The sequence below is a fragment of the Aeromonas sp. 1HA1 genome (assembly GCF_029237385.1).
Classification (GTDB): Bacteria; Pseudomonadota; Gammaproteobacteria; order Enterobacterales; family Aeromonadaceae; genus Aeromonas; species Aeromonas popoffii.
Window position 1 is genome coordinate 1 of record NZ_JAACGC010000010.1, and the last position, 57157, is coordinate 57157.

General features: G+C 58.9%; 50 protein-coding genes and 4 tRNA genes. 28 read left to right on the forward strand and 26 right to left on the reverse strand.

The annotated features are described in order from the left end of the window. Positions 1–246: 246 nt before the first annotated feature. From GWQ22_RS05235 to GWQ22_RS05265, 7 genes are all read right to left on the reverse strand, one after another. Entirely contained in the window at positions 247–624 is a 378-nt protein-coding gene (locus GWQ22_RS05235; RefSeq protein WP_275929661.1) for a PLDc N-terminal domain-containing protein, read from the reverse strand. A 69-nt stretch (positions 625–693) separates the two neighbouring features. After that, positions 694–918 carry a hypothetical protein gene (locus tag GWQ22_RS05240; RefSeq protein ID WP_275929662.1) on the reverse strand — a complete coding sequence of 75 codons (225 nt, stop codon included), beginning with the start codon at positions 916–918 and terminating at the stop codon, positions 694–696. Between the two features lie 67 nt (positions 919–985). Further along, entirely contained in the window at positions 986–1492 is a 507-nt protein-coding gene (locus GWQ22_RS05245) for a hypothetical protein (protein ID WP_275929663.1), read from the reverse strand. A 73-nt stretch (positions 1493–1565) separates the two neighbouring features. After that, positions 1566–2015: an AfaD family invasin gene (afaD, locus tag GWQ22_RS05250; protein ID WP_212514587.1), complete on the reverse strand. Its 450-nt coding sequence runs from the start codon at positions 2013–2015 to the stop codon at positions 1566–1568. Positions 2016–2067: 52 nt separating this feature from the next. After that, complete coding sequence (locus GWQ22_RS05255) at positions 2068–4581, reverse strand: fimbrial biogenesis outer membrane usher protein (protein WP_275929664.1); 2514 nt, start codon at positions 4579–4581, stop codon at positions 2068–2070. 60 nt (positions 4582–4641) lie between these two features. Continuing rightward, positions 4642–5418: a fimbria/pilus periplasmic chaperone gene (locus GWQ22_RS05260; RefSeq protein ID WP_275929665.1), complete on the reverse strand. Its 777-nt coding sequence runs from the start codon at positions 5416–5418 to the stop codon at positions 4642–4644. A 197-nt stretch (positions 5419–5615) separates the two neighbouring features. Next, positions 5616–6137: a hypothetical protein gene (locus tag GWQ22_RS05265; protein WP_275929666.1), complete on the reverse strand. Its 522-nt coding sequence runs from the start codon at positions 6135–6137 to the stop codon at positions 5616–5618. Positions 6138–6419: 282 nt separating this feature from the next. Here GWQ22_RS05265 and GWQ22_RS05270 point away from each other — a divergent pair, with 282 nt between their 5' ends. Next, a complete protein-coding gene (locus GWQ22_RS05270) occupies positions 6420–6752 on the forward strand; it encodes a hypothetical protein (RefSeq protein ID WP_275929667.1) in 333 nt (110 codons plus the stop codon). A gap of 579 nt (positions 6753–7331) precedes the next feature. Here the strand turns inward: GWQ22_RS05270 and GWQ22_RS05275 are convergent. From GWQ22_RS05275 to ftnA, 3 genes are all read right to left on the reverse strand, one after another. After that, on the reverse strand, positions 7332–7826 hold the full coding sequence (locus GWQ22_RS05275) for a hypothetical protein (protein WP_212514592.1): 495 nt from the start codon (positions 7824–7826) through the stop codon (positions 7332–7334). Between the two features lie 374 nt (positions 7827–8200). Then, positions 8201–9385, reverse strand: coding sequence for an NAD(P)/FAD-dependent oxidoreductase (locus tag GWQ22_RS05280; protein WP_181364691.1), 1185 nt, complete (start codon positions 9383–9385; stop codon positions 8201–8203). Between the two features lie 238 nt (positions 9386–9623). After that, positions 9624–10148, reverse strand: a complete 525-nt coding sequence (gene ftnA / locus GWQ22_RS05285; RefSeq protein ID WP_042035624.1) for a non-heme ferritin — start codon at positions 10146–10148, stop codon at positions 9624–9626. Between the two features lie 208 nt (positions 10149–10356). Between ftnA and GWQ22_RS05290 the strand changes: the two genes are divergently transcribed. Next, complete coding sequence (locus GWQ22_RS05290; protein ID WP_345893624.1) at positions 10357–11454, forward strand: GGDEF domain-containing protein; 1098 nt, start codon at positions 10357–10359, stop codon at positions 11452–11454. Positions 11455–11475: 21 nt separating this feature from the next. On the opposite strand, the gene fabV is transcribed toward GWQ22_RS05290, so the two are convergent. Continuing rightward, entirely contained in the window at positions 11476–12663 is a 1188-nt protein-coding gene (fabV, locus tag GWQ22_RS05295) for an enoyl-ACP reductase FabV (protein ID WP_275929669.1), read from the reverse strand. Positions 12664–13040: 377 nt separating this feature from the next. On the opposite strand from fabV, the gene GWQ22_RS05300 reads away from it, so the two are divergent. Next, positions 13041–13475 carry a universal stress protein gene (locus GWQ22_RS05300; protein WP_042035619.1) on the forward strand — a complete coding sequence of 145 codons (435 nt, stop codon included), beginning with the start codon at positions 13041–13043 and terminating at the stop codon, positions 13473–13475. Positions 13476–13667: 192 nt separating this feature from the next. Further along, on the forward strand, positions 13668–14681 hold the full coding sequence (gene trpS / locus GWQ22_RS05305; protein WP_275929670.1) for a tryptophan--tRNA ligase: 1014 nt from the start codon (positions 13668–13670) through the stop codon (positions 14679–14681). On the opposite strand, the gene GWQ22_RS05310 is transcribed toward trpS, so the two are convergent. Further along, the gene (locus GWQ22_RS05310; protein WP_275929671.1) at positions 14660–15619 is read right to left on the reverse strand and encodes a LysR family transcriptional regulator; all 960 of its coding nucleotides are present in this window, start codon (positions 15617–15619) and stop codon (positions 14660–14662) included. The genes trpS and GWQ22_RS05310 overlap by 22 nt on opposite strands. A 91-nt stretch (positions 15620–15710) precedes the next feature. On the opposite strand from GWQ22_RS05310, the gene GWQ22_RS05315 reads away from it, so the two are divergent. After that, positions 15711–16610 (forward strand): EamA family transporter, encoded by a 900-nt coding sequence (locus tag GWQ22_RS05315; protein WP_042035616.1) that lies wholly within the window; start codon positions 15711–15713, stop codon positions 16608–16610. After that, on the forward strand, positions 16595–16756 hold the full coding sequence (locus GWQ22_RS05320) for a hypothetical protein (RefSeq protein WP_157013301.1): 162 nt from the start codon (positions 16595–16597) through the stop codon (positions 16754–16756). Before GWQ22_RS05315 ends, GWQ22_RS05320 begins: the two co-directional genes overlap by 16 nt. A 124-nt stretch (positions 16757–16880) precedes the next feature. Here GWQ22_RS05320 and GWQ22_RS05325 read toward each other — a convergent pair whose 3' ends face one another. After that, entirely contained in the window at positions 16881–17342 is a 462-nt protein-coding gene (locus tag GWQ22_RS05325; protein WP_275929672.1) for a DUF6314 family protein, read from the reverse strand. A gap of 39 nt (positions 17343–17381) precedes the next feature. On the opposite strand from GWQ22_RS05325, the gene GWQ22_RS05330 reads away from it, so the two are divergent. Further along, on the forward strand, positions 17382–18236 hold the full coding sequence (locus tag GWQ22_RS05330; RefSeq protein WP_275929673.1) for a carboxylate/amino acid/amine transporter: 855 nt from the start codon (positions 17382–17384) through the stop codon (positions 18234–18236). Here GWQ22_RS05330 and GWQ22_RS05335 read toward each other — a convergent pair. Both GWQ22_RS05335 and GWQ22_RS05340 read right to left on the reverse strand, forming a co-directional pair. Then, the gene (locus GWQ22_RS05335) at positions 18233–19096 is read right to left on the reverse strand and encodes a diguanylate cyclase (RefSeq protein WP_275929674.1); all 864 of its coding nucleotides are present in this window, start codon (positions 19094–19096) and stop codon (positions 18233–18235) included. The genes GWQ22_RS05330 and GWQ22_RS05335 overlap by 4 nt on opposite strands. A gap of 70 nt (positions 19097–19166) precedes the next feature. Further along, positions 19167–19880, reverse strand: a complete 714-nt coding sequence (locus GWQ22_RS05340; protein WP_275929675.1) for a 3-deoxy-D-manno-octulosonic acid kinase — start codon at positions 19878–19880, stop codon at positions 19167–19169. 173 nt (positions 19881–20053) lie between these two features. Between GWQ22_RS05340 and GWQ22_RS05345 the strand changes: the two genes are divergently transcribed. From GWQ22_RS05345 to GWQ22_RS05380, 8 genes are all read left to right on the forward strand, one after another. Next, positions 20054–21121 (forward strand): glycosyltransferase family 9 protein, encoded by a 1068-nt coding sequence (locus tag GWQ22_RS05345; RefSeq protein ID WP_275929676.1) that lies wholly within the window; start codon positions 20054–20056, stop codon positions 21119–21121. Positions 21122–21420: 299 nt separating this feature from the next. Continuing rightward, positions 21421–22047 carry a guanylate kinase gene (gmk, locus tag GWQ22_RS05350; protein ID WP_275929677.1) on the forward strand — a complete coding sequence of 209 codons (627 nt, stop codon included), beginning with the start codon at positions 21421–21423 and terminating at the stop codon, positions 22045–22047. A 79-nt stretch (positions 22048–22126) separates the two neighbouring features. Beyond that, on the forward strand, positions 22127–22402 hold the full coding sequence (gene rpoZ, locus GWQ22_RS05355; protein ID WP_005307060.1) for a DNA-directed RNA polymerase subunit omega: 276 nt from the start codon (positions 22127–22129) through the stop codon (positions 22400–22402). A 126-nt stretch (positions 22403–22528) separates the two neighbouring features. Continuing rightward, a complete protein-coding gene (spoT, locus tag GWQ22_RS05360; RefSeq protein WP_042035607.1) occupies positions 22529–24646 on the forward strand; it encodes a bifunctional GTP diphosphokinase/guanosine-3',5'-bis pyrophosphate 3'-pyrophosphohydrolase in 2118 nt (705 codons plus the stop codon). A gap of 150 nt (positions 24647–24796) precedes the next feature. Continuing rightward, complete coding sequence (gene trmH / locus GWQ22_RS05365; RefSeq protein WP_275929678.1) at positions 24797–25528, forward strand: tRNA (guanosine(18)-2'-O)-methyltransferase TrmH; 732 nt, start codon at positions 24797–24799, stop codon at positions 25526–25528. After that, positions 25528–26193, forward strand: a complete 666-nt coding sequence (locus GWQ22_RS05370; RefSeq protein ID WP_275929679.1) for a CatB-related O-acetyltransferase — start codon at positions 25528–25530, stop codon at positions 26191–26193. The genes trmH and GWQ22_RS05370 overlap by 1 nt, the downstream gene beginning before the upstream one ends. Beyond that, positions 26190–27230: an alpha/beta fold hydrolase gene (locus GWQ22_RS05375; protein ID WP_275929680.1), complete on the forward strand. Its 1041-nt coding sequence runs from the start codon at positions 26190–26192 to the stop codon at positions 27228–27230. Before GWQ22_RS05370 ends, GWQ22_RS05375 begins: the two co-directional genes overlap by 4 nt. 90 nt (positions 27231–27320) lie before the next feature. Beyond that, complete coding sequence (locus tag GWQ22_RS05380; RefSeq protein ID WP_275929711.1) at positions 27321–28133, forward strand: Cof-type HAD-IIB family hydrolase; 813 nt, start codon at positions 27321–27323, stop codon at positions 28131–28133. A 59-nt stretch (positions 28134–28192) separates the two neighbouring features. On the opposite strand, the gene GWQ22_RS05385 is transcribed toward GWQ22_RS05380, so the two are convergent. From GWQ22_RS05385 to GWQ22_RS05400, 4 genes are all read right to left on the reverse strand, one after another. Continuing rightward, positions 28193–28507, reverse strand: a complete 315-nt coding sequence (locus GWQ22_RS05385) for a hypothetical protein (protein ID WP_212514604.1) — start codon at positions 28505–28507, stop codon at positions 28193–28195. 335 nt (positions 28508–28842) lie between these two features. Beyond that, positions 28843–30120 carry a sigma-54 dependent transcriptional regulator gene (locus GWQ22_RS05390; protein ID WP_212514605.1) on the reverse strand — a complete coding sequence of 426 codons (1278 nt, stop codon included), beginning with the start codon at positions 30118–30120 and terminating at the stop codon, positions 28843–28845. Continuing rightward, the gene (locus tag GWQ22_RS05395; protein WP_275929681.1) at positions 30104–32557 is read right to left on the reverse strand and encodes an ATP-binding protein; all 2454 of its coding nucleotides are present in this window, start codon (positions 32555–32557) and stop codon (positions 30104–30106) included. Before GWQ22_RS05395 ends, GWQ22_RS05390 begins: the two co-directional genes overlap by 17 nt. Then, positions 32554–33813 carry an ABC transporter substrate-binding protein gene (locus GWQ22_RS05400; protein ID WP_345893623.1) on the reverse strand — a complete coding sequence of 420 codons (1260 nt, stop codon included), beginning with the start codon at positions 33811–33813 and terminating at the stop codon, positions 32554–32556. Before GWQ22_RS05400 ends, GWQ22_RS05395 begins: the two co-directional genes overlap by 4 nt. Before the next feature lie 314 nt (positions 33814–34127). Between GWQ22_RS05400 and GWQ22_RS05405 the strand changes: the two genes are divergently transcribed. Together GWQ22_RS05405 and pyk are read left to right on the forward strand one after the other, a co-directional pair. Next, complete coding sequence (locus GWQ22_RS05405) at positions 34128–35465, forward strand: MFS transporter (RefSeq protein WP_042037103.1); 1338 nt, start codon at positions 34128–34130, stop codon at positions 35463–35465. A gap of 67 nt (positions 35466–35532) precedes the next feature. After that, the gene (gene pyk / locus GWQ22_RS05410) at positions 35533–37011 is read left to right on the forward strand and encodes a pyruvate kinase (protein WP_275929683.1); all 1479 of its coding nucleotides are present in this window, start codon (positions 35533–35535) and stop codon (positions 37009–37011) included. A 28-nt stretch (positions 37012–37039) separates the two neighbouring features. On the opposite strand, the gene GWQ22_RS05415 is transcribed toward pyk, so the two are convergent. From GWQ22_RS05415 to GWQ22_RS05435, 5 genes are all read right to left on the reverse strand, one after another. Further along, positions 37040–37552 carry an RICIN domain-containing protein gene (locus GWQ22_RS05415; RefSeq protein WP_275929684.1) on the reverse strand — a complete coding sequence of 171 codons (513 nt, stop codon included), beginning with the start codon at positions 37550–37552 and terminating at the stop codon, positions 37040–37042. 186 nt (positions 37553–37738) lie between these two features. After that, a tRNA-Pro gene (locus tag GWQ22_RS05420) sits at positions 37739–37815 on the reverse strand. A gap of 75 nt (positions 37816–37890) precedes the next feature. Further along, positions 37891–37976, reverse strand: a tRNA-Leu gene (locus GWQ22_RS05425). A 20-nt stretch (positions 37977–37996) separates the two neighbouring features. After that, positions 37997–38072 (reverse strand) — tRNA-His (locus GWQ22_RS05430). A gap of 51 nt (positions 38073–38123) precedes the next feature. Beyond that, positions 38124–38200 (reverse strand) — tRNA-Arg (locus GWQ22_RS05435). A gap of 257 nt (positions 38201–38457) precedes the next feature. Between GWQ22_RS05435 and GWQ22_RS05440 the strand changes: the two genes are divergently transcribed. The 10 genes from GWQ22_RS05440 (at position 38458) to GWQ22_RS05485 (ending at position 54825) form a co-directional block, all read left to right on the forward strand. Next, on the forward strand, positions 38458–39048 hold the full coding sequence (locus tag GWQ22_RS05440; RefSeq protein ID WP_275929685.1) for a TetR/AcrR family transcriptional regulator: 591 nt from the start codon (positions 38458–38460) through the stop codon (positions 39046–39048). After that, complete coding sequence (locus GWQ22_RS05445; protein WP_275929686.1) at positions 39045–40151, forward strand: efflux RND transporter periplasmic adaptor subunit; 1107 nt, start codon at positions 39045–39047, stop codon at positions 40149–40151. The genes GWQ22_RS05440 and GWQ22_RS05445 overlap by 4 nt, the downstream gene beginning before the upstream one ends. A 15-nt stretch (positions 40152–40166) precedes the next feature. Then, a complete protein-coding gene (locus tag GWQ22_RS05450; protein ID WP_275929687.1) occupies positions 40167–43247 on the forward strand; it encodes a multidrug efflux RND transporter permease subunit in 3081 nt (1026 codons plus the stop codon). A gap of 121 nt (positions 43248–43368) precedes the next feature. Next, positions 43369–45336: an ATP-binding protein gene (locus GWQ22_RS05455; protein WP_181364737.1), complete on the forward strand. Its 1968-nt coding sequence runs from the start codon at positions 43369–43371 to the stop codon at positions 45334–45336. A 76-nt stretch (positions 45337–45412) separates the two neighbouring features. Beyond that, positions 45413–46762, forward strand: a complete 1350-nt coding sequence (gorA, locus tag GWQ22_RS05460; RefSeq protein WP_275929688.1) for a glutathione-disulfide reductase — start codon at positions 45413–45415, stop codon at positions 46760–46762. A gap of 275 nt (positions 46763–47037) precedes the next feature. Then, positions 47038–48720, forward strand: coding sequence for a potassium-transporting ATPase subunit KdpA (gene kdpA, locus GWQ22_RS05465; RefSeq protein ID WP_275929689.1), 1683 nt, complete (start codon positions 47038–47040; stop codon positions 48718–48720). Then, entirely contained in the window at positions 48720–50777 is a 2058-nt protein-coding gene (gene kdpB, locus GWQ22_RS05470; protein ID WP_042037123.1) for a potassium-transporting ATPase subunit KdpB, read from the forward strand. Before kdpA ends, kdpB begins: the two co-directional genes overlap by 1 nt. 60 nt (positions 50778–50837) lie before the next feature. Then, entirely contained in the window at positions 50838–51347 is a 510-nt protein-coding gene (locus GWQ22_RS05475) for a potassium-transporting ATPase subunit C (RefSeq protein ID WP_042037124.1), read from the forward strand. 119 nt (positions 51348–51466) lie between these two features. Then, complete coding sequence (locus GWQ22_RS05480; RefSeq protein ID WP_275929690.1) at positions 51467–54055, forward strand: sensor histidine kinase KdpD; 2589 nt, start codon at positions 51467–51469, stop codon at positions 54053–54055. An 86-nt stretch (positions 54056–54141) separates the two neighbouring features. Then, a complete protein-coding gene (locus tag GWQ22_RS05485) occupies positions 54142–54825 on the forward strand; it encodes a response regulator (RefSeq protein ID WP_275929691.1) in 684 nt (227 codons plus the stop codon). 4 nt (positions 54826–54829) lie between these two features. Here GWQ22_RS05485 and GWQ22_RS05490 read toward each other — a convergent pair whose 3' ends face one another. Then, the gene (locus GWQ22_RS05490) at positions 54830–55957 is read right to left on the reverse strand and encodes a multidrug effflux MFS transporter (RefSeq protein ID WP_275929692.1); all 1128 of its coding nucleotides are present in this window, start codon (positions 55955–55957) and stop codon (positions 54830–54832) included. 92 nt (positions 55958–56049) lie between these two features. Here GWQ22_RS05490 and GWQ22_RS05495 point away from each other — a divergent pair, with 92 nt between their 5' ends. Beyond that, positions 56050–56874, forward strand: coding sequence for a helix-turn-helix transcriptional regulator (locus tag GWQ22_RS05495; RefSeq protein WP_275929693.1), 825 nt, complete (start codon positions 56050–56052; stop codon positions 56872–56874). Here GWQ22_RS05495 and GWQ22_RS05500 read toward each other — a convergent pair. Beyond that, positions 56804–57037 carry a hypothetical protein gene (locus GWQ22_RS05500; RefSeq protein WP_212514622.1) on the reverse strand — a complete coding sequence of 78 codons (234 nt, stop codon included), beginning with the start codon at positions 57035–57037 and terminating at the stop codon, positions 56804–56806. The genes GWQ22_RS05495 and GWQ22_RS05500 overlap by 71 nt on opposite strands. Positions 57038–57157 lie beyond the last annotated feature (120 nt).

A 57157-nucleotide genomic window follows, 5' to 3' on the forward strand; every position in this document is an offset into this window, starting at 1 on the left:
GCCAGTCAGCGAATTCCATCAGGGACAGAGGCAGTAGCCTCGATCACAGTCCGGATCTATGGCTGCAATCTCAACCTAACTCACCGTCATCGATTGAAGGCTTGGCAAACCGGGGCGACCATCTATGAACACCCTTGGCCTGCCTGTCAGAAAGCCCCAAGTGTGGCGGTCACTTGGGGCTGGGGACGTTATAACCTGATGGCTGATGTAACCCGGTTGAGCGACAACATGTGGCGCTGCATGTGCTTAGGCCAGTGCTTTGGCTTTGAGTTGGGCATATTCATCGACATTGATCGCGCCATTATCGAGCAAGACTTTGGCTTCCCAGATCTGCTGGGCCGATGATTTACCCGCCACTTGCCGAATATAGTCTTCGGTATCTGATTTGGCCCGCTGCATCGCATCACGTTGACGCCGGGCCATGCCTGCGCCGTTGCTAACAATGTAAATCAGCGCGGTAAACATCGGCAAAAATATCAGTCCGAGGATCCACAGAGCTTTAAATCCGCCACCCATTTCAGTGTTGCGAAACAGATCGCCGACGATCTGGAACAGCACCAAAAGGTAAGCGATAAAGATAAAACTTGAGAGTATTAACCAGAAGAAATCCCAGAAATTGCTCATGTTAGTGCGGCTCCTTTATGTTGCCTAATTAGTAGAGGTGTAGCCGGCGCAAACTCGCCGGCGATAGTGTTACTCGGGTTTGCGCATCGCGGCTTTTAGCCAGCCGCGCAGCAGCGACCAGAGTACGCTGCCGGTGAGCATGCCAAGCACGTAAACGCCGACGATCAGCAGCGATGCTGGCAGCGTCAGGCTCATATTAAGCAGCGAAACGGTGACAAGGCTTATATTTTGAATTTTAAACAGCAAAACAGTCGTCGTGATGACGATGATTAACACGGCGTAAACGTAACGCATAGACCCCCTGTACTGATGATTAAATGTCTCAAAAATAAATATATGGCTTGATGAATGAGGAGGATATCTAGCCTGTTATTTTAGCGCAGTATGTCATTGGCATTGTTTTTGTTGACAAGTAATATCCTTTTTCATTTTTTGTCAAAAAAAGCACCATGGTATTATCCGGGGCAATATAAAAATCCGAGAATAATGTTCCTGATAAAGAAGTGATATCAATATCGTCAACTTCCGTCTTCCAGTTTCTTTTTGAAATAAGAAGGATATCACCATTCACAATGTTGACATCAAAAAGGACCCGACGGCTAATTGCACCATGATAAACACCCTTGCGATAGATATTCCCATCAATATAGAAAACACCATTTTCATGGCTCATTGAAAGTTCAATTTTCACATTAACCGAAAGGTCAAGGCCGGCTCTGTTTATGAGCACATTTGCAGTGCACCTTGTTATTTCATCACGTTCATCATCACCCCAAAAGTTAGCGATAAAAATAAGTGGGACTATGATAAAAACGAAAATATAAACCCCACCCCATTTTGATATCAACAATGGAATCATCTTTAACAATAATATTTCCTGGATAAAAGCCTTTAGCAAAGGCTAATCAAGCGATAAGTCTCTTGGATTATTTTTTGTTACTTCAGGGTAATAATACCGCACCTTTTAATGCCAGTGAGTAATGATCGGCTATCACCGTCTGATCCCCATCAACCACCACATCAAAGGTGGCACTGTTTCCGCCATCACGCAGGATAATCCCTTTGCCTCCTTCATTGTCTGGCTGCCAGCCTGGATACTCTATCCGTATGCGCAACTTATTGTTGCTGTTATTTTGCCCAATCAGCACATAACGGTTAGGCTGCGGCCCTGACTTGGTAGCATCACTCCACACCTGAAAGCCAAGGTGCTCGCCGTCATACTCTATCAGCCCCTTGCCAATACGGAATTCACCGTTGATACGGCCAGAGAGCAGGCCACTGTTTATTTGCAGATTAAGCTGCGGGGTATCCGCAGCCTGCGCTAACGACAATCCAGCGCTGCAAGCAGCCAGCCAGACGCCAAAACCCCAATAAAAAAACCGCTTTAGCATAATTGCCTCTCGTTACAGTAGCCTGCTTGGCAACTGCTCTGGTTAATTGCCGCTAACTGCACACTGAGTTCATGACATACATATCCGCAGAGCCACGCTCTTTCGGCAACTGGAAATTCACACGGCACTGTTGTTGCTGGCTTTGCCCCCACCTTACTGACAACTCCCCTTTTGCCGGTAAGCCGGTCAGATAAACCACGCCGTTATTATCTACAACCCCGGCAATCGTCGCCTGCTCTCCCAGCATGGCTATTGCCCCGAACGGCACGCTAGTACCATCCTCGCGGGTCAGCGTCATCAGCGCTCGCGCACCAATACGGGTGGCAAACGTTGCCGGGATCACCGCGCCCTGAGTGGGCACCACCGTCATATCCGTCTGCGTGACTTCCGCATTCGAGGGAAAATTGCTCGGATCCAGACTCACGTTGTTTTCCTGATACGGGTTGAGATAAGCCTGTGTGGTATAACCACGAAAATCTGTTCTCACACCGGGCCACCCGCCGACCTGAACGCCTGAAGCACCCGGTGCCTCCACCAATGCCACGGTATCACTCAGCGGCTGACCAAAGGTAACACCGTTACGGTGCATGACCATGCCGCCCGACACATCGGCCCCCATTTGCCGGATGTTGGAGTTATAGCTGTAGTTGCCACCCACCTGACCGTAACCACCGTACCATCTCAGCTGCAGTCTGCTGTTGTCACGATCACCACTATCCACACCCGAGCGATAACGCTGGCTAGCATGCCAGGACAACCGGCGATCAAGTGCCTGGCCATTAAGCCCGACTTCCTGTGAATCATTGCCATTCGACGGGGAGTCGAATCGGTAGGTCGCATTGGTGGTGCCCCCCAGCAAGCGATGCAGCGGCATGCTGAACATCACGCTGGTGATGTGATCGTTTTGTTGCTCACCGACAACGCCGGCACGTCGGTTCTGCGTCCAGTTCAGTGACAGGTGTCCCCCGGCTACCCCAACGCCATAGCTGGCACCAAACGAATCATTATTACCAGAACGATCCCGGAAGCTGTCGCGGGTGCCATTCAGGTTGATATATCCCCACTCCCCCAGGGACTGGCTCAAGGTCAGCCTGGTGCTCGCTTTACGCTGATCCTGATTGCTGTCAGAGCCATCGGCATTATTGCGATAGCTGCCCAACACATCAGACAGCGTCTGGTAGCCAGAGGAGCTGTACTGGGAATTAGACAACGCCAGCGTGGTGTTGGTCGCGTCGACCGTTTTACTGTAACGCGTGCGCCAGGCTCCCCCCGTCTCGCTCTCCTCCCCCTGACGTTGCCCGCGTGCTGTCGTGTTATCTACCGACACACCGCCCCAGCTCCCCAAAGAAACGCCAAGACCCAGTGCTGCCGATTGGTAATGATCGGCGCCTTGTGCGCCGCCATACACCGTCAGGTTCCAGGGCAAACCATACATCATGGTTGCCTGGCCAACCGTGGCTTCATCAACGGAAGAATCTGCCGCACGGTATTGCCCGGCCATCAGATTGTATTTGAGATAGCCCTCACGCAGCGCAATGGCTGGCGTGTTAAAGGGCACAGTAAATATTTGCGGGTTGCCATCGGTTTCCCATACGGTAACCTGCAAATTCCCGCCAGACATACCCGGCGATAAATCATTTAACGCAAACGGGCCCGGTGCCACAGTGGCATTATATATGGTGAAGCCATTCTGTTTGACTTCCACCCGCGCCTGGGTACGCGCAATACCACGCACCACGGGCGCAAATTCGCGCTGGTTAAACGGCACCATCGCCTCATCCGAACCCAGCATAGCCCCACGAAAAGGCACGCTGTCAAAAATGTCTGATGGGGTAAAACGCTCCCCCAGCGTTACGCGGCTTTTGAGGTCATACAACCCATACTCCGCGTAGGTATACGCCGTTTGCCATTTGCCTTCCTGCTCGCCCTGCTTCTGCCAAGTCGTGGCATTACGCAAACGCCATGCCCCCAGGTTAGCGCCGGGTTGCAATTGAACAAAACTCGAATCGCTGCTGGCACTCGCCCCGGTGCGATATTCTGTCCGGTTCGTGTTGGCCTGATAGTTCATCAACAACACAGGAATGCCATCATCCCATAACTCTCTGGGCGCAATACCGGTCAACATTGGCCGTAATGAGACCTGCGGAATGCTTAACAGCAGCTGTTGCTCATAGAACTGAAAATCCACCGTCGCGTGTGGAATAGCGGATAAATTCGCGCAGTCATCCGTTTGCTCCTTCGCCTGCGGCGGCTTGCCAGCGGACAAAAGAGGGTAGTTTTCAACTCTGACACCATAACGTGACAGCACCTCCACACTCAGGCAGGGTTGCAGAAGCGGCTGGCCTTGCGCATTGGTCTCTTGCCGGAACAACACATCGCGGGAACCGACCCGATTACCATTGACCAGGATGTCAACAGGGTAGACCCCTGGCAGTTGCCCCCCCTGGTTAAACAGGGCCGCATCTGCGTTGTCTATACCCAAACTGGACAGATCAAAGGTATAAGTGCGCGCATCGACCGAGCAGCACACCAAACTCACAGCCAAACCTGGCAATAAACACTTCATATGACGTCTATCTCTCCACAAGCGAGGTTAATAACCCGGCAGTGTCTTGCAACCCTGCGACTAGAGCGACGCCTGATACATACGGCTCTGGCCGCCGACATCGGTAATCACTTGCCACTGCACTTGTCCGGCCGCCCCTTTGGGCAAGGTAAAGCTGTGTGAAGAGAAGGGGGCAATATGTTGCAGTTGTTCAACATTCACTCCCCCCACGGTCACCCGGCTCAGGTTAATATAGAAGGGGGTCGGATTATTGGCATTCAGGGTATTGCCCTGCCGTGTCCAGACCAGTGATGAGGCACGGTCCGCCAACTGCCCGATGCCGGACGGGCGCACCAGCAGCTTGATGCAGTTGTGCACACTGACCTGCACATTCAACGCCACCGCTTTAGGTGCTGCAGATTTGCCCTCTTTATCCGCGGCCCAGGCATCATCGCTCTGGGGGGGAATGCCGGTGACACACAACCAATGCAGCTTTTCACGATCGCCCGGCAGTGGGCTGCCGGTGTGCACCACCCGCAGGCGGCTTCGCTGCTGCCCATCCAACCGGAACAAGGGCGGTGTCACCAAAAACGGGGCCGGTGTGGTTCTATCTTCGGCAAACACCTGTGAACGCACCAGCATAGGGTAGTTCTGCTGATTATGCACCGCTATGGTGGTGCCATTGGCAGCCGGGTTATAGATCAGCCGGCTGGCCCCCAACTTCAGCTCAAAGGGTTGGGTCGTGGTTTCCACCGGTAGCTCGGCGGCGTGTGTCAGTGTACTCAGCAGCACCAGCGCAATACCGAGGGCAGGCAGTGGGTGCTTTCTGGTGGGGGTGATATATTGCCTTATTAACATGATGACTCCTGTATGCTAAACAAATGTTTAAAAACATTGTAGCTCAAAAACATATATGTTGGCGCTGAAGCAGGAATGTTTCCTTAGCTGGCTAGTAAAAATAACAGGGCGATCGGATATTAACGCGGTAGCAACCGCTACCGCGTTAGGTGTCTTATACTTCCCTCAAATACTCAGAGGGATTGGGGCTAGAATACTTACTCTACCCAACGTTGAGCTGAAACATTGATTGTATAGGTATCCGCCATTACTGTTTGATTTACAGATGCCTTGATCGAATATTCCATAGATTCTGACCCATCGTTGGATATATCTACATAACCAGCTCCAACGTTGCGGATGACTCCATAATCAGGGGGGGCAATCTTCACCTTTAAAATATTTGTGCCTGTCGTATTACCAGGGATATTCCGGTGTAGAAAGCCACCAGCGTCGCCCCCATCAGTTCCATTAGTAATGGATAAGCGAACCCCTTGTAAAGCACTACCTGCAGTATCTACAATACCGTTGGCTAATATAGTGTCGGCAACCAAGTCACCCGCATTCATTTCATCTCTAACAGCGTTAAGAGTGTGGCTCATGGCGACCGCTCCTATAAAACCGATAGTTACATCAGTAGCTGCAACAGGACCTGATACTGTTCCTGAACCCGTAGCAAATGCAGCGCCGGAAGAAAACACCATGGCCAAAGCTATGGAAGAAATTGCATATTTTTTCATTTTGGCATCCTACAAGTAATAATCAATTACAACGGCAAAGAGAAGATTCAATGTTTTCTTTCGCCAATCGCTTTACCCACCACAGTAGTGCTCACATTTCTATATTACCTCCCTGCCGTTCTGCACTATTCCGTTCTGTACTGTGGTTTCGCTGTTGATACTGCCTCAAGCAGCCCAGAATGATGAGTGAACTCGTTTTATTAAAATTTAATAATATTGATAAAAACCAATGAGTTGAGCTGTGCGCACGCCCGCAGCGGCCTGACCACCGTGGTTTATGGTATGCAGAACAAGCAGTTACCCAAGGCCCCTCGATCTCTCTTTTTGAAGCCGCCGAACGTGGCAGGCGGCTGTGGCATCCGTCACAAAACAGGCGAGAAAAGGGATAAATGGCTTGCGCATCGACAACAAAGCCACTTTGTCGCCCCCATGCCCGCATTTGAAGCTCCCGCGCTGACGCCAGCGGCTGGCGATCGCACGCCATGGCCCCTGTTTATGCCCCCTGCAACAATCTTATCTCTTTCTTATTCAGCAATCGTGAGCTTCTCAGAGAGACGTTCACCCTCTGTATGGCAATCTGTTTCTTTCACAAAAAACACATTAAAATCATCATGATAAATTTAAATTCAGGGATGGCGGCACGGTGTGCTTGCTTGTGCCAAGGCACAGGCCAGGTTGGCAAGCACTTGCGGGGGGTAAACGTGCCCACGCTGGCGCAGCAGCGACGCCGGCGACGGTAGCGAGAGGCGGTGATATGCACGCGATTTTTATGGGGGGTTTGGGCGTCTGACTGGCTGCTGGCGGGGCTGGATTGTCGTTAGCGCAGGCTGGCTATCCCGCCGCTTACTCTTCATATACACAGTGGCCTGTGCTCTGGTCATATCGCTCTGGTCATATCGCTCTGGTCATATCGCTCTGGTCATATCGCTCTGGTCATATCGCTCTGGTCATATCGCTCTGGTCATATCACTCTGATCAAATAAAGGGTGAATACCGTGTTGGCCAGCGGGGACAAAATATGATGGCGGGCACCCCGGCTATCAGGGATGGCTTTTTATCATGCCAATGAGCATGCAATACAGACGGGATCATGCAACAGGCAAAGGGGGATAAAGAGACGGGCGTCTCTTTATTTCACGCCCCCAGTGAACGGTGACTTAGCATGTGATAACGACATGCTCGATATATCTATTGTTATAATGCATATAAATAAGCATTAATAACAAGTTGATATGTCCCTGCTGCCACCCTTTGCGAGTGAGCCGCACGCACGACGTAGCGCCAATCACTTTTTGGCTCAGTGGCCGATAGCACGAACGCATTTATCGCGTTATCCACTAAAAATGTTTGCCCCGCATCAGGATTAAAGAAGGAGACCGTTAATGTATTATTGGAATTTTCCAACGAAGGGATGATATGGCTATTCGTCTTATCTGGTGTTCCCGACGCCCAGGCTAACGCTATCGATGTTTCTTTAGGTATCGTCTGCACATACCCCAGGGCGACGGGTGTTCCTTCATTTAACTGGCCAGCAAGCAAGCCCCGCTCTGGCACCAAAGTGTGGCTGACACTTTGCGGATCTGAAATAATGATATCGGCGGTAGCCAAGGTCGGCACACTTAAGTACTCGGCTTGAGATTCGAAGGCCAGCGCCATCATAGCAATAACGGCCATTTTCATATATTTCATATCGCTCCCTAACGCCAAGGTTGAGCAAAGCAGGCTGCTTTTTTCAGGAAAACCTATCCTATGAAAAATTATAGCTACTCGCTCCCATCTTCATCACCCATTATTGTCATCAGCAACCATATTCATTATTAAAAATAACAAACCGTTGTAAAATCTAACCATAATCGGAACAGGCGTCAAGAACACGGCCCGCTTGTGTCCTCCCCCTCACAGTGGGACAGCTAAACACCAGGCTCAGGTCTGGATTGTCAGCAGCCAGGCGGTCCATCCCACCTTGCCCTTATGGCACGGCACATACCGCCACGGTAACCGCTGCTCCTGACTCAACAAAGGGTATAAGGTAGCCCGTTCCGCCCGCTGGGCACAGGCTCCGATCAGCAGTATTGCCCCGCCACCCAACCCGATGACCAGGCCCACTGGAAGTTGTAGCCACCGAGCCAGCCGGTCACGTCCACCACCTCGCCGATAAAGTAGAGACCGGGCACCTTGCGCGCCGCCATGGTCTTGGAAGAGAGCTCGTTGGTATCCACGCCCCCCAGCGTCACCTCGGCAGTGCGATAGCCTTCGGTGCCGTTCGGCAGGATCTGCCAATCCCCCAGCAGGGTGGCGATGGCCTCCAGCTCCCGCTCGTTGTACTGACGCATGGGCTTGTTATTCAGCTGGCCCAGCTCCACCAGCTTGTCGACGAAGCGCTTGGGCAGCTCGCGTCCCAGCACAGTCTTCAGCTCCTGCGCAGGATGGGCCTGCGCCCATGCCTTGAGGGCCGCCGCAATATCCAGCTCGGGCAGCAGGTTGAGGTGGATCTTCTCCCCCGCCAGCCAAAACGAGGAGATTTGCAGTATGGCGGGGCCGGAGAGGCCACGGTGGGTGAACAGCATGGCCTCCTTGAAGCGGGTGCCATCTTCGGCGGTCACGGCCACCGGCAGGCTGACCCCGGCCAGATCGGCAAAGGCCTCCTTGTCGGCCTGATGGAGGGTAAAAGGCACCAGACCAGCGCGAGTGGGCAGCACAGCAAGGCCGAATTGCTCCGCCAGCTTGAAGCCATACGGGGTGGCACCGAGCTTGGGCATGGAGAGGCCGCCCGTGGCCACCACCAGCGAGTGGCAGCTTATCTCCCCTTGGCTGGTCGCGAGCACAAAGCCGGTATCGGATTTGCTGACGCTCAGGATCTCGGTCTGGAACTGCAGGGTCACCCCGGCCCAGTCGCACTCGGTGAGCAGCACGTCGACTATCTCCCTGGCGCTCTCGTCACAGAACAGCTGGCCCAGCGTCTTCTCGTGGTAGTTGACCCCGTGCCGGTCCACCAGATCGATGAAGTCCTGCTGGGTATAACGCGCCAGCGCCGACTTGCAAAAGTGGGGATTGCCCGAGAGGAAGGCGTGGGGCCCGGTCTGATGGTTGGTGAAGTTGCAACGACCCCCCCCGCTGATAAGGATCTTGCGGCCCGGCTTCTTGGCGTTGTCGAGCAACAGCACGGAGCGGCCCCGATAGCCGGCCTGCGCCGCACACATCAAACCGGCCGCACCGGCCCCGATCACCACCACATCAACCTGCTTCATCATCACTCACTCATCCAAATAAAAACGGCCCCGTTATACGACAGACCGTCATTGTACCCAGCAGAAGCCACCGCTGTGGTTTCATGGCAGCATCAATAGAAAACGGCCCCGTTATACGAAAGACCGTCATTGTACCCAGCAGAAGCCACCGCAGTGGTTTCATGGCAGCATCAATAGAAAACGGCCCCGATACGAGGGGCCGTTATTGTACTGGCTGAACACTAAGTGTCCACGACTATCAGGCGTTGCCATCCATGACGCTGGCAGGGGCGCCCTTGGCCAGCTCGGCCAGCTCCTTGTCGATGAAGTAGAGACCCTTGCCATCCTCACCCACCAGCGACAGACGGTCGACGATGCTCTTGAACAGCTTCTCCTCTTCATGCTGCTCGGCCACGTACCACTGCAGGAAATTGAAGGTGGAGTAGTCCTGGGTAGTGAACGCCACATGGGCCAGGCCGTTGATGCACTTGGTGATGTGGTACTCGTGCTCCAGGGTGGTGCGGAAGATGTCACCCAGCGAGTTGAACTCGTGGGGAGGCGCACCTATGGCGCCCAGCATCGGCATGGCACCGGTCTCGCTCACGTAGGTGAACAGGCGCTCCATGTGCTGACGCTCCTCGACCGCGTGCTTACGCAGGAAGGTGGCGGCCCCTTCGAAACCCTTGTCCTCGCACCAGGCGCTCATCTGCAGGTAGAGATTGGAGGAATAGAATTCAAGATTAATCTGCTCGTTCAACTTCTCGATCATGGCTTTGGCCAACATGATGATTCTCCACTGTGATTTGGTCACGATTGTCGCCACTGTTTCATCACGAATCAACCAGATACGACAGCCCAGGCTCTCAGTTGTGACAGCTTGCACCTCATCCTGCCCCCCATACGGTTATAGAGAAGCAAAGAAACATGGTGTAGGTGGATTCAGCCATTATGATGGCCCCAGTGGTCGGGGAAAGGATTCAATGAGATTCATAATGGCACTGGCACTGCTCTGGATAACCCAGTTGCAGGCCACTCCCTCCTTGCAGGAAGAGGCTGAATGGCAGGCGGGGCGCGATCCCGTCGGCTATCTGCGGCGCCTTGATGCCCACCCACAGCAGGATATGGAGGAACTGGATAAGGCTCTCGCCCTGTTGTCCCAGCGCAAGCCAGCCGTCACCGACCACCTGATGCCGGACTCCGGGTGGCATGCCCTGAACGGGCTCGCCCTCTATCGCACCGGGCACGTCAGTGTCCGCCGCAAAGCGCTGCAAGCCAGATTGCTGGCCGATCAGGGGCGCTATCCCGAGGCCTATCACGCGCTGATCGACTACATGCGCGAGTACAAGCAGCACTTCAACCAGACCCCGAGCCAGCATGCCGCCGCCTTCCAGGCCGAGATGGCGCTGGCCCGCAGCGAGGCCAGCAACCGGGCGCTGCAACAGGAGAACGAACGCCAGCGCAAGCAACTGCTGCATCAACAGAGTGCCCGCAACTACCAGCTGGTGCTGGTCGGCCTGCTGGCCAGCGCCCTGCTGCTGCTGGGGATCACTACCCACAGGCTGCACCGCAGTTCACGCCACCTCTACAAACTCGCTACCTTCGATCAGCTGACCGATCTGCCCAACCGTCGTGCGCTGCTGGAACGGCTGGCCACCCGGTGGCAGCAGGAGGGCCCGCTCACCCTGCTCATCATCGACATAGATCACTTCAAGCAGATCAACGACCGCCATGGTCATCAGGCAGGGGACAGGGCGATCCAGCTGCTGGCGCGGGAGCTGAGATCCTGGGCACCCGACCTGCAACTGGTCGGGCGTTGGGGAGGCGAGGAGTTTCTGGTGGCGGTGCCGCTGCCGGCGGAGGATTGCTGGCATCTGGCCGAGCAGCTGCGCCAGCGGATTGCCCTGCTAGACAACCCCCGCATGACCATCAGCACAGGGGTTGCCGGGCGCTCACCGGCCGACGAGAGGCTGGGCCAGCTTATTCACCGGGCCGACATGGCCATGTATCAGGCCAAGCGCCAGGGCCGCAACCAGACCATATTGGCGACGATCCCTTCGGCGCAGGATGAACTAGCCAGCAGCGTGGCCTGAATAAACGGGAGGGATGGAGGATCATGGCACCAGCTCGGTCAGCGAGGCCAGATCCACCGGTGCCCGGTAATCCACGCCCGGCAGCTCGAAACCATTGAGCTGCATGAAATCCTGCCGCAGCCCGACGAAATCCCCCAGGGCATGGAAGTTGTCCGGCGTCACCTTGGACCAGAGGGTTGAGACAGCGGCCTGAATGGCCGGGTCCAGCTCGTGGTCATCCAGCCGGATCAGCCGGTTGCCATCGGCCACCACCCCATTGGGCCCGTACATCTTGGCGGCAAACAGCCGCTGCATCTGCTCGATGCAGCCTTCGTGCACGCCGCGCTCCTTCATCACCCCCATCAACAGCCCCAGATAGACGGGCAACACAGGAATGTAGGCGCTCGCCTTGGTCACCAGCGCCTTGCAGACCGACACCCAGGCGTGACCACCTACTTCCGCCAGTTGCAGGTTGATGGTCTCGGCGGTGGCGTGCAGATGCTCCTTGGCGTAGCCGATGGTGCCATCCCGATAGAGGGGATAGGTGGATTCGGGGCCGATATAGGAGTAGGCCACGGTCCGGGCGCCGGCAGCAAGGCAACCCGCCTGCTGCAACGCCTTCATCCAGAGCAGCCAATCATCCCCGCCCATCACGGTGACGGTATCGCGGATCTCCTCCGGGGTGGCAGGCTCCAGGGATTGCTGCACCAGGGTATCCTGCTCCAGATCCAGCCCCCAACCGCTGAACGGCTGGCCGGTGGTCTTGAGCACGGAGCGCACTTGCGTGCCATCCGGCAGCACCCGAATGCCGCTCGCCAGCGAGTAGATCACCAGATCCACCTGCCCCAGCTGCTGGCGTATGGTGTCGATGGCATGCTGGCGCATGAGATCCGAGAAGGCATCACCGATCAGGTTGATGGCAATGCGTCCCTCCTGCTCCGCCGCCTTGCGAAACCAGATGTTGTTGTACCAGCCCGCGCTGCCGAGCCCCTTGTCAGACGGGCCCCGCTCGAACGAAACGCCGACGGTATCGGCACCGGCGCCGAAGGTGAGCGCGATGCGCGAGGCCAGCCCGAAACCGGAGGAGGCCCCCAGCACCAGCACCCGCTTGGGCCCGTTGAACCGGCCCGCCGCCCTGACGCTGGCAATCTGTTGCAACACGGCGGCGCGGCAGCCGATGGGGTGACAGTTGCGCGCAACGCAACCCTGGATCTGCGGGTGAATGATCATCAAGGGATCTCCAAAGGAACTGGCTACAGCATAACCAGGCAGCCACGGATTACCTTGATGTCGGGCGGGATATCGGCAGGAAGGGAGCAGAAAAACAAGAGGGAGCGCGAGGCTCCCCAAAGCGGTATTCAGATGCTTTTTGTTGTTTTGTGTTCATTGCGAAGCACGGGCACATCCTATGCCCGTCACCCCTTGCGGGCAAGCCGACGGGTGTGACCTGCTTCAAACTCCTGTTCGATATGTAGACGATTTTTCGTCTGCGACTGAAAGAGAGCCCCATAAGAAACTCTTTTAAATCCCGAAACTGTGCCGCATACACCATTTTAGTTTCATCAGACATTGGTATAGTGGACTCAGGATCAGTGAGGAGAACTCCCATGAATGGAACCTATTACCAACACATACTGGCCGCGATCGACCTGTCGGAAGACAACCGCAAGGTGATCGACAAGGCGGTGGACAGAGCCCGATCCAACGGCGCCAAGCTGTCGGTTATCCATGTCGATGTGGACCTCAAGGATCTCTACACCGAGATGATCGATATCGACATCGACAACGTGCAGGATCAGGTGATCGCCGAAGCGAAAGAGAAGCTGGAGGCATTTCTGGCCTCGGTGGACTACCCCATCGAGAAGAAGCTGGTGATCTGCGGCGATCTGAGCGAGCGGGTCAATCAGGCGGTCAAGGAGTACGAGATCGACCTGCTGGTGTGCGGCCATCGCCAGAGTTTCTGGAGTCTGCTCACCTCCAGCGCCCGTCAGCTGATGAATACAGTGCCGTGCGATCTGCTGGTCGTCCCCTTGCAGAAGTGATGAAACCGGCGTAGTTTGATTTGCTATGAACATGACCACATTCAATCACAACTACTGGTGGTGCTGCTCCTAAACAGGCGGCACCGCGTTTCTATTCTAGATTTCCCAAAGAAAACACCGTGACCGCCGAGAGGCGGTCAACTGTTTTTATCCCTTTGTCGCCTCCCGGCTCACCCAACTGGAGAGAGTGACATGCACAACCCCGTTATCCTGACTGGCGATCGTCCCACCGGCAAACTGCACATAGGCCACTATGTCGGTTCCCTGCGTCAGCGCGTCGAAGCCCAGCACCACTTCCGTCAATTCGTGATGATCGCCGACTTGCAGGCGCTGACCGACAACGGCCACAACCCGGCCAAGGTGACCGACAACGTGCTGGAGGTGATGGCCGACTATCTGGCGGTAGGCCTCGACCCGGCCAAGACCACCTTCTGTTTGCAGAGCGCCCTGCCCGCCCTCGCCGAACTCACCTGCTACTACCTCAATCTGGTCAGCGTCGCCCGGCTGGAGCGCAATCCCACCGTCAAGGCGGAGATCCAGCAGAAGGGGTTCGAGCGCACGCTGCCGGCCGGTTTCCTGGTCTATCCGGTCAGTCAGGCTGCCGACATCACAGCCTTTCGTGCCAGCCACGTGCCGGTAGGGGAAGATCAGCTGCCGATGCTGGAGCAGACCAACGAGATCGTGCGCCGCTTCAATACCCTGGTGGGCAAAGAGGTGCTGACCGAGTGCCAGCCGATCCTGAGCGACACCGGCCGCCTGCCCGGCATCGACGGCAAGGCCAAGATGTCCAAATCCCTCGGCAACACCATCGAACTCGGCATGTCGGCAGAAGAGGTCAAACAGGCAGTGTTCGCCATGTATACCGACCCCAACCACCTCAAGGTGAGCGATCCGGGTCAGGTGGAGGGGAATACAGTGTTCGCCTATCTGGATGCCTTCCACCCCGACAAGGCGCTGGTGGCCGAGATGAAGGCGCACTATCAGCGCGGCGGACTGGGCGACATGCGCTGTAAACAGGTGCTCAACGACTGCCTGCAGACCCTGCTCGCGCCGATGCGGGAGCGCCGTGCCGCAGCCATCGCCGACAAGAAGATGCTGCTGGCACTGCTCTATCAGGGCACCGAGCAGGCCCGCGTCATCACAGATGAGGTGTTGGCGGAGGTGAAAAACGCCATGGGGCTGGACTACTTCGCCAGCATCCGCTGAGCAGGCGTACCGAGCGCATCGTCGCCGTAAAGGTCGAACACCAGCTGGTGCAACAGGCTCTTGAACCAGCCGATCGCCTCATCGTGGGCGGTGAGCGGGTGCCCTGCCATCAGGTAGATGATGGGGATGGCGGGGTCGAGCTGGTGCATCCGCAGCGGATAGTAACGGCAGAAGTGGCGCCCGATCATTTCGGGCACCACCACCAGATAGCGGCCGGTTGCCATCAACGGCGGCACCGCCATAAAACTCGGCAAGCGCACCCCCAGCTCCCGCTCCACCCCGAAGCGAGCCAGCCAGAGCTCCACCATCGCCTGACTGTGCCCCCAACTGGAGGTGTGGATATGGGGACGGCTCACCAGCTCGACCGGGGTCAGCACATCGGGCAATTCGCTACCAAGCGGCGACAGGCACACCAGCGGGTTGTTGAACCACTCCTCCCGCCACAAGCGGGGTGAGAGGTGATTCGCCCCGGCAAACCCGATCACCAGATCCAGCTCCCCCTTCTCCAGCTCCCGCTCGTAGTTGTTGTCTGCCAGCTCGCACACCTCAAGCCGACATTGAGGGGCCTGCCGATAGAGCCTGTCCACCAGCACTGGCACCAGCCCGTGCTCCACCGAGCCCGGGGTGGCGATACGGAAAATTCGCCGCGCGGTGGCGGGATCAAACCCCTTGGCCTGCCGCAATCCCTGCTCCAGCATCGCCAATGCCTGGCGCACCGGTCCGGCCAGCGCCTTGGCCCGCTCGGTCGGCATCATCTCGCGTCGACTCATCACAAACAGCGGATCATCCAGCGCCACCCGCAGCCGACCCAGGGCATGACTGACGGTGGATTGGGAGAGATGCAGCCGATCGGCGGCATGGGTGACGTTGCGCTCCTGCATCAGCATGTCGAACACGGCGAGCAGGTTAAGGTCAAGACGGGCGAGTGAGCTATCCATCTATATTCGCCATAGTGAAATGCCAACAATTCATTTTTACCATAGTAACAGATTACCTAGAATGCGCTGGCTTAATACATCGGAGATTACAATGCGTAGCTATTTGTTATTGCTGGCCATTGGCCTGCTCTGGGGTTCCCAGTTCATTTTCATGCACCAGGCTGTTGCCGAGTTGCCCCCCATTCTGGTGGCTGCGGGTCGCGCCCTGTGCGGCAGCCTGACCCTGGGTCTGCTCTGCCTGTTCATGCGTCTCAAGAGTGAGCACACCCCGTGGCGGACCTATATGCTGATTGCCCTGCTGGATGCCACTATCCCCTTCATCATGGTTGCCTGGGGCCAACAGTATGTGGATAGCGCCATCGCCGCCGTGGTCATGGGTTGTATCCCGTTTGTGACCATTCTGGCTGCACCTCTGTTTATTTCTGGTGAAAGAATCACCAAAGCCGGTCTGCTCTCGGTGATCATCGGCTTTGCCGGTGTGCTTACCCTGTTCTGGCCGAAACTCGCTCAGGGCATGAACGCCGGCCTGCTCGGTGCCGTCGCCATCCTGTTCGGTGCCAGCTGCTTTGCCATCGGCCTGTTGATGATCAAGCGCTTCGCCAAGGATCACCCTGTGGTCGTTGCCCGCAACATCCTGGTCTCCTCGGCAGCCCAGTTGCTGCTGGTCGCACCCTTCATGGTTGACCTCGGCAGCCTGACCATGCCGAGCAGCCAGGCCCTGAGCGCGATTACCGTGCTGGGTACTCTCTGTACCGGTCTGGTCTACTTCCTCTATATGGCGCTGATCCAGAAGGCTGGCCCGACGTTCGCCTCCTTCAGCAACTATCTGGTGCCGCTGTTTGGCGTGATGCTGGGTGCCCTGTTCCTTGGCGAGCAGATCCACTCCACTACCGGTGTGGCACTGGCCCTGATCCTCGGCTCAGTCGCCATGAACCAGTGGGCGCAACAGCGTCGCATGCAGCGCGAGGTCTCCCTATGTCAGGCATCCTGACCACACTGTGCGGTGGTCTGGTACTGATCGCCAGCTGGCAATATCGCCAGCGCCTGGCCGGGATCATGGGCCTGCTGATGGTACTGCTGCCCTGGTTCTTCGACAGCAAGCTGCAAGCCATGCTGAGCTATGCCCTGCATGCCTGAAGTCCATCTCTGAATGTGTGACGAGAGTGTATCTCTCCTGTTTTTGGGACCGTTTTAAAAAACCTCCGATTTGTCCCCTGCTACCGGCGCTCTGCGCCGGTTTTTTTATATCTGCCAGCCAGCGTCAGACCAGATAGCGATAACTGAGCCGCTCGTTCTTGCGCGGGCCGGTGATCTGCCAGCCGAGCAGAAAGCCGCCGTCGATCTCGGTCAGCTCGGCGCTGTAGTGGTCCGCCCCGCACAGATGCGGCTCGGCGGTCAGCCAGCGGCCATCCCCTTGCGGCAACAGCTCGAACAGTTCGACCGGCGCTTCATAACGCAAATGAGCGAGGCGGATCCCCCGCGCACTGCGTTGCCACCAGAAGCGATTGTGCATGGCGAGTTCCCTTCCATGGGGTGTGGTGTAACGGCCCTGCTCGCTAAACAGCCAGCCACCCTGATGATCGGTCACCTGCACACTCCCCTCGCCCCGACCATTCCAGTCGGTCGCCGACCCCTCGCCATTGCTGGCGGTGAAGCTAAATGCTCCGACCTGTGGCAATCGCGCCCATAAACGCTGGATTGCCGCTTCCATCTCGGCCATCATAGCTCCCTTAAAATTGACAACTGACGATAAATCAATCACATGAACTACTTGATAGGGGTCACCCTGCTCTGGTCATTCTCCTTCAGCCTGATCGGGGTCTACCTCGCTGGCCAGGTGGATGCCTACTTCTCGGTGCTGACCCGCATCGCCCTCGCCAGTCTGGTGTTTCTCCCCTTCCTGCGCCGCCGCTGGCTGCGCCCCGATCTGGTGGCCAAGCTGATGACGCTCGGCGCCATCCAGCTCGGCATTATGTATCTCTTCTACTACCACTCCTTCCTGCTGCTGACGGTGCCGGAAGTGCTGGTGTTCACCATCTTCACCCCCATTTACGTCACCCTGCTCCACGATCTGCTGGAGGGGCGCTTCAAGCCCACCTATCTGTGGGGCGCCCTGCTGGCGGTGCTGGGAGCGGCCGTCATCCGCTTCGACGGGCTGACCGAAAGCTATGTGCTGGGATTTTTGGTGGTGCAGGGGGCCAACCTCTGTTTCGCGCTCGGTCAGGTGGGCTACAAGGTACTGCTGGCGCGGGAGGCGGAGCAACCGCCACAGCGGGCAGTGTTCGGCTGCTTCTATCTGGGGGCCCTGGTCATCGCCCTGCCCGCCTGGTGGCTGCTGGGCAAGCCGCAATACCCGACCAGCGGCTTGCAGTGGGGTATTCTGCTATGGCTGGGGATAGGCGCTTCCGGCCTGGGTTACTTCCTGTGGAACAAGGGCGCCACCAGGGTCAGCAGCGGTGTGCTGGCCATCATGAACAACGCCCTTATCCCGGCGGGGCTGCTGGTCAACCTGCTGCTCTGGGGCAAGGATACCGATCTGACCCGGCTGACCATCGGCGGCCTGCTGATGCTGGCCTCGCTCTGGATTTGCCAGCGCGCCAACGCGAGCAAGCATTAACCAACGACGGTATTGTGCTCCCGTCTGGCCTGACCGTGACAGCTGGCCAGACGGGCCAGCAGGTGGTCGAGCTGCTCACCGCTCTGGCTCTGCACCAGCCCTATGCTGACGGTCACCGGCCGCTGCGGCAACAGGCTGGCATCGGCGATCTCGAGGCGCAGCCGCTCGGCAATCTCCAGGCCACTCAGCCGATCTGTCTGGGAGAGCATCAGGATGAAGCCATCCTGGTCCCAACGGGCGAAGGGATCTTCCCGCTGCCGCTCGTGGCGTACTATGCGCACCAGCTTGGCCAGCATGGCATCACAGGCGGCCTCGCCAAACAGCTGCAGTATCTTGGCGCTGTGGTCCACGGTGAACTGCAGCAGGCTGAAGCTGCCACTCTCGGTCGCCAGCCGCTCGTCGAGCAGTTGTTCGAAGTGACTGCGGCTCTCCAGTCCGGTGAGGGGATCCATGCCGTGGCGCTCCTCCACGATCACGGCCAGCGGGTCGAGTTGGCGCACCACCCCCAGCACCTGACCGAGCAGATCGCGCTGGGCCCGCTCTTCCAACCGCACGTAGTGACCATGGTGATGCAGGATGCGGTATTCGAGCCGGATCTGGGCCAGTCGCCCACTCTGGCAGGCACCAAGCGCATCCTGCAGTGCGGCCACATCGTCGGGATGTACCCGTTCCAGCCAGCCGAGATCGTCCAGCCCGGTCTCATCCAATCCCAGCAGGCGCAGGCAGGAGATATCCCGCTGTACCCCCTGTTGCGGGCTCCAGCGCCAAAGTCCCGCCGCCAGCAGTGCCATGGCATCTGCCATCAGCGCCAGATCAAACCGGGTGATTGTGTCCCTCAGGGGAGCCTTGGGCGTGTCCATCGAGCGCCTCGAAACCGAATCGGAATACCTGCTCAATAAGTAACATTGGCTCTCGCGGCGAGCAACTGGGTCAGCTCGCTTTTCCTTGATAGCCCTTCATCAAGGCCTGCCAGTTTTCCGGCACGAAGTGGAAACTGGTATGCAATTGGGACTCTTTGGTGAAAGAGCGCAGCAGCCGCTCCAGGTTGGCCTGCTGCCAGCTACCGGACGAGCGGATCGCCCCCTTGTCAAAATCGATGACCCACACCTTGCCCTCCTTGTCGAGCAGCAGGTTGTGACTGTTGAGATCCGCATGGTAGACACCGGCATCGTGCAGCTGGCGCACCGTCTGGCCGACCTTGTGCCACACCTCGCCGGCGATCGGTCCCTGCTTGAGCAGCGCCACCAGATCCTTGGCGCCGCGAATGCGCTCGATCAGGATATCGGCCCGATAGAAGGGGCCCTGCTTGGCCATGCGGGCCGCAAACGGGCGCGGCACCGGCAAGCCCTGCTCGCTCAATTTGGCCAGCAGACTGTATTCGGCCATGGCACGACTGCTCTCTACCCCCTCGAACCAGAAGCGATCCCGCACCACCTTGCCCACCATGCCGCCACGATAGTAGTGACGTAGCACCAGGTGACGGGATTCATCCTTCACGAACCAGGTCACCCCGCGACCGATGGAGAAACCCACTACCTGGCGATGGGTCTGCCACCAGGCCGGATCAAACAGCTCGGGAGAAGGGTCACGAAAAACCCCTTCGGCGTACCAGCAGATCTGGTTGTGTTCGGTCTGTATTCGCATCTTGGTGATCCCGGTCGGTCAGTGATCGCAATGGTTCGATTCACGATAAAGCGGCTTGTCAGCACGAACCCGTGCTCCTTGTAAGGATCACGGCCAGTACCGGCGGCCAGTTGCGCGCAATTTTACAATCCACAGGGGAGTTTGCATAATGCCATCCATCCATTTTTCCACCATTGCGCCACATCATGCCGCTGTTCCCAACGCCGCCCTCTTCTATCTGCATACTGCGGCTCTCCGCCATCGGGGATTGCTGCCACGCGCTGGCACTGGTGCGCGTCATCCAGCGGGCCTGGCCCCAGACCCGCATCACCTGGATCACCGGCAAAATCGAAGCGACCCTGTTTGCCGACTTGCCTGGGGTGGAGGTGATCGCCTTCGACAAAAGCAAGGGTTGGCGCGGCTACCGCGATCTCTGGCAGACCCTCAAGGGGCGCAGGTTCGATGCCCTGCTTCACCTGCAAGCTGCCATGCGCGCCAGCATTGCCACGCTCGGTATCAAGGCCAGGATCAAACTCGGCTTCGACAAGGAGCGCGCCAACGACGGTCAGTGGCTGTTCACCAACCACAGGGTGCCATCCCCCGCGTCGCCCCATGTGCTTGACGGCTTTCTCGCCTTCGCCAAAGAGCTCGGCATTCAGGATCTGACCCCGGACTGGCAGTTGCCCATCAGCCCTGAACATCAGGCATGGGCAAAGGAGAAGATTGGCGGCAAACCGACGCTGCTCATCTGCGCCGCCGCCAGCAAGGCATTCAAGAACTGGACGGCCGAAGGTTATGCTGCGCTGGCAGATCATGCCGCCAACAAGGGCTTTCAGGTCTATCTGTGCGGCGGCCCAGCCAAGCTCGAGCGGGATCTGGCCGCCGACATACAGCGACTGAGCCAGCGAAAATCAGTGGATCTGGTGGGGCAGACCAACCTCAAGCAACTGCTGGCGCTGATTGGCGAAGCGAGTCTGGTGCTGGCCCCGGATACAGGCCCCACCCACATGGCAACCTTGGTGGGCACACCGGTGATCGGCCTCTACGCCCATCACAATCCGGCCCGCACCGGCCCCTATCTATGCCGCGACTACGTGGTCAGCGTCTATCAGGAGCTGATCGAACAGGAAACCGGCAAGCCGCTGGCCGATCTGAGCTGGCGTACCCGCCTCAAGGACCCAGAGGCCATGAGCAAGATCACGAGTGAACAGGTCATCGCCGCGTTCGATCGGCTCTGCGCCGATCGCCATCTGCCAGGCTGAGCAGCAACTCGGGAATTCCGAGCCATCAGGCAGGGATAACCTGATGGCCTCTGCCCGCCCCCAAAGGCACAATGTGGACTGATGTGGGTTACGCTCCCGCAGCAAGCTACGAAGACTTTGATTGGCTGGAATATGATTCCGGCCGTTTTTTTATCCGCCGCCTTCTGTTAAAATTCGCCGCCTTTACATCCCCCTGATCCAAGAATTTTCCGCGTTTTGCGTTGGGCTGTCTCCCTTTCGGGCACAAGACGGCAGCCTCTGCTACAACCAAAACACGGGTTTCGATTAAAGGTAATCACATGGCGCAACAAGGCACTCTCTATATCATCTCCTCCCCGAGCGGGGCAGGTAAATCCAGCCTGCTCAATGCCTTGCTGGCCAAACATAACGTAGCAGGCAAGATGCAACTGTCGGTCTCCCACACGACTCGTGCCATGCGCCCGGGCGAAGAGGACGGGGTGCACTACCACTTCGTGCCGGTGGAGACATTCAAGGCGCTGATCGCGCGCGGTGACTTTCTGGAGTGGGCCGAAGTGTTCGGCAACTACTACGGCACCTCCCGCGCCGCCATCGAGGTCTGTCTGGCCAAAGGGATCGACGTCTTCCTCGACATCGACTGGCAGGGCGCCCGCCAGATCCGCGAGCAGATGCCGACCAAGTCCATCTTCATCCTGCCTCCCAGCCGTGCCGAACTGGAACAGCGCCTGATCGGTCGTGGTCAGGACAGCAGCGACGTGATCGCCGGCCGGATGGCGAAAGCCATTGCCGAAATGGTGCACTACGACGAGTATGACTATGTCATTATCAACGAAGACTTTGAGCTGGCACTGTTCCAGCTCAGGGCCATTATTGAGTGCCAACGGCTGGAAATGCATCAGCAACAGCAGGCCCAACAAAACTTGCTGCAACAGCTACTGGCAGAATAGGCCAAAAACAAGTAAACTTTTGCGTCATTTTTAAACACCGCTTTTCTAAACACAGAAAGCCCAAACACTGGAGTCCTGCATGGCACGCGTTACTGTAGAAGATGCTGTAAAACAGGTAGGTAACCGTTTTGACCTGGTGCTGGTCGCCGCCCGCCGCGCCCGCCAAATCGCGGTTCAAGGCAAAGATCCCCTGGTTGACGAAGAGAACGACAAGCCGACCGTGATCGCCCTGCGCGAGATCGAACTGGGTCTGGTGAACAATCAGGTGATGGACACCCAGGACCGCTACGAGCAGCAAGAGCAGGAAGCCGCCGAGTTGGCTGCCGTTGCTGCCATCGCCGAAGGCCGCGGTTAAGTCAGTTATTTCTCATAGTCGGCGCCCGCCCGGGTGCCGACTGTTCTTCCCATTTACAACCGCTCGCAAACTCGGGACTATACCCTCTATTCCACGGATTGCCGTTTAACCGCTGCGGGGACTGTCTTGTATTTATTTGAAAATCTTAAAGAAATAGCCAGTTCCTACCTGCCACCAGAGCAGGTTGAGAAGCTCAAGCAAGCCTATGTGGTGGCCCGTGATGCCCACCAGGGACAAATGCGCTCCAGTGGCGAACCCTATATCACCCACCCCGTTGCCGTTGCCCGCATTCTCGGCGACATGCGACTCGATCACGAAACGCTGATGGCTGCCGTGCTGCACGACGTCATCGAAGATACCCCCGTGACCAAGGCCGACCTGGCCGAACTGTTTGGCGATGCCGTCGCCGAGCTGGTAGCGGGCGTTTCCAAGCTCGACAAGCTGAAATTTCGCGATCGCAAAGAGGCTCAGGCCGAAAACTTCCGCAAGATGGTGATGGCCATGACCCAGGATATCCGGGTCATCCTGATCAAGCTGGCCGACCGCACGCACAATATGCGCACCCTGGGTTCACTGCGGCCCGACAAACGCCGCCGCATCGCCCGTGAAACCCTCGAAATCTTCGCCCCCATCGCCAACCGCCTCGGTATTCATACCATGAAGAACGAGCTGGAAGAGCTGGGCTTCGAAGCGCTCTATCCCATGCGCTCCCGCGTGTTACGAGAGTCGGTGCGCCGTGCCCGTGGCAACCGCCGCGAAATCATCGACTCCATCCAGAGCGAGATCGAGGGCCGCCTGCGAGATGCCGGTATCGACTCCCAGGTCAGCGGCCGCGAGAAGAACCTGTTCTCCATCTACAACAAGATGGAGAAAAAAGAGCTGCAATTTCATGAGGTAATGGATATCTACGCCTTTCGCGTCAGGGTGAAGGACATAGATACCTGTTACCGGGTGCTGGGGCAGATGCACAGCCTCTACAAGCCACGCCCCGGTCGCTTCAAGGATTACATCGCCATTCCCAAGACCAACGGCTACCAGTCACTGCACACCTCACTGGTGGGACCGCACGGGGTGCCGGTCGAGGTACAGGTCCGCACCGAGTTCATGGATCAGATGGCCGACAAGGGGGTTGCCGCCCACTGGGCCTACAAGCAGGATGGCGACAGCTCGGGCACCACAGCCCAGATCCGCGCCCAGCGCTGGATGCAGAGCCTGCTGGAGCTGCAACAGAGCGCCGGCAGCTCGTTTGAATTCATCGAAGGGGTCAAGACCGACCTCTTCCCGGACGAGATCTACGTCTTCACCCCGGAAGGCCGCATCATGGAGCTGCCCACGGGCGCCACGCCGGTGGACTTCGCCTACACGGTGCACACCGACATCGGTCATGCCTGCGTTGGCTCGCGGGTCGATCGCCACCCCTATCCGCTGAGCAGCCCGCTGCATTCGGGTCAGACGGTGGAGATCATCACGGCGCCAGGGGCTCGCCCCAACGCGGCCTGGCTCAATTTCGTAGTGACTACCAAGGCCCGTTCCAAGATCCGCCAGTTCCTCAAGAACCTGCGTACCGAAGAGTCGGTGGTGCTGGGTCGCCGCCTGCTCAACCATGCGCTCGGCGTCAAGAACATCGAAGATATTCCGGAGCCGCGCATCAAGCAGGTGCTGACCGACACCAAGCATGAGAATCTGCAGGGCTTGCTGGCCGACGTGGGTCTGGGCAATGCCATGAGCGTCATGGTAGCGCGTCGCATGCTGGGGGATGAACTGCCGCCGGAAGAGCAGCCCAAGTCCAGCAGCAAGAAGATGCCTATCAAGGGTGCCGACGGCATGCTGGTCACCTTCGCCAACTGCTGCCGCCCGATCCCGGGGGATGCCATCATTGCCCACATCAGCCCGGGCAAGGGGTTGGTGATCCACCAGGAAGCCTGCCGCAACATCAAGGGCTACAGCCGCGAACCGGACAAATACCTGCCGGTACAGTGGGAGGTGGACAAGGATCAGGAGCAGGAATTCCGCACCGGTATCAGCATAGAGATAGTCAACCATCAGGGAGCGCTGGCCGAGCTGGCCAACGTGATTGCCGCCACCGGCGCCAACATTCACGCCATCAGCACCGAAGAGAAGGATGGCCGTGTCTATCTGGTCACCCTGCTCATCACCACCAAGAGCCGTATCCACCTGGCCAACATCATGCGAAAGATCCGTGTGATGCCCAACGTGCTCAAGGTGAACCGACAGAAGAACTGAATACAGGCGGCGCAAGCCGCCTGCTGCGTTATAGAGACACGCCATGATCACCGAACGCCTCAAGCCAAACCGCACCATTCTGACCCAGCGTCAGCCCGACCCGCTTGCTGCGTACTCCTGGCACACCCGACTCACCCAATAGAAACTGATATGACTCCTGAACGCTTTAAACGGATTTCCGACATGCTGGCTCAGCGCCAGCTCGACTTGACCGTCTGCATGGAAGAGGTCCACAAGCCTCACAATCTGGCTGCCATCGTGCGCACCGCCGATGCCATCGGCATCCACAAGGTGCATGCCGTCTGGCCCAAGAGCTGGATCCACAAACGCAAGGGCACGGCACGCGGCAGCCAAAACTGGGTAGATGTGAAACTGCACCCGGATATAGGCACTGCCGTGGCCGAGCTGAAAGCCACCGGCATGCAGATCCTGGCAACCCATCTCTCAGAGAGCTCGGTGGACTTTCGCACCATAGACTACACCCGTCCCACCGCCATCCTGGTGGGCCAGGAGAAGCACGGCATAGGGGAAGCGGCGCTGGCGCTGGCCGATCACCATATCGTCATCCCCATGGTAGGCATGGTGCAGTCTCTCAACGTCTCCGTGGCCGCCGCCGCCATCCTGTATGAAGCACAGCGCCAGCGCGAGTTGGCCGGCTGCTATCAGCGCGGCTGCCCGCTCGACCTTGAGGAGCAGAACAGCATATTGTTCGAGGGGGGCTACCCCATCTATGCCCAGCTCTGTAAAGAAAAAGAGATGCCCTATCCCCAGCTTGGTCCGGCCGGCGAAATCCTGGCAGACGAGGCTTGGTGGCAACAGATGCAACTGACACGCAAGGGTTGGGCCGCACAGCAAGAGGAATCCGAGTGGCAGGAGGAGTGATGGAAAATCCGTTTGGCAGCTGGCTGGAATCCCAAGTCATACGGGATCACCTGACCAACCCCAATATTGAGGCTGGCGACTACAGCTACTACTCCGGCTACTACCACGGCAAGCCGTTCGAAGACCACTGCGTACGCTATTTGCTGGGTGATGGCTCAACCCGGACCAGCTGGGAGAGCGGCCAGTGGGGTGAGGTAGTAGACCGTCTCATCATAGGCAAGTTCTGCTCCATCGCCTCGGGCGCTACCTTCATGCTGGCAGGCAATCAGGGCCACCGGCTGGACTGGGCCTCCACCTTTCCCTTCGACGCCACCCGTTTCGGCGATGACGTACACGACGGCTTCCGGCGCAAGGGAGATACCCGGGTTGGCAACGACGTCTGGATAGGCTCGGAAGCCATGATCATGCCCGGCATCACCATAGGTGATGGCGCCGTCATCGCCACTCGAGCCGTGGTCACCAAAGACGTTGCCCCCTACACCATAGTGGGTGGCAATCCGGCCAGACCGATCCGTCGCCGCTTCAACGATGAGCAAGTCTCCATGCTGCAAGCCATGCAGTGGTGGGACTGGCCCTTGCCCCGCCTGCAAGCAGCCATGTCCTTGCTCTGCTCGGGCGATATCCCAGCCCTCTACCAGCATTGGCAACAGGAGTGCGCATCATGAACCGGTTATCTTCTGCCCTGTTGACCCTGACCCTGTTTTCTGCCGGAGCCCTTGCCGTGACCGCCCCCTATCAACTGACTCCCGAAGCCGATGTGCCCACCCTCTATCAGCAAACCCTGCCCGACTTCTGGCGCGAGCACGCCGTCGAAGGGGAATTCAAGGGCAAGGATGACGTCACCATCCGCTATGCCACCCTGCGCCAGGCCAAGGTCGATCGCGCCATCCTGATCGTCAATGGCCGGACCGAGAGCTATCTCAAGTATCAGGAGCTGGCCTGGGATCTGTGGCGTCAGGGCTACAGCCTCTATCTCATCGATCACCGTGGTCAGGGCATGTCCGATCGCCTGCTGGACAACCCGGAGAAAGGACATGTCGACCAGTTCGACGACTATGTACTGGATCTGAAGCAATTTCACGACCAGGTCATAATGGCAGACCAGCCCGCCAAGCTGTTCCTGCTGGCCCACTCCATGGGTGGCGCCATCTCGGCGATCTATCTGGAACGCTGGCCGGATGACATCAAGGCCGCCGTACTCTCCTCCCCCATGATGGGCATCAACCTCAGCGGCCTGCCCAAGTGGCTGGCCCAAGGGCTGGCAGCCAGCATAGACAAGGTCGGCAACTGGCTGGGCGAACCGCCCTATGGCCCGGGTCAGGGCAGCTACCAGCCCCGCGAATTTGCCGGGAATAGCCTGAGCCACAGCAAGCCACGCTATCAGGCATTTCGCGAGCTCTACGAGCAACACCCGCAGATCAAGCTGGGTGGGGTGACGGCCCACTGGATCCGCGAGGGGATAGCCGCCGGCGACAGCGCCATCGCCGCAGCCGATCACATCAAAACGCCACTGCTGCTGCTGCAGGCGGGGGAAGACAGTGTGGTGGACAATGCCGCGCAGGATGCTTTCTGCACCCGGGCTCGGTGTGAAGGGGGCAAGCCGCTGCGGATAGAGGGCGCCTGGCACGAGCTGTTCATGGAGGCCGATCCCCTGCGTCAGGCGGCGCTGAACGCCACCCTGGCCTTCTTCGATCGCTTCTGACACGGGTTATTTTTTGGATCCCTAAATAAATGGGGTGACGCAAAACGCTGGGGTACACTGCCCCTGCGTTCAATTGATGCCGAGGTAATGATGTTCAAGGTAGTTGTATCCGATCTCGATGGCACCCTGCTAAACAAGCAGCACCAGATCTCCCCCCGCACCCGTGAAACCCTGCACCGTCTGGTGGAACAGGGGATCAAGTTCGTGGTGGCCACAGGCCGACACCATGTGGACGTGCGCAGCATTCGCGACACGCTCGGTCTGGACATCTACCTCATCACCTCCAACGGGGCCGTGGTGCACGACAAGCAGGATCAGCTCATCTTCAATCAGGCGCTGCCAGCTACCGTGGCCGCCGAGTTGATCGCGCTGGAGCGCGACCCCTCTATTCACCTCAACGTCTACTATGACGACGAGTGGCTAGTGGAAGAGGAGGAGCCCTGGTTTTTGCAATTCCATGACGAATCCGGTTTCACCTACCGCCTGACCGACCTCGCCACACACCCGATGGACAAGGTCAACAAGGTGTTTTACATCGGCGACCACGAGAAGCTGCTGCAGATCGAGGACCAGCTCAATCAGCATTATGGTGATCGACTCAACGTCACCTTCTCCCTGCCGGACTGTCTCGAGGTGATGCACGCCGGGGTGCACAAGGGTAATGCCTTGCGCGCCGTGCTTGAACAGAACGGGCTGGAGATGTCCCAGGCCATCGCCTTCGGGGATGGCATGAATGACTTCGAGATGCTGAGCATGGTGGGCCGTGGCGTGGTGATGGGCAACGCCCACGATCGCCTCAAACTGGCCCTGGCAGACCACGAACAGACCCTGAGCTCGGATGAAGATGGCGTCGCCGTCTATCTGGAGCAACTGTTCGACATCAGTACCACAGGCGAAGCCTGATCCCTGCCGTCATGGATACCGCCTGTGGGTGGTATCCATGACGTTCCGACCTTTCGCTCCTAACGTTGGAAGCAGTGGTCGCACGCCCTGCACCGATATTGCCGTGAAATCTGGCGATCAATGGTGCGGCCGAGCCATAACCCCAGCCCTCCTCCAGTTGCGCCCCCCAACAGGGCCCCCCCCAGAGCACCGGCAATGGCGCCAATGGGCACGCCTATCCCTCCCAGGGTTACCCCCATGCCAGCACCAACCTTGGCGAAAGTAGCTGCACAGGCATAACCACCAGCAGCACCACATCCCATGGCGCAGGCCCGCCCCACCCGCTCATCCAATGCCTTCTCAACCCCTTCTTTCAGACACCTTGGACATCTCATGATGTACCCCTTCGCCGACACAATAGAATCCGCTGTTCACGCCCTGAACAAGTTTCGCTCTTATCTGTATCGGCCGCACTCGATAATGTACCGGTAATAACTCAAATTTTGACGGTTCCAGCCCGACTTTGAAACCCTCATATGAATCTCGCCAAAACGTCACACCCGTTGCACCGAGCAACGTCAGCACCGAGCTCAACCACCATCTGAGCGTCGTCGCGGGCTATGACAGCGCCATGCTGGAGAACCTGGAGATCATTCGCCAGACCGGTGGCCCGCTGGGGCCCAGGGCCAGTAACTGGCCACCACTGTGCCGCGATTCAAACGCTGACCGTTCAGCTGGCGGGCTTGAACTGCTCCTTGTCGAGATTGTGTTTCTTCATTCGCAGATAGAGCTTCTTGCGCGGGATCCCGAGGTAGTGGGCGGCCTCGGTCACCCGACCGGAGAACAGGAACAGGGTATCTTCGATCACCCGCCGTTCAAACTCTTCCACCAGATCGTCCAGCGGCTCCTTGGCGCTGGCCAGCGGCATCGCCCGCTCAACGCCCGCCAGCTTGACGATACCCACCGCATAGAGCTCGGCCACGTTCCGGAGCTCGCGCAAATTGCCGGGCCACTGATGCCGCTTGAGCGTCTCCAGATAGGCGCGGTCCACCGCTGGCACGGGCTGGCCAATCCGTTTGCAGCCCTGACGCAGAAAGGCCCGAAACAGGGGGATGATGTCGCAACTGCGTTCGACCAGCCGAGGCAACTTGAGCCTCACCTGAGAGAGGAAGTAGTAAAGCTCCGGCATCAACTGGTGTCGTTCCACCAGCCCCTCCGGCGACTCGTCAAACAGCGCTATGGTACGCAGGGACTTGTTCCCCTTGCGCTCCTGATCCAGCAGATGATTACCCAGCCAGCGCTGGCACTCGGCCGTGAGTCTGGCGGGAGACTGCAACACCAGGGTACCCTGCTCCACGAGAGCCAGACTGGCCTGTATCTCGGCCAGCGAGCCTGCCGACACGCAATCATGTAGATGGCATGGCTGTGCCTTGCGCGCGCTGATCCTGTGCAGCAACAGGGCCAGCGTGTGCCGGCCAGAGCCGGCAGGCCCCTCCAGCATCAGATCCTTGTCGGTCTGTGCCAACTGGCTGATCTGGTTGCGAATGGCCACTATCTGCGGGCTGGTACCAATCAGCTCGTCATCGACTGCCGCCTGGATCTCGCTGCGGCGCGCCAGAGTGGCGCTGCGCTGATGGCAGGCTCGCTCCAACAGGGCCAGCAAGGCATGAGGGTTGAGCGGTTTCTCCAGAAAATCGAATGCACCCTGCTTCACCGCTCGCACCGCCAGGGGAATATCGCCGTGACCCGTGATCATGATGACCGGGATCTCGGTGTCTATCTCCTGTACCCGGGTCAGCAGATCCATACCGTTCATGGCGGGCATGTAGATATCGGATACCACCACGCCAGGCCATTGGGCAGTGAGCAGGGTCAATGCCTCGTGGGCCGAGGCGGTGGCTCTGGGGTGATAACCGGAGAGCCGCAACAGGTGGCAATAAGACTCCAGCACGTCCTCATCGTCATCCACCAACAAGACGTTGGCCGGGCGGCTACGGGGTAACAACATCGACAGACCTCTCCTCGTTCATGTGCTCATCAGAGACTGGGTTCCCGGATGGGCAGAGTACACGGATCCCGCTGAACTCCAGGATCACCATGGCGCCACCCGTCAGGGCCGAGCCTAGCAAGATCCCGGCGTCACAACGGGCCAGCAGGGAGCGACAGATGGTCAGCCCCAGTCCCAATCCCACCTCCTTGGACGTGGTGAAGGGAGTAAACAATCTGGGCAAGATGGCCTCACCGAAGCCGGCACCGCTGTCGGCGATGGCAATCTTGAGCTGACTGCCACCCTGCTCCAGCAGCAACAGGCGGATCTCGCGGGTTGCCAACCCGGCGATGGCATCCATCCCGTTCACCAACAGATTGACCAGCACCTGCTCCACCAACACGGGATCGGCCTCGATCCAGAGCCCGGTGGGCAGCTCGTTCCTCAGGATGCAACCATCCCGTCTGGCCCTCGTCTCTAGCAGCAACAGAGCCTGTTCGGCCACCTCACCCAGATCGAGCCGGATGCGGGTCTCTTCGGTCGGCGACTTGCGCGCAAAATTGCGCAGCGCCGTAATAATGCGACTCATACGCTGGCTAAGTTTCTCTATTTTGCCAAGGTCTTCGCCCAGCGTCTCGAACTGCCCGGCATCGAGCGCAGCCCGACTGGTGTAGAGATAGGTCATCATCGCCGACAGGGGTTGGTTGAGTTCATGGGCCAGACTGGTCATCGCCTGCCCCACCACCGCCATCTTGGCGGCCTGGATCAACTCATCCTGGGTCTGCAGCAGGTTGCGCTGGGCATGCTGCCGCTGCACCACCTCTGCTGCCAGCAGATGGTTGTTCTCGGTCAGCTCTCGGGTACGATCCTCCACCAGTTGCGCCAACTCCCTGGCGGTCAGCTCCTGGCGGGTCACATCCGTGATGGTGATGATAAATCTGTGTCCCCGCCCCTGTTCGAAGCGACGCAGATTGAAGTGCAGGAAACGAGGCTTGCCCTCCCGCTCGCTGGCAACCGTGCACTCGCTATGACCGAGCTGATACAGCGGCTGTCCCGGCAGGAACTGGCTGGCCAGCACAGTCCTGGCTTCTTCGGGAACAGCCTGCCACAGCGGCTGATCCGGTTTGATGGTCGTCTGCTGGAACAGGGTCAGCGCACTCGGGTTGACCGACTCAATGGTGCCATCGGGATGACAAGTGATGAGACAGGCCTGGGTATTGTTGATGAGGTTCAGGGCGTTGGCCCGTTCCATCTGCTGCAACTGTTGACAGAAATGGCGCAGGCTCTCCCCCAGCTGGCCGATCTCGTCCCGCCCGCTGGTTCTGACCGGCAGATCCATCTTGCCCGCCGCAACCCGTGCCAGATCCTGCCCCAGCACATCGAGCCGCCCGATCAGGCGACGACCGATCAGCACCACCAACACAAAGATGCTGAGCAAGATGGCGAGCGCAAGTACCACCAGAATCACCAGTTTGCCGGTCGCCACCATCTGGCTGCTGTTGTGCCCCAGCTTACTGAGAGAACGGTTTGCCTCGCTCACCGTCAGGCTCACCCGCTGGTGATAGCGCGATACGGCATCATCCAGCTGGGGCCGCAGAGCCGCCAGCCGCTGGTGAGTCAAGGCATCCGCCTGCAGCAGCTGGTTCAGCTGACCATCCGGCTTCACCAGGGTCACTATATCCTGCAGGATCTGGCGATAGCTGACGGTCGAGGGGTACTCTGCCAGGCGGGAAGTCAGCTCATCTATTTCGTCAATCTTGTAACCGATGAACAGAAACGCGCTTTCCAGATCCTGTTCATACCGCTGGGTAATGACCTCGTTGACCAGCGCCTGCAACTCGTTTTCCTTGAACGTCAGATCCTGCAGGGCGGAAAACTCCTTGATGACACTGCCAAACTCGCCCATGTCATCCGAGCTGGCCACCATGCTGGTCAGATGCCACTCCACTTCCTGCAGCAGGGGGACGACGTCGTCCACCAGATCCTGATGCCGCCAGTTGCTGCGCTTTTGCAGCTGCTGCAGGGTTTCGAAGTGATCGATCTGCTGCTCTAGATAGGCGGCATGCTCCGCCACCAGCGCGCTCAATTCATCGAACGCATGCCGCTGCGACGGCGTCTCCTGATCTCCCGGCGTGCCCAGCAGATAGGCATTCTGGATGTCCCGCAGGGTGGAGGAAACCGACCTGGAGAGCCGCTGGTACTGCACCGGATCCCGGGTGTCTCGCAACTGGGCCAGCAGCAACAACAAGCGGGAACTGGCGCGTTCCAGCTGATAGGCGCTACCGATGGCGGGCAGGCTCTCCTCGACAATCAGGTTGACCTGCTGTCCCAGCCGCTCCCATACCATGTAAGCGGCCATCCCCATGATCCCGGTCAGGGTCGTGATGGCCACAAAGGCGAGGATGAGCCGACGCCCCAGACTGCTCGGCATGCGCAAGCTGCGCCCCAGCCGGCTCATGGCTTGACCGCCTGCTCTACCAGCCGTTGTGCCTCGTTCAGTCGCCCCTCCATCACCTGACGCCACTGGTGCATCACCCGCTCTGCCTGCGGATTTCCCTGCTCTCGATCGTACATGCCATCGAACAACGCGAGCAGCGCCGGGTCCTGCGCCTGCTGTTCGTTCAGGGGGGGCATGCTGGCCTTGCGGCGCGCCTGCTCCAGCAGTTTGATCCGCCAGGGTTCCTGCTGGGTATCCGCTCCGTTAATCCCCTGCCAGGTCATTTTTAGCCTGGGCATCTGCTGGATAATGGTCTGTTCGAACAGCGCCTTGAGCAGGCCAGCTCGCCGATACAACAGCGCCTTGTCGGTAACATAACGGGTCTGCCTGGCCAGCGCCGGCTGACTCAGTGTGGCCTTGGCCATGCCGGGAGTCCCTATGATGGCCTGCCCCCTGGCTGACAACAGATATTGGATGAACAGGGCCCCGTTGACCGGATTGGCACTGCTGCGGGTCACCCCCAGATAGGTCGGCAGGATCACGGAGTCCGGCATGATGTTGAAACCGACGTGATCGAAGCGGACCTGGCTGTTGAAGGCATAGCTGTCGATCACCAGTCCGGCGCCGGCCAGCCCGCGCGTGATGCCATCGCTCACCCCGAAACTGCGCGCAGTGATGGCCGACAGGTTGCTGCCGAGTCGCATCAACAGGGCCCAACCCTGCTCCCAGCCATACTGCTGCAGGACGCTCTCCACCATCATGTGGGTCGTACCGGATTGGGAGGGGGAGCTCATCATGACGTGCCCCATGAAAACCGGTGACGCCAGCTGCTGCCAGGTGGTGGGCAGGGGCAACTGATATTTGGTCAAATAGCGGCGGTTATACATGATACCGCTGCTGGAATATCCGACGACCGCCACTTTATTACTTAATCCCAGGGTATGCGGATTCAGCCAGTCTGGGGGAATAGTGGCGTTCGACAAGGGGGCCAGCAAACCCGCCTTATCCAGCGTGTTAAAAAAAGTCGGCGACGATGACATGATAATATCAACGGGAGGCGCATCCGCCTCCGTTAATAATCGCAAGGATGGAGTGGTACGCCGATAAATAACCTCGACCCGGATTTCCGGATATTGTTCGGAAAAACCGTCGATCACCGCCCTGACCGGCGTCTCCGAGAAGGAGGTAAGCACGGTCAATGACGCGGCCTGAATGGATCTGAATGGCAACATCACCACGACCAAGCAGAGGGGAAGCAGTCGGCAAAATAGTGGCATAGGGTGTCTATCGGCTCGCTATCAATGTCAGATTATGTGCTGCACATCTAATATTCGGCACATGATAATATTTTATTAAATGGGGGGGTGAGCCAGTTCTGACTCATATCGCCCTGTCGGGATCACTATTGTTATTCATTGAATATCGATAGGACAGTCTGAATATGTCACTTTTGACTCATGACCCCCTTATGGTTGAGTCAGAGTTGACCCATATCTGACATTTTGCCGCCTGAAATTCTCCCTTCATATGATGGCAACCGCTATCAGAACTTCCTCTGAAACCATGCTGCCACATATAAACGGAGAACGACATGTTCAACTTTTTCAAGACGCGAGCAGACTTGCCGGTCATGGATGCCTCGCCCGATAAAATCCGCTCCATTTACCGCAAGTACCAGTGGCAGGTTTTCCTGGGACTGGTGCTGGGTTATGCCATGTTTTACGTGGTCAGAATGAGTCTTAACGTTGTCAAGAAACCCCTGCTGGATGCCGGCATAGTGACGCTGGAGGAACTGGGGGTCATAGGCTCCGCCTTCCTGTTCACCTACGCCGTCGGCAAGTTCTCCAATGGCTTCCTCTCCGATTACGCCAACATAGGCCGCTTCATGTCGGTCTCCCTGGGACTGTCATCCATCTGTACCATCCTGATGGGTATGAACACCGCGACCTTCTTTCTGGTACTGATGTGGGGTCTGAATGGCTGGTTCCAATCCGTTGGCTCGGCGCCTTCCTGCGTCTCCATCTTCCAGTGGTTCTCACCCAAGCAACGGGGTTCCGTCTATTCGATATGGGGTGGATCACGCAACATAGGGGAAGGTATCTCCTGGATCCTGACCGCCACCGTCGTCAGCTACTTCGGTTGGCAAGCAGGTTTTATCGGGGCAGGTATTGCCTCTCTGATTGCGGCTCTGTGCATGTTCCTGGTACTGAAGGATCGCCCACAGACTTATGCCCTGCCGGAGCCAGCTGTCGCCTTTGGTGAGCAGGCCGAAATCGCCAAGAAAGTGGAGCCGGCCGAGATCCGCCGCGCCCAGCTGTTCATCCTTAAGCAGCCCACCGTCTGGCTCATCGCCGCAGCCTGCGCCTGCATGTACATGTCCCGCTACGCCATGAGCTCCTGGGCCGTGCTCTACCTGCAAGAACAGAAAGGTTACAGCCTGATCGATGCCGGTTTCGCCATGTCGGCCTACCCCATCGCCGGCTTCCTCGGTGCCATCCTGGCCGGGGTTATCTCTGACAAGATCTTCAACGCCAACCGCCACATCCCGACTCTGCTGTACGGTCTGGCCAACATAGCCGGCATGTGCCTGATGTTCTGGGGCCCGCAGAGCCGCATGATGGACGCGGTAGCCCTCGCCCTGATCGGTTTTGCTATCGGTGGTCTGGTGGTGTTCCTGGCCGGCCTGACCGCCTGTGACCTGATGCCCAAAACGGCCGTGGGCGCCGTGAAGGGATTCATCGGCCTCTGTTCCTACATCGCCGCCTCCGGCCAAGAGCTGGTCTCCTCCGCGCTGATCAAGACCAGCGTGATCGATGGCGTAACCCACTATGACTTCAGCAGTGCCCAGTACTTCTGGCTGGGAGCCTCGGTGGTCTCCATGCTGCTAGCGCTGACAGTGTGGAACGCCAAGAAAGTTGTCAACTACTGATACATGCCCAAGAAAAGGGTGGTCTGGTGACCACCCTTTTACTTTGTTGTCACAACAGGAGAACCCCATGCGCAAGACCAAAATCATCGCCACCCTGGGCCCGTCAAGCTCCTCCGCCACCATGGTGGAGCAGCTGATCCTGGCGGGAGCCAACGTCTTTAGGCTGAACTTTTCCCACGGCAGTCCGGCGCAGCACCTGGCACTGGCAGCACTGATCCGTACCACGGCGGCGCGCCTCAATACCCACATCGGCATTCTCGTGGATCTGCAGGGCCCCAAGATCCGCATAGCCAGCTTCACCGCGGGCAGCATCCAGCTGCAGGCGGGAGAATCCTTCGTGCTCGATGCCGAGCTCAATGACAGGCAGGGCGACCAATATCGGGTCGGGATCGACTACCCGGCACTGGTGAACGAGGTGTACCCGGGTAATATCCTGCTGTTGGACGATGGCCGTATCCAGCTCAGGGTGGAACAGATCGAGGGGATGCACATCACGACCCGCGTGCTGGTAGGCGGCATATTGTCGAATCGCAAAGGCATCAATGTGCTGGGCGGCGGCCTCAGCGCCCCGGCGCTGACCGCCAAGGACAGGGAAGATATCCTGACTGCCCGTCAACTCGACGCCGACTTCGTGGCCATCTCGTTCCCCCGCTGTGCCGCCGATCTCGACGAGGCCAGGGCACTCATTCGTGCCACCGGCAGCAAGGCAGCCATCGTCGCCAAGGTCGAGCGGGCAGAGGTGGTCGCCTCGGTCGAGGCCATGGACGAGATCATCCACGCCGCCGACATCATCATGGTGGCCCGTGGCGATCTGGGGGTGGAGATCGGGGATGCCAGACTGCCCGGCGTACAAAAGAAGCTGATCAAGCGCTGCCGCGCGCTCGGTCGCCCCGTCATCACAGCGACCCAGATGCTGGAGTCGATGATCGGCAGCCCCATGCCCACCCGGGCCGAAGTACTGGATGTGGCCAACGCGGTCATGGATGGGACGGATGCGGTGATGTTGTCGGCCGAGTCGGCGGCTGGGCTCTATCCGGTAGCAGCGGTCGAGGCCATGGCCCGCATCGCACTGGGAGCCGAACAGGAGATGGAGCCCATACCACCACGCTGGCGCAGGGGCACCAGCCAGACAGATCAGTCCGGCCACTGTATGGCACTGGCCGCCATGACCTCCGCCTTCAGCCAGGACAGCGCCTGTGGTATCGCCGTACTGACCCGCCGGGGAGATGCGGTCATCGCCATCTCCCGGGGCGGTCTCAACAACCCTATCTGGGCACTGTCAGACAACGGCCAGCTGCTCAATCAAATGGCGATTTTGCGCGGCGTCAGGCCGATCCACTATCTGGATAGCGACCCCCAGCACCATCACAGCCAGCTGATAGACACATTGCACCGGGCCGATCAGCTGAAGGGGATCCACTCCCTGCTGATCAGTCGCCTCGACTCGCTCGAGGGGTCTGGCCATGAGGATGTCTGTCGCCTGGTGCCATTGCCCGTTACGATACACCGGCCAGAACACCCCATCACTGCCGCTCATTCACACTGAGGGGAGCCACTCTTCTACCTCAAAAGCCTCACCAGATGAGGCTTTTGAGGTTCAGCTGATCCAGAACACTTGTTTCACTCTTCCATTCGAAGCTCTGGTTGGCGCCGCCGTAACACTCCGCCAGCCGCAGCGGTATGCCGGGCTTGTGACGGCGCCCGGCGACGTCCAGACATAGCTCGACCTTGCTGTTGAACAGGCGATCCGCCTGCCACTGCCATTGACGACTCTCGTCCTGACACTCCGTCATGACGAGATCATTCCCCTCTTTGGCCACCAGACAACGCTGCTGGAGCTGCAAGGCGCCGGCATCCCAGCTGAACTGCTGGCGGGCAGTCTGGTCGCAAGACTGGGTGATCAGTTGATCCCGGGTATTTAATGCCACGCAGAAACCACCGCTGGTCACCAGGGTGGAGGGGGCATTGGCAGCCTGTCTGGGCACGGCGCCCATCAGGATCTCATCCTGCTTGGGTTTGAACGAACAACCGCAGAGGGTCACGACAACAAGCGCCAGCGTGCTGACGCGAACGAGATTAGGGTGCATATGACATGTTGGCCTGAAATGTGTTCAATGATGCCCACTTGCTGTGGGTCTGTGGCCCAGCATACCCGAAGCCGCGGCGAGAAAGTGCCAACAGAAGTGTAAACAGACGTGACAAGAAGTAACGAAAGGAGAGGTGGCAAACGCCAGAAAGCGAAAAACCCCGCCTAAGCGAGGTTTTTCTGAATATGGTCGGTGATAAAGGATTCGAACCTTTGACCCTCTGGTCCCAAACCAGATGCGCTACCGGGCTGCGCTAATCACCGAGACAATTTTCTTTACTTAAGTACTCTAAAGCACAAAGACAATCACCTTTGATCATCCTCGTCATACAGCAAGTATGGTGCGAAGAGAGGGACTCGAACCCTCACACCCGGGGGGCACTAACACCTGAAGCTAGCGCGTCTACCAATTCCGCCACCTTCGCATACCTGACAAGCTGTAAAATGGGGTGGCTGATGGGGCTCGAACCCACGACAACCGGAATCACAATCCGGGACTCTACCAACTGAGCTACAGCCACCACAGCTGTTTTCGTTCCACAACAACGCCCGTTTAACTGGCGCACGTTTTATGGTGCGCCCGACAGGATTCGAACCTGTGACCTCTGCCTCCGGAGGGCAGCGCTCTATCCAGCTGAGCTACGGGCGCTACGCTGTCGAACGGGGCGCATTATTGATGATGGGAGCATACTTGTCTACACTTTTTTGCCTGCCTTGAATCAACCGCTTGTTTTTCCATCGCTTATGACTGTTTTATGCCATTTTTCCTTCATTCAGGCTGGATCCAGTCCTCGACTGTTACTTTATCCCCCCACAAGAGTGGGCAAGCGCGCAGCAGCACTTGACTTGCCTCAAGGCAACCCTAAAATGAATGAACGTTCATTCAGCCGTTGCGATAATTGAGTCATGGACAAGAAAGAACGCATTTTCAATGCGGCGCATGAAATACTTGGCGAGCAGGGTTTCCACGGGCTATCCATTGCCATGGTGGCCAAGAAAGCCAAGGTCGCTGCGGGTACCATCTATCGCTACTTCAGCGACAAAGATGATCTGATCCGCCAGCTCTATCAGCACACCATACTCCAGTGTCATCCACTGGTCATGGAAGGGGTGCAGATAGAGGAGATGTCGTTTCAGCAATTTCGGCGATTGTGGCTCAACATCCACGCCATTTTTGCCGACGATCCCAACGCGCTCAAATGCAAGCTGCAGTATGGGAGCTCTCCACTGGGAGCCGAACTGGAGAAAGACCCGGTCATCATAGCCGCCTGGGCACCTCTGGATCGCTTCTTCGAACGGGGACGTGAACAAGGTCTGTTTATCGATCTACCCGTCCGGGCATTGCAGGTGCTGAGCCTGGATTGCGTGGGAAGTCTGGCGTTGCAACGCCAGGTTCATCACTTTGAACTAACGCAAGAACAGCTGGAAGCCGTCATCATGGCTAGCTGGAATGCCATTTTAAACCCCCATTTTTCGACCTCAGGAGCCTGTTCATGAAAAAGTGGATGGCCATCATGTTGCTGATAGCGCTTGCCCTGTTTGGCAGCGTCATCGGCTTCAATATGTTCAAGCAGAAGAAGATTGCAGAGTTCATGGCCAACCGGTCGGAACCCGAGTTCCCGGTGACCGCCATGGTGACCAAGGCGCAAGACTGGGTACCAACCATAGAAGCGATCGGCTTCATCGAACCGAACCAGGGGGTGACACTGTCCACCGAACTGGCGGGCACCATCGATGCCATCACCTTCGAATCCGGCAAGCCGGTCAAGGCGGAGCAACTGCTGCTGAGCCTGGACTCCAGTGTGGAGAAGGCCAATCTGCGAGCCTCCCAGGCCAAGCTGCCGGCGGCACGCGCCAAATACGAGCGCTTCCAGAACCTTTTCAAGAAGAGCTCCATCTCCAAGGATCAGCTGGATGATGCAGAAGCCAGCTACCGCTCGCTGGAAGCCGATATAGAGAGCCTGAAGGCGACCATCGCCCGCCGTGAAGTCCGCGCCCCCTTTAGCGGTGTGGTCGGCCTGCGCAACGTCTTCCTCGGCCAGTACCTGCAACCGGGTACCGATATAGTGCGGCTGGAAGACACTAAAGTGATGCGTCTGCGCTTTACCGTGCCCCAGACCGACATCTCGAACATCACCCTGGGCCAGATCATCAAGATCAACGTGGATGCCTATCCCCAGACCCAGTTTGACGGCTACATCACCGCCATCGAACCGGCCGTCAACTACCAGAGCGGCCTGATCCAGGTACAGGCTAACATCCCGAACAACGAGGGTCAGCTCCGTTCCGGCATGTTTGCCCGCGCCAGCATCATAATGCCCACGGTGAAAGAGCAGATTGTGATACCGCAATCGGCCATCACCTTTACTCTGTATGGCGAAAACGTCTATGTCATCCACGAGGTGGACGGCATGAGACGAGCCAAGCAGGTCGTGGTCAAGGCGGGAGAACGTCGCGGCAATGACGTACATGTGCTGTCCGGTATCAAGGCCGGGGACGAGATAGTGTTGTCGGGCCAGGTTCGCCTGAGCAACGACACCAAGGTGCGCGTTGTCGAAAATGATGCCCTGGCCGTTCCGGCACAAACCCCGATGCTGTAAGCGCGGAGATCTGCAATGCGATTTACTGACATATTCATAAAACGGCCTGTGCTGGCGATCTCGCTCAGCTTCCTGATCGCCCTGCTGGGCTTTCAGGCCATCTTCAAGATGCAGGTGCGGGAATACCCCGAGGTCACCAATACGGTGATCACGGTCAGCACCAGCTACTACGGTGCCAGTGCCAACCTGATCCAGGGCTTCATCACCCAACCGCTGGAGCAGGCGGTGGCGCAAGCCGACAACATCGACTTCATGACCTCCTCCAGCCAGCTGGGCAGCTCCACCGTGACGGCCTTCATGAAGCTGAACACGGATCCGAACGCCGCGCTGTCGGACATACTGGCCAAGGTCAACTCGGTGCGTTCCCAGTTGCCGAAAGAGGCGGAAGACCCCTCGGTTACCTCCTCCACCGGCTCCACCACGGCGGTGCTCTACCTCGGCTTCACCAGCCCTGAGCTGAACTCCAGCCAGATCACCGACTATCTGGAGCGAGTCATCAAGCCGCAGCTGTTTACCGTGGGCGGCGTGTCCAAGGTAGATCTCTACGGCGGTGTCGAGTTTGCCCTGCGGGTATGGCTGGATCCGGCCAAAATGGCGGCCTTCAACCTGACCTCAAGCGACGTGATGACGGTGCTCAACAGCAACAACTATCAGTCGGCCACCGGTCAGGCGACGGGTTACTTCACGCTGTTCAACGGCAATGCCGAGACCCAGGTCAGCAACATAGAGGAGCTCAGGCGACTGGTGGTTGCCACCCGTGATGGCAATGTGATCCGCCTCTCCGACATCGCCAAGGTGACGCTGGAGAAGAGCCACGACATCTACCGGGCCAGTGCCAACGGCCGCGAAGCCGTGGTCATGGCGGTCAACGCAGCCCCGACGGCCAACCCCATCAACATTGCCCACGATGTGCTGGCACTGCTGCCGAGCCTGAAGAGCAATATGCCGAGCACCATGCAGGTCAACGTGCTCTATGACTCCACCATTGCCATCAACGAGTCTATCCACGAGGTCATCAAGACCATACTGGAAGCGGCTGCCATCGTACTGGTGGTGATCACCCTGTTCCTCGGTTCGTTCCGGGCTGTCATCATCCCCATCATCACAATTCCGCTCAGTCTCATCGGCGTGGTGATGATGATGGACCTGTTCGGCTTCTCGATAAACCTGATGACCCTGCTGGCCATGGTGCTGGCGATCGGTCTGGTGGTGGATGACGCCATCGTGGTGCTGGAGAACGTTGACCGCCACATCAAGCAGGGCGAGGAACCCTTCCGGGCCGCCATCATAGGGACCCGCGAAATAGCCGTGCCGGTTATCGCCATGACGGCCACACTGGCCGCCGTGTATGCGCCGATCGCCCTGATGGGAGGCATCACCGGCTCCCTGTTCAAGGAGTTCGCGCTGACCCTGGCGGGAGCGGTATTCATCTCCGGCATCATAGCGCTGACCCTGTCACCCATGATGTGCGCCAAGATGCTCAAAGCCAACGAGCAGCCGGGCAAGTTCGAGCGCACTGTGCACCACCTGCTGGATCGGATGACAGAACGCTACGGCACTATGCTGCACGCCGTAATGCAGAAGCGCATCGTGGTCCTGGTGTTCGCCGTCATCGTATTCGGCAGCCTGCCGCTGCTGTTCAAGTTCATCCCGAGTGAGCTGGCACCGGCGGAAGACAAGGGCGTCATGGCGGTGCTGGGTACTGCGCCCTCCAACGCCAACCTGGACTACATCGAAAACACCATGGCGGACGTGAACAAGATCCTGGATGAGCAGCCGGAAATCGCCTACTCCCAGGTCTTCTCCGGGGTATTCAACGCCAATCAGGCATTTGGTATCGCCTCTATGGTGCCCTGGAGCCAGCGTGAAGCGAGCCAGAAAGAGGTGCTGGATCGGGTCGCCGGACTGGTGAAGGACATCCCCGGGATGGCCATCACCACCTTCCAGTTCCCTGAACTGCCGGGTGCATCGAGCGGCTTGCCAATCCAGTTCGTCATCACCACCCCGAACAGCTTCGAGAGCCTGTTCCTGATCGCCAGCGAGATGCTGGCGGCCACCCAGGCCAATGGCCAGTTCGTCTATTCGAATCTCGATCTGAACTACGACTCCGCCACCATGAGGATCAAGATCGACAAGGACAAGGCAGGTGCCTACGGCATCACCATGCAGGACATAGGCATCACCATGGGCACCATGATGGCGGACGCTTACGTCAACCGCATCGACCTGGATGGCCGCTCCTACGAGGTGATCCCCCAGGTCGAGCGCAAATACCGTATGAACCCGGAATCCATGAAGGGTTACTACGTGCGTGCGGCCGACGGCAGATCCATCCCGCTGGGTAGCCTTATCAACATCGAAGTCGTGGGCGAGCCCCGTGCCCTGCCCCACTTCAACCAGCTGAACTCCGCCACCATCGGCGCCGTACCGGCACCGGGTGTGGCCATGGGGGACGCGATCAACTGGTTCAAGACCACAGCCGAAGAGAAGCTGCCGCAAGGCTATCGCTACGACTTCATGGGTGAGGCTCGCCAGTTCGTGACCGAAGGCAATGCCCTCTATGCCACCTTCGCGCTGGCACTGGCCATCATCTTCCTGGTGCTGGCCATCCAGTTCGAATCGGTACGTGACCCGCTGGTGATCATGGTGTCGGTCCCGCTTGCCATCAGTGGTGCCTTGATTGCACTGGCATGGGGGTTGGCCACTATGAACATCTACTCCCAGGTGGGTCTGATCACGCTCGTAGGCTTGATTACCAAGCACGGGATCCTGATCTGTGAGGTGGCAAAAGAAGAGCAGCTACTGAACGGTCTGAACCGGACCCAAGCTGTGATGCAGGCGGCCAAGGTGCGGCTGCGCCCCATCCTGATGACCACGGCGGCCATGATCGCGGGCCTGATCCCGCTGCTCTACGCGGCGGGTGCAGGCGCAGCCCAGCGCTTCAGCATCGGCATAGTGATAGTGGCCGGTCTGGCGATCGGTACCATCTTCACCCTGTTCGTGCTGCCGGTGATTTACACCTACCTGGCCTCCGAGCACAAACCCTTGCCTGTGTTTGATGAATCCATTCCGCCCAAGGCGAAAGGGAGTCATTGATTACCGACTTGAATGCAAAAGGCCCCGATTCGGGGTCTTTTTTTATCCCACTAACGACACACGACATAAGTACATGAAGCAGTTAAACTAAATGGCATTATTTCCAGACCGCAAGGACGCCATGTCAGGACTTTTCTCCAAGACCGCGAGGGCCATCGGCCGTAACGGGCTCTCATACCGCCTGCTCTCCTACATTCTGGTGTGCAGTACCGTATTGGCGATGATCATTACGGTGTTGCAACTTGCCTGGGATTACCGCAAGGACGTCGCCGTCATTGAGGACAGCATCGGCCAGATCGAAGCCTCCTTCCTGCAGCCCATCGCCGCCAGCCTGTGGAACCTGGACGAGGAGCAGGTCAAGGTACAGATAGAAGGCATCATGAACCTGCCCAACATGCAGTTCGTGATGGTCAAGGAGATGCTCGGCAACTCGGAAGTGCCGTTGCTGATCCAGGGGGTGGAGCGTGAAAGCTATGACATCTCCCGCGAATTCAATCTCACCTATCAGGGTGAAGTGGTCGGCAAGCTGTTCGTCGCCGCCTCCCTCGATCAGATCTACCAACGCCTGATCGAAAAATCCGTGATCATCATGGTCACCCAGACCATCAAGACGCTGGTGGTCTCGTTTTGTATCCTGCTCATCATTTACTATCTGGTGGTCCGTCACCTCAACCGCATCGCCAACTATGCCCAGAAATTCAATCTGGATCGGCTGGCCATCGAGCTGACGCTGGAGGGGCGCCCCCTGCCCCGCAAGAAACCCGATGAGCTGGATACCCTGGTCGCCACCCTCAACCAGATGCGAACACGGCTGAACGACGAATTTGCGGCGCGCCATCAGGCGGCGGAACAGCTGCAACAAGAGCGGGACTTCTCCGCCACCCTGATCAACTCGGCCAACATGCTCATCTGTTGCATGGAACCCAACCTCACCATCGCCAGCATCAACCCGGCCGCCATACTGCTGACCGGCTACCACCAACAGGAGATCTTGCAGCACAACTGGCTGGATCTGTTCGTCAGCCAGGAACAGCGTGAAGAGCTGGCTCTGATCCTGGCCGATCATGGATCCATTGAGGACAAAGAGATCATCATGTATGACCAGCAGGGCCATGAGCTGGTGTTGCAGTGGACCTTTGCCCCCTTCTACGAGGGCCTCAACCTCAAGTACCTGATCGGGTTCGGCTATGACATCACCCGCCTCAAGAAGGTAGAGCGGGAGATCATCTCCCTCAACGAACAGCTGGAAGGCAAGGTGGTGGAGCGAACCCGCAGCCTGAGCGACGCCAACAATCAGCTGGGCAAGGCCTATGACGACCTGAAACAGGCGCAGCAGACCCTGGTGGAATCGGAGAAGATGGCCTCCCTCGGCTCGCTGGTAGCCGGGGTGGCACACGAGATCAACACCCCCATTGGCATCAGTGTGACCGCCTCCTCCTATCTGCAGGAACGGGTGGCCGACTTCAAGCTGCACATCGACTCCAAGCAGCTCTCCCGCTCCTATCTCAACGAGTTCACCGTCAATCTCGACGAGTCCATGCAGCTGCTGCAGGGCAACCTGAGGCGCGCCTCGGAGCTGATTGCCAGCTTCAAGCAGGTGGCAGTCGATCAGTCGTCCGAGGCGCGTTACAACTTCAACCTCGCCGACAACCTGCATCAGGTGGTGGTTTCCCTCGGCCACAAGCTGAAGAAGGCCCAGTGCGAGGTGGACATCCAGTGCGATTCCAAGCTGTCGATCTTCTCCTTCCCCGGCAGCTTCACCCAGATCTATTCCAACCTGATCCTCAACTCCATCAACCATGGTTTTGATGACTGGGACAAGCCGAAGAAGATCACCATCAAGGTGGAGCAGCAAGGTGAGGATCTGATGATCGACTACAGCGACAACGGCCGCGGTATCCCGCCCGAAATACTGCCGCGCATCTTCGACCCCTTTGTTACCTCCAAGCGGGGCCAGGGCGGCAGCGGGCTCGGCACCCACATCATCTACAACCTGGTGGTACAACTGCTGCGTGGCCGCATCAACTGCGTCAGTGAGCCAGGCAACGGCGCCCAGTTCCATATCCGTATGCCGATCCAACATAACTGAACGCTGGCTCTTGTGAGCCAGCCGCTTTATCCCCATCATGCTGTGATTGCATTCTTAATGAGCGGAGAACCTCGCAATGGCACAGCATTTTGACTATATCGCCATCGGTGGCGGCAGCGGCGGCATCGCCTCGGCCAACCGGGCTGCCATGTACGGCAAGAAAGTCGCCCTGATTGAAGCCAAAGAGTTGGGTGGAACCTGCGTCAACGTAGGCTGCGTGCCGAAGAAGGCCATGTGGTATGCCGGCCAGATCGCCGATGCCCTGAAATATGGTGCCGACTACGGCTTCGACACCACACTCAACCACTTCAGCTGGGCCAAACTGGTCGAGTCCCGCCAGGCCTATATTGGCCGCATCCACCAGTCCTATCAGAATGTGCTGGGCAAGAATCAGATCACTGTCGTCAAAGGATTCGCCCGCTTCGTCAATAGCAACACGATCGAGGTCAATGGCGAGCAGTACACCGCAGATCATATCCTGATCGCCACCGGTGGTCGTCCCGAAATACCCGCCATTCCCGGTGCCGAACTGGGTATAGATTCCGATGGTTTCTTTGACCTGCAAAGCCAACCCAAGCGGGTTGCCGTGGTCGGTGCCGGCTACATCGCGGTCGAGATCGCCGGCGTGATGCAGGCACTTGGCTCCGAGACCCATCTGGTAGTGCGCAAGCACGCACCGCTGCGCAACTTCGACCCCATGATCCACGAGACTCTGGTGGAAATCATGGCGCAGGAAGGGCCCAAACTGCACACCCACGCCATCCCCAAGGCGGTGGTCAAGAACGCCGATGACAGCCTGACCCTGCAGCTGGAAGATGGCCGCCACCTGACCGTCGATTGCCTGATTTGGGCCATAGGCCGCGTTCCGGCCACCGACAATCTCAACCTCTCTGCCGCCGGCATCGCGCTGGACGAGAAGGGCTTTATCCCAAGCGACAAGTTCCAGAACACCTCCGTCGCCAACATCTATGCGGTGGGTGACAACACGGACCGTATCCAGCTCACCCCGGTGGCCGTGGCCGCCGGCCGTCGCCTCAGTGAGCGGCTGTTCAACAACAAACCGAACGAGCACCTCAACTACGATCTGGTGCCGACCGTGGTGTTCAGCCACCCACCCATAGGCACCATAGGGCTGACCGAACCGGAAGCCATCGCCGAGTATGGCGAGAGCCAGGTGAAGGTCTACCGCAGCCAGTTCACCGCCATGTATTCGGCCCTGACCCAACATCGCCAGCCTACCCGCATGAAGCTGGTGTGCATCGGGCCGGAAGAAAAAGTGGTCGGTCTGCACGGCATCGGCTTTGCCATGGACGAGATACTGCAAGGCTTCGGCGTGGCCATGAAGATGGGGGCCACCAAGGCCGACTTCGACAACTGCGTGGCTATCCATCCGACCAGTGCGGAAGAGTTTGTGACCATGCGCTAAACGCATACAACGATATAACCCTTCACTCAAACCCGGCTCAAGCCGGGTTTTTTGATCCCTCCTCGCCAGCTCCCTCGCAACACCAGTGTTCTTTACGCCGATTTTACGCCTGCCCCATGGCGCTTTATGGCGCCTTTACGCCTGTTTTACATACCATTTCAGCGTCAATTACACCTATGGAGTCGATATGAATTGGCTATATCTGCTGCTGGTCCTCGCCCTGCTGGGTTATCTGTTGCGTGCGTTAACACGCAGCCACGAGTGAGGAACTGAATATGTGGCAAGAAGTGATTTATCCGGTGGCCTTTGTGCTGCTAATCCTGCTGCCGGCACCTCTGCTTGGCGGCTACCTGTATCGGGTATTCGAGGGGCAGAGCCGCTGGCTGTCGCCCATAGAGCGCGCCACCCTGGCCTGCTGCGGCACGGACGGACGGGAGCAAGACTGGAAGTCCTACGCCCTCAGCCTGCTGGCATTCAACGGGGCCGGTTTCGGCCTGCTGTTCCTGATCCTGATGGCGCAAGGCCTGCTGCCCCTCAACCCGCAGCAAATGCCGGGCATGAGCTGGCAACTCGCCTTCAACACCGCGGTCAGCTTTATGACCAACACCAACTGGCAAGCCTATTCCGGTGAAGCCAGTCTCTCCTACTTCAGCCAGATGGTAGGCCTGACCACCCAGAACTTCGTCTCCGCCGCCACTGGCGCCGCCGTTGCCATCGCGCTGTTCCGTGGTATCGCCCGCCAACAGACCACCAACCTTGGCAACTTCTGGCAGGATCTGGTGCGTTTCTGTCTCTATGTGCTGCTGCCGATGGCGCTGATCATGGCGCTGCTGCTGGTATGGCAGGGCGTGCCCCAGACGCTGTCGGCCTATCTGCCGTTCCACAGCCTGGAAGGTCAGGAGCAGCTGCTGCCACTGGGCCCTGCCGCGTCCCAGATCGCCATCAAGCAGCTCGGCTCCAACGGCGGTGGCTTCTTCGGCATCAACTCGGCTCACCCGTTCGAGAACCCGACCGCACTGACCAACTGGCTGGAGATGGTCGCCCTGCTCACCATAGCCGCCGCCATGGTCTGCACGCTGGGTCGCTACGTGAAGGACGTGGCCCATAGTCGCGCCATCCTCACCGCCATGACCATCATGCTGGTGCTGGGCCTTTCCCTCTCCCTCTCCCAGGAGATAAAGCCGGATCCCAACCTCGCTCACCTCACCACTCAGATGGGCAACTGGGAAGGCAAGGAGAGCCGCTTCGGCCCCGTGCTCTCCAGCATCTGGAAAGTGGCGACCACGGCCGCCTCCAACGGCTCGGTCAACTCCATGCACGACAGCGCTGCCCCCCTCGCCGGCATGGTCGCCATGATCAACATGCTGCTGGGTGAAGTGGTGTTCGGCGGCGTGGGTGCCGGTATCTACGGCATGATGCTGTTCGTGCTGCTGACCGTGTTCCTGTGTGGCCTCATGGTGGGTCGTACACCCACCTATCTGGGCAAACGCCTCGGCATCACTGAGATGAAGTGGGTGGTCGCCAGCATGCTGGTGATGCCTGTCGGGGTATTGGTGATCGGTGGCGTAACCCTGCTGATGCCGAATGCCGACACCGTCATAGGTCATGAAGGCCCGCACGGCCTGTCACGGCTGATCTATGCCTACGCCTCGGCTGCCGGCAACAACGGTTCCGCCTTCGCTGGCTTTGCCGCCGCCGATAGCTGGCAGTGCATCGCAATCGCGCTGGCCATGCTGCTCGGACGCTTCGGTTACATCATCCCGGTGCTGGCCATCGCCGGCCAGCTCGCCCGCGCTCCGCGCCAGGAAACGGGTGAAGGTGACTTCCCGATCCGGGGGCCACTGTTTATTACCTTGCTGATCATCACAGTCCTGCTGATTGGCGGCCTCTCCTTCCTGCCACTGCTGGCACTGGGACCCGTGGCCGAACATCTAAGCCTGATACAGGGAGCGTTCTAATGAGCAAATCCATCTCCATGACAGCCCGCACCGAGAAGGTGAAGGCCAAAAAACAGAAATCGCAAGTCATGCAGGCAATGATTGAAGCCCTTTATCGCTTCAATCCGAAGGCGTTGTTTGGCAGCCCCATACTGTTCACCCTCTGGCTGGCTGCCGTGATGGCGACCGTAGAATCGCTGCTGGGACAACCCTTCTCCGGGGTCGCCCCCAGCCTGGCCTGGCAGCTGACCGCCTGGCTCTGGCTGACCCTCTGGTTTGCCAACTTCGCCGAGACCCTGGCCGAAGGGCGCGGCAAAGCGAGGGCCGACAGCCTGAAGGCCGGCATGAGCCAGCTCAAGGCACGCCGGGTCACGGATGCCAAGGATGGGCAGGGTGAATGGGTGTCCGCCACCAGCCTGCGGAAAGGTGATCTGGTACTGGTACGCAGCGGTGAAATGATCCCGGCCGATGGTGAAGTGGTGGCAGGCATTGCCTCGGTGAACGAGGCGGCCATCACGGGTGAATCCGCCCCCGTCATCCGCGAATCCGGTACCGACCGCAGTGGCGTGACCGGCAACACCACTGTGGTCTCGGACGAGATCTGGGTGCGCGTCAGCAACAATCCGGGTGAGAGCACGCTGGATCGGATGATCTCGCTGGTGGAAGGAGCCAAGCGCCAGAAGACCCCGAACGAGATGGCGCTCGATGCCCTGCTGGTGGGTCTGACCCTGATCTTCCTGCTGGTGGTGGCTACCCTGCCCTGGTTCCTCAACTACAACGGAACCCAGGTGCCCAGGATCTACCTGCTCGCCCTCTTCATCACCCTGATCCCGACCACCATAGGCGGGCTGCTCTCCGCCATCGGCATCGCCGGCATGGATCGGCTGGTGAAACTGAACGTGATTGCCAAGTCGGGCCGCGCAGTGGAGGCCGCCGGTGATGTGCGTACCCTGCTGCTGGACAAAACAGGCACCATCACCTTCGGCAACCGCATGGCCGACGAGCTGATCCCGGCCCCCGGAGTGGATCCCTCCCTGCTGGCCCAGGCGGCCATGCTGGCCTCCCTCGGGGACAATACGCCGGAAGGCAAGTCCATCCTGACCCTGGCAGGCAAGAGCATGGCCAAGCCGAGCCAGCTGGAGAGTGACAAACTGATCCCGTTCAGCGCCGAGACCCGGTTGAGCGGGCTGGATCGCAACGGTCATCAATATCGCAAGGGGGCTGTGGATGCGGTGCTCAACTATCTCTCCCTCGAGCGCAAGGCTGTGCCCGAGCTGATCCTCAAGTCGGTCGACAACATCGCCCGCCAGGGCGGTACTCCACTGCTGGTCTGTACCCACGAGAAGTTGATGGGGGTTGTGTTCCTCAAGGACATCATCAAGCCCGGCATCAAGGCCCGCTTCCAGATCCTGCGTCACATGGGGATCCGTACCGTGATGATTACCGGTGACAACCCGCTGACTGCCGCCGCCATCGCCGCCGAAGCCGGGGTGGATGACTTCATCGCCGAAGCCACCCCCGAGAAGAAGCTGGCCTATATCCGCCAGGAGCAGGCCGATGGCCGCCTGGTCGCCATGTGCGGTGACGGTGCCAACGACGCCCCGGCGCTGGCCCAGGCCGACGTGGGTCTGGCCATGAACGAGGGTACTCAGGCCGCCAAGGAGGCGGGCAACCTGGTGGATCTGGATTCCAACCCCACCAAGCTGCTGGACGTGGTGCTGGTCGGCAAACAGTTGCTGGTGACCCGAGGGGCACTGACCACCTTCTCCATCGCCAACGACGTGGCCAAGTACTTCGCCATACTGCCAGCCCTGTTCATCGCAGCCTATCCGCAGCTGGGTGCGCTGAACCTGATGCAGCTGGGCAGCCCGCAGAGCGCCATCCTGTCGGCCATCATCTTCAACGCCCTGATCATAGTGGCGCTGGTGCCGCTGGCCCTGCGCGGTGTCAGCCTGAAGGGATCCCCCGCCAGCCTGCTGCGCCGCAACCTGCTGATCTACGGTGTCGGTGGTCTGCTGGTGCCCTTCATTGGTATCAAGCTGATCGACCTGGTCATCACTGGCCTGGGTCTGGTGTAACGCTATAGCGGGGAGCAAGCCTGGCTTGCCCCCCATCAACCTGTTTGGAGCAAGAAAATCATGATAGCAATCAGAACCCTGCTGACCCTGACCCTGCTGCTGGGCGTCGGCTACCCACTGGCGGTGACCGGGCTGGCCCAGCTGATGTTCCCCTGGCAGGCCAACGGCAGCCAGCTGACCAACGGTAACCAACAGCTGATCGGCAGTGCCCTGCTGGCGCAGAAATTCGATCGGGCCGAGTACTTCCACTCCCGCCCCTCCGCCAGCGACTTCGCCACCATTGGCGGCAGTGCCAGTAATCTGGGGATGGGCTCACCACTGCGCAGAGAGTTCGCCGAGGCGCAGGGCAATGTTCAGTCCCCCACCATGCTGACCCGCTCCGCCTCCGGCCTGGACCCCCATCTGCCGGTAGATGCCGTGCTGGCTCAGGTAGAAAGAGTGGCCAAACAACGAGGGCTGGATCCCGCCTTGCTGACGGAGCAGGTCAAGTCCAGAGTGCAAGCTGGTATCCTTGGCCCGCAAGTGGTCAACATCCTCCAGCTCAACCTGCAGCTCGACAAGGACGCTTGATAGAGAGGACGGGGATCCCACATTTTCGAACTGAGCCAACGGTTGCTCGATAAGGATCATAATGCGTGATGAGGTAAAGGCTGGTGCCCTGATGGCAAGCATGGAGCAGGAGTCCTGGGATGCGTGATGAGGTGCGGGCCGACGCCTTGCTGGCGAGTCTGGAGCAGGAACACAAAGGCAAGCTGAAGGTTTTTCTCGGCGCCGCGCCCGGCGTCGGCAAGACCTACGCCATGCTGCAAGCAGTACGGGAACAGGCACGGGAAGGGGTCGACATCCTGATCGGCGTGGTGGAAACCCACGGCCGTCAGGAGACCCTGGCCCTGCTCGACAAGCTTGCCATCCAGCCGCGCAAGCTCCATCTCCATCGCCAGCAACGGCTGGAGGAGATGGATCTGGATGCACTGCTCGAACGCAAACCCGCCATCGTCGTAGTGGATGAGCTGGCCCACAGCAATGCCCCGGGCAGCCGTCACGAAAAGCGCTGGCAGGATGTGGAGGAGTTGCTTGGTGCCGGCATCGATGTCTACTCCACCCTCAACGTGCAGCACCTGGAGAGCCTCAACGATCTGGTGTGGCAACTGACCGGTGTCAGGGTCAAGGAGACACTGCCGGATCAGGTGCTGCTGGAGGCGGACAGCATCATACTGATCGACCTGCCTCCCAAGGAGCTGCTCGGCCGGCTCAAGGAGGGCAAGGTCTATGTGCCCCATCAAGCCAAGGCCGCCCTGCAATCCTTCTTCTCCCTCAACAACCTGACCGCCCTGCGCGAGCTGGCGATGCAGACCGCCGCCAGCCACGTGGAGGGGGATCTGCAGTTGCAGTGGCAGGCTGCGGGCAAGACCACGCTGCCGCTGCGGGGCAAGCTGATGGTCTGCCTCGGCGATCAGCACGGCTCGGCGCTGGTACGCTACGGCCACCGCTTCGCCCAGCGCCGCCAGCTGCCCTGGCTGGTGGTGCACATCGACAGCAAGGGGCAACGCTCCGCCGAGCTGGAGCAGGCGCTGGCGCTGGCCTCTCACCTCGGTGCCAAGGTGCTGACCCTCTCCAGCCCGGCGGTGGCCAATACGCTGCTGGAAACCGCCGAGCAGCAACAGGTCTCGCAACTGCTGCTTGGCAAACCCCACAAAGCCCCCTGGCGCCGTTCCCTGGTCCAACACCTGCTCAAGCAGGCGCAGGGGCTCGAAATCACACTGGTGGATACAGAGAAGCGCAAACCCGGCCTGGGACTGCAACCACTCCACCCCAAGGACATACGCCAGAGCCTGCTAGCCATCACCATCATGGCGGTGACCTCGGCCACCGCTTGGGGACTCTCCCACTGGCTGCCGCCCGCGTCCCTGCCCCTGCTGTTCGTGCTGGGGGTGCTGGCGACGGCGCTCACCACCAGCCTGGTGCCCGCCATACTGGCGGCCGTACTGGGCTTCGTCGCTCACAATCTGTTGTTCACTGCCCCCTACTTCTCCCTGAGCGTGGCCAGCCACAGCGATCTACTCACCCTGTTTGTGCTGCTTATCGTCGGCATGACGGCGGGACGACTCGCCTCCCGCCAGCGACAACAGCTGATCGGCCTGCGCGAGACTCAGCAGCTCGGCAACGCCCTGCTCTCCCTCAGTCAGGGACTGGCCACCGCCAGCAGCCCGGAAGAGGTGCTCAGGCAAGGCACCCAGGCCATTTCTCTGGCCTTGATCCAACCGGTCTTTGCCCTCGATCAGGATTATCAGCACAGGGCGGGATCGGCTCAGCACAGACCCGGACAGACCGACAAGGCAGCCATCGACTGGTGCCTGGCCCAGAAGCTGAGCGCGGGTGCCCACACAGCCACCCTCAATGCCGCCGAGGCGCAATATCACCATCTCACCGATGATCTGGTGCTCGGCATCCGGCTGGTCAATCCGCTCGCCTCTTCGGCTGAACACCAGTTGCAGGCCCTGCTCACCGACATCCGCGCCGCCCTGGCACGGATCGACCTCAACGAGCGGCTGGCCGACAGCCAGCTGCAGGCAGAGACGGATCGGATGCGCGCAGCCCTGCTCTCGTCGGTTTCCCACGATCTGAAGACGCCGCTGGCAACCATCATGGGGGCTGGCAGCACCCTACTGGAATACGGTGATCGGATAAGCGCAGAGGATCGCAGTGAACTGCACCATTCGGTGCAGGAGGAGGCGCGCCGCCTGCACAGCTATGTGCAGAACCTGCTGGACATGACCCGCATAGGTTCGCCGGACTTCCAGTTGAAACGGGACTGGGTCGACCTGGCAGATCTGGTGGAGAGTGCCCGCAAGCGGTTGGACTCCTCCTGGCGCCAGCACAAACTGCTGGTGCACTTCGATCAGCAGATCCCCCAGCTCTATGTGCACGGCGCCCTGATCGAGCAGGTGCTGGTCAATATCTTCGACAACGCCTCCCGCTACTCGCCGGCTGGCACGCCCATCGAGTTCAAGGTAATGCTGGCAGACCCGGATCTCATCATCGATATCATCGATATCGGGGTCGGCATCGCCGAGTCGGATCGGGACAAGATCTTCAATCTCTTCTACACCCAGCCGGTCGGTGATTGCGGCAGTCGCGGCACCGGGCTTGGCCTCGCCATTTCCCGCGCTATGATAGAGGCTCATGGCGGGCGCATCTGGGCGTTTTCCGGCCCCAATGGCAACGGCACCTGCATGCGCATCTCCCTGCCGCTCACCCTCAACTCACCGGAGGTATGATGGATCCCATCCTTTGTCATAAGGGCTGTAGAGAGTTCATTCTGCCATCATATGTTCCCTACCCAACATTCGCCTCTGGAGGCTAGATGGCTCATATCCTGGTCATTGATGATGAAGCGGCGATCCGCCGCTTTCTGCGGATCAGCCTGATCGCCGAGGGGCATCAGGTCAGCGAGGCGGTGGGCGTCAATGAGGGACTGGAGCAATATCGCCACCTCAATCCCGATCTGGTGATCCTCGATCTCGGCCTGCCGGACGGAGACGGCATCCAGATTCTGCAGACGATTCGTGAGCACCATCAGCACCCGGTACTGGTGCTGTCGGCGCGGGATTCGGAGCAGGAGAAGGTACGGCTGCTGGACGCAGGCGCCAACGACTACATGAGCAAGCCGTTCGGCATTGGGGAGATGATGGCCCGCATCCGCGTCTTGCTGCGCCAGCGAGTCGGGGTCAGCAGCGGTGAATGTCGCCACTTCCCCCAATGCGGCCTGACCCTGGACGCCAGCAGCCACAAAGTGACCATGAGGGATGAAGAGATCCCCCTGTCTCGCAAGGTGTTCGCCCTGCTGCAGGCGCTGGTGTGCCACCCCGGCAAGCTGGTGATGCAGACCCAGCTGCTCAACGACATCTGGGGACCGATCCACAAGGAAGACACCCACTACCTGCGCATCGTCATCGCCAGCCTGCGCAAGAAACTGGGGGATAATCCCCAACAACCCCGTCTGATCGAAACCGAATCCGGCATCGGCTACCGTTTTATCGGCAACTGATGTTTCACGTGGAACGCCGTCCGCTGCACAGTACGGCCACCATGCCACAGCCAAGGAGCAGCATACCCAGATCCTGCAAAGTGGCCGCCAGCGCCAATCCCAGGCTGAGCAGCAGGTAGTAGGCCAGTCCGAACAGGGCACCGGCGCTGCCTGCTACCTCCCGATAGCCCAGCAAGGCCTGACTCAACACATTGGGGATGGCAATCCCAAAAGCCACCACGACGCCCATCATGGGCAGCAGGAACCAAAGCGAATCCTGACTCGTCCAGACCAGCAGCACGGCAACCAGCGCCAGCACGCAAGCCAGCCTGACCAGAGATGACGGCTGCCAACCTCTCCCCAGCAGATGCTTGTTCAGCAGGCTGCCGATCAGAGTCGCCAGCGCCAGCAAGATCCCCGAGTAGCCAAACTCGCTGGCACTCAATCCCAATTCGGCAAACAGGAAGGGTGCCAGGCTGTAGTAACCAAACAGCATGGTATTGAACAGGGAGACCAGCACAGCGCAGCACCATAGCCCACCATCCTTCATCATCCGGCACGCCAATGGCCAGAGGGCAACCCGAGTGGTTATCGCAGGACGGGTTTCCGGCAACCGCCAACGGGCGATCCCCCCCAGTATCAGAGCCAGCAACAGCAAGCCACTGAAGACACCGAGATAGCCAAACTGCTCGGCCAACAAGCCGCCGCTCACCAGCCCCAACACCGGGCTCAGGGAGAGCGCTATGCCCATCACCGAGAAGACCCGCGCCAGCTCGCTCCCCTGATAGCAGTCGCGCAGCATGGTCTGGGTCACCACAGATCCCACTGCAGCGCCAAAGGCAGAAATAACCCGGGCCAGCAGCAGCACCTCAAACCGATTGGCCAGCAGCGCCAGCAAGGTGCCGGCGCCATAGGTGAGCAGACCCGCCAGCATGGCGGGACGCCGCCCGATCAGATCACAGAACCGCCCCCAGCAGACCACCCCCACCGCAAACGCCAGAAAATAGACCGACAAGGTCTGGGATGCCTGTCCGTCGCTCACCCGAAACTGGGTAGCGATCTGGGTCAGTACCGGGCTGTAGATGGTCTCCACGATCTGGGGAAACATCATCAATCCCACCACCAGCCAGAGCGGTGGCAACTTGTTGTTCATGACAAACCTCCTTCACAAGAGGTCGCCATTCTAGAGAGATGCCGATTGTCTGATTACAATAAGCAGGACTATAAACATCAAAAATCGGACATATGGCCTTTATTCTTCCCGATCACCCTTTTGACCCTGATCAGCTGACGGGCAGCGTGATCGGCATTGCCTCCGCGCTCGGTTGGCACGACTCGGGCCTGCATCAGCATCAACGCCATCAGCTGCTGTTTGCCCAATCCGGCTGCATGACCATGGAGCTGGAAGGTCGGGTCTGCCTGCTGCCTCCCACCCGCGCCGCCTGGCTGCCGGCGGGCACCGCCCACCGGATATTAATGCGTGGTGTGGTGGCCTACCGCTCCCTCTACTTCCAGCCGCACCCCGAATTGCCCGGCACGGTGGAGGTGCTGGCGGTCAATCCGCTGCTGCACGAACTGATCGAGCGGATGGCGCTCTGGCCGTGGGACAAACCGCAAGCAGAGCAGCAGCGAACAGTGGCGCTGTTTATGGAGGAGTTGGGGCTGGCGCCGCGAGAATCGTGGCAGTTGCCGCTACCGACAGATCCCAGACTGGGCGGCTGGCTACAGCAGTTGAAACGGGGAGATGCCCTGCCCGAGCGGCTCAACCGGCTGGCCGAACGGGTGGGTGCCAGTGACAAGACCATTGGCCGCATCTTCATACGGGAGACCGGCATGAGCTATCAGGCATGGCGTCAGCAGTGGCGGCTGTTGCGCGCCATGGAGTTGCTGGCAGAAAGCGAGCCCATCAGCCGGATTGCCGCTGCGCTGGAGTTCTCCAGCGACAGCGCCTTCATCAGCTTCTTCAAACAACATACGGGGCAGACTCCCCTGCGCTATCTCAGCTCTCGGGGTGAGTCGCCACCGCCTGACTCGTCTCCACCACCAGGGTATCCAGCGCCAGCGGCTTGAGGTTGTGCAGCGCATCCTGCACCACGGCATGGGATGCCTGCTGCAGCTCGCTCTGCACATCTTGCTCCAGCTTGGCACTCTCCAGCTCGGGTCTCGGGTTGTCGTTGGCCATCACGTTCAGGCTCAGGGCACTCACAATCAGGGTGGCTATCAGGGTTTTCATCTGGTTTGCTCCGGTGTGGTTGAGATGACCAGCTAGCTATTCCAATTGTTGTGCCAACCCTCAAAAAATACATAACATGATGATTTTGTTTAAATTTACCATCTAGCGATACCAAAATGA

Bases quoted from the DNA above. Each gene is read 5' to 3' on its own strand.
- GWQ22_RS05235 (WP_275929661.1), bottom strand. From the start codon at position 624: ATGAGCAATTTCTGGGATTTCTTCTGGTTAATACTCTCAAGTTTTATC.
- GWQ22_RS05240 (WP_275929662.1), bottom strand. From the start codon at position 918: ATGCGTTACGTTTACGCCGTGTTAATCATCGTCATCACGACGACTGTT.
- afaD (WP_212514587.1), bottom strand. From the start codon at position 2,015: ATGCTAAAGCGGTTTTTTTATTGGGGTTTTGGCGTCTGGCTGGCTGCT.
- GWQ22_RS05255 (WP_275929664.1), bottom strand. From the start codon at position 4,581: ATGAAGTGTTTATTGCCAGGTTTGGCTGTGAGTTTGGTGTGCTGCTCG.
- GWQ22_RS05260 (WP_275929665.1), bottom strand. From the start codon at position 5,418: ATGTTAATAAGGCAATATATCACCCCCACCAGAAAGCACCCACTGCCT.
- GWQ22_RS05265 (WP_275929666.1), bottom strand. From the start codon at position 6,137: ATGAAAAAATATGCAATTTCTTCCATAGCTTTGGCCATGGTGTTTTCT.
- GWQ22_RS05270 (WP_275929667.1), top strand. From the start codon at position 6,420: ATGCAGAACAAGCAGTTACCCAAGGCCCCTCGATCTCTCTTTTTGAAG.
- GWQ22_RS05275 (WP_212514592.1), bottom strand. From the start codon at position 7,826: ATGAAATATATGAAAATGGCCGTTATTGCTATGATGGCGCTGGCCTTC.
- GWQ22_RS05280 (WP_181364691.1), bottom strand. From the start codon at position 9,385: ATGAAGCAGGTTGATGTGGTGGTGATCGGGGCCGGTGCGGCCGGTTTG.
- ftnA (WP_042035624.1), bottom strand. From the start codon at position 10,148: ATGTTGGCCAAAGCCATGATCGAGAAGTTGAACGAGCAGATTAATCTT.
- GWQ22_RS05290 (WP_345893624.1), top strand. From the start codon at position 10,357: ATGGCACTGGCACTGCTCTGGATAACCCAGTTGCAGGCCACTCCCTCC.
- fabV (WP_275929669.1), bottom strand. From the start codon at position 12,663: ATGATCATTCACCCGCAGATCCAGGGTTGCGTTGCGCGCAACTGTCAC.
- GWQ22_RS05300 (WP_042035619.1), top strand. From the start codon at position 13,041: ATGAATGGAACCTATTACCAACACATACTGGCCGCGATCGACCTGTCG.
- trpS (WP_275929670.1), top strand. From the start codon at position 13,668: ATGCACAACCCCGTTATCCTGACTGGCGATCGTCCCACCGGCAAACTG.
- GWQ22_RS05310 (WP_275929671.1), bottom strand. From the start codon at position 15,619: ATGGATAGCTCACTCGCCCGTCTTGACCTTAACCTGCTCGCCGTGTTC.
- GWQ22_RS05315 (WP_042035616.1), top strand. From the start codon at position 15,711: ATGCGTAGCTATTTGTTATTGCTGGCCATTGGCCTGCTCTGGGGTTCC.
- GWQ22_RS05320 (WP_157013301.1), top strand. From the start codon at position 16,595: ATGTCAGGCATCCTGACCACACTGTGCGGTGGTCTGGTACTGATCGCC.
- GWQ22_RS05325 (WP_275929672.1), bottom strand. From the start codon at position 17,342: ATGATGGCCGAGATGGAAGCGGCAATCCAGCGTTTATGGGCGCGATTG.
- GWQ22_RS05330 (WP_275929673.1), top strand. From the start codon at position 17,382: ATGAACTACTTGATAGGGGTCACCCTGCTCTGGTCATTCTCCTTCAGC.
- GWQ22_RS05335 (WP_275929674.1), bottom strand. From the start codon at position 19,096: ATGGACACGCCCAAGGCTCCCCTGAGGGACACAATCACCCGGTTTGAT.
- GWQ22_RS05340 (WP_275929675.1), bottom strand. From the start codon at position 19,880: ATGCGAATACAGACCGAACACAACCAGATCTGCTGGTACGCCGAAGGG.
- gmk (WP_275929677.1), top strand. From the start codon at position 21,421: ATGGCGCAACAAGGCACTCTCTATATCATCTCCTCCCCGAGCGGGGCA.
- rpoZ (WP_005307060.1), top strand. From the start codon at position 22,127: ATGGCACGCGTTACTGTAGAAGATGCTGTAAAACAGGTAGGTAACCGT.
- trmH (WP_275929678.1), top strand. From the start codon at position 24,797: ATGACTCCTGAACGCTTTAAACGGATTTCCGACATGCTGGCTCAGCGC.
- GWQ22_RS05370 (WP_275929679.1), top strand. From the start codon at position 25,528: ATGGAAAATCCGTTTGGCAGCTGGCTGGAATCCCAAGTCATACGGGAT.
- GWQ22_RS05375 (WP_275929680.1), top strand. From the start codon at position 26,190: ATGAACCGGTTATCTTCTGCCCTGTTGACCCTGACCCTGTTTTCTGCC.
- GWQ22_RS05380 (WP_275929711.1), top strand. From the start codon at position 27,321: ATGTTCAAGGTAGTTGTATCCGATCTCGATGGCACCCTGCTAAACAAG.
- GWQ22_RS05385 (WP_212514604.1), bottom strand. From the start codon at position 28,507: ATGAGATGTCCAAGGTGTCTGAAAGAAGGGGTTGAGAAGGCATTGGAT.
- GWQ22_RS05390 (WP_212514605.1), bottom strand. From the start codon at position 30,120: ATGTTGTTACCCCGTAGCCGCCCGGCCAACGTCTTGTTGGTGGATGAC.
- GWQ22_RS05395 (WP_275929681.1), bottom strand. From the start codon at position 32,557: ATGAGCCGGCTGGGGCGCAGCTTGCGCATGCCGAGCAGTCTGGGGCGT.
- GWQ22_RS05400 (WP_345893623.1), bottom strand. From the start codon at position 33,813: ATGCCACTATTTTGCCGACTGCTTCCCCTCTGCTTGGTCGTGGTGATG.
- GWQ22_RS05405 (WP_042037103.1), top strand. From the start codon at position 34,128: ATGTTCAACTTTTTCAAGACGCGAGCAGACTTGCCGGTCATGGATGCC.
- pyk (WP_275929683.1), top strand. From the start codon at position 35,533: ATGCGCAAGACCAAAATCATCGCCACCCTGGGCCCGTCAAGCTCCTCC.
- GWQ22_RS05415 (WP_275929684.1), bottom strand. From the start codon at position 37,552: ATGCACCCTAATCTCGTTCGCGTCAGCACGCTGGCGCTTGTTGTCGTG.
- GWQ22_RS05440 (WP_275929685.1), top strand. From the start codon at position 38,458: ATGGACAAGAAAGAACGCATTTTCAATGCGGCGCATGAAATACTTGGC.
- GWQ22_RS05445 (WP_275929686.1), top strand. From the start codon at position 39,045: ATGAAAAAGTGGATGGCCATCATGTTGCTGATAGCGCTTGCCCTGTTT.
- GWQ22_RS05450 (WP_275929687.1), top strand. From the start codon at position 40,167: ATGCGATTTACTGACATATTCATAAAACGGCCTGTGCTGGCGATCTCG.
- GWQ22_RS05455 (WP_181364737.1), top strand. From the start codon at position 43,369: ATGTCAGGACTTTTCTCCAAGACCGCGAGGGCCATCGGCCGTAACGGG.
- gorA (WP_275929688.1), top strand. From the start codon at position 45,413: ATGGCACAGCATTTTGACTATATCGCCATCGGTGGCGGCAGCGGCGGC.
- kdpA (WP_275929689.1), top strand. From the start codon at position 47,038: ATGTGGCAAGAAGTGATTTATCCGGTGGCCTTTGTGCTGCTAATCCTG.
- kdpB (WP_042037123.1), top strand. From the start codon at position 48,720: ATGAGCAAATCCATCTCCATGACAGCCCGCACCGAGAAGGTGAAGGCC.
- GWQ22_RS05475 (WP_042037124.1), top strand. From the start codon at position 50,838: ATGATAGCAATCAGAACCCTGCTGACCCTGACCCTGCTGCTGGGCGTC.
- GWQ22_RS05480 (WP_275929690.1), top strand. From the start codon at position 51,467: ATGCGTGATGAGGTGCGGGCCGACGCCTTGCTGGCGAGTCTGGAGCAG.
- GWQ22_RS05485 (WP_275929691.1), top strand. From the start codon at position 54,142: ATGGCTCATATCCTGGTCATTGATGATGAAGCGGCGATCCGCCGCTTT.
- GWQ22_RS05490 (WP_275929692.1), bottom strand. From the start codon at position 55,957: ATGAACAACAAGTTGCCACCGCTCTGGCTGGTGGTGGGATTGATGATG.
- GWQ22_RS05495 (WP_275929693.1), top strand. From the start codon at position 56,050: ATGGCCTTTATTCTTCCCGATCACCCTTTTGACCCTGATCAGCTGACG.
- GWQ22_RS05500 (WP_212514622.1), bottom strand. From the start codon at position 57,037: ATGAAAACCCTGATAGCCACCCTGATTGTGAGTGCCCTGAGCCTGAAC.